44 protein-coding genes and 1 tRNA gene (1 of these 45 running past the window's edge) are annotated in these 57,671 nt (G+C 42.7%); 26 read left to right on the forward strand and 19 right to left on the reverse strand.

The window, feature by feature from the left end:
• From H7844_09970 to H7844_09980, 3 genes are all read right to left on the reverse strand, one after another.
• On the reverse strand, nt 1-1,896 hold a 1,896-nt coding region (locus H7844_09970; GenBank protein ID MEO5357609.1), incomplete at its 3' end, for a filamentous hemagglutinin N-terminal domain-containing protein.
• A 42-nt stretch (nt 1,897-1,938) separates the two neighbouring features.
• The gene (locus tag H7844_09975) at nt 1,939-2,634 is read right to left on the reverse strand and encodes a DUF928 domain-containing protein (protein MEO5357610.1); all 696 of its coding nucleotides are present in this window, start codon (nt 2,632-2,634) and stop codon (nt 1,939-1,941) included.
• Between the two features lie 23 nt (nt 2,635-2,657).
• The gene (locus H7844_09980) at nt 2,658-5,069 is read right to left on the reverse strand and encodes a CHAT domain-containing protein (GenBank protein ID MEO5357611.1); all 2,412 of its coding nucleotides are present in this window, start codon (nt 5,067-5,069) and stop codon (nt 2,658-2,660) included.
• Between the two features lie 87 nt (nt 5,070-5,156).
• Here H7844_09980 and H7844_09985 point away from each other — a divergent pair, with 87 nt between their 5' ends.
• A complete protein-coding gene (locus H7844_09985; protein MEO5357612.1) occupies nt 5,157-5,567 on the forward strand; it encodes a hypothetical protein in 411 nt (136 codons plus the stop codon).
• A 148-nt stretch (nt 5,568-5,715) separates the two neighbouring features.
• Here the strand turns inward: H7844_09985 and uvrA are convergent, their stop codons facing one another.
• Entirely contained in the window at nt 5,716-8,226 is a 2,511-nt protein-coding gene (gene uvrA / locus H7844_09990; protein ID MEO5357613.1) for an excinuclease ABC subunit UvrA, read from the reverse strand.
• Nucleotides 8,227-8,471: 245 nt separating this feature from the next.
• Between uvrA and H7844_09995 the strand changes: the two genes are divergently transcribed.
• Nucleotides 8,472-8,897 carry a SoxR reducing system RseC family protein gene (locus H7844_09995; GenBank protein MEO5357614.1) on the forward strand — a complete coding sequence of 142 codons (426 nt, stop codon included), beginning with the start codon at nt 8,472-8,474 and terminating at the stop codon, nt 8,895-8,897.
• Nucleotides 8,898-8,947: 50 nt separating this feature from the next.
• Nucleotides 8,948-11,038, forward strand: a complete 2,091-nt coding sequence (gene fusA, locus H7844_10000; GenBank protein MEO5357615.1) for an elongation factor G — start codon at nt 8,948-8,950, stop codon at nt 11,036-11,038.
• Between the two features lie 66 nt (nt 11,039-11,104).
• On the opposite strand, the gene H7844_10005 is transcribed toward fusA, so the two are convergent.
• The gene (locus H7844_10005) at nt 11,105-11,863 is read right to left on the reverse strand and encodes a DUF4276 family protein (GenBank protein ID MEO5357616.1); all 759 of its coding nucleotides are present in this window, start codon (nt 11,861-11,863) and stop codon (nt 11,105-11,107) included.
• A gap of 8 nt (nt 11,864-11,871) precedes the next feature.
• Nucleotides 11,872-12,966, reverse strand: coding sequence for an ATP-binding protein (locus H7844_10010; GenBank protein MEO5357617.1), 1,095 nt, complete (start codon nt 12,964-12,966; stop codon nt 11,872-11,874).
• A 219-nt stretch (nt 12,967-13,185) separates the two neighbouring features.
• Between H7844_10010 and gatA the strand changes: the two genes are divergently transcribed.
• From gatA to H7844_10095, 17 genes are all read left to right on the forward strand, one after another.
• Complete coding sequence (gatA, locus tag H7844_10015; GenBank protein ID MEO5357618.1) at nt 13,186-14,628, forward strand: Asp-tRNA(Asn)/Glu-tRNA(Gln) amidotransferase subunit GatA; 1,443 nt, start codon at nt 13,186-13,188, stop codon at nt 14,626-14,628.
• Complete coding sequence (gatB, locus tag H7844_10020) at nt 14,625-16,052, forward strand: Asp-tRNA(Asn)/Glu-tRNA(Gln) amidotransferase subunit GatB (protein ID MEO5357619.1); 1,428 nt, start codon at nt 14,625-14,627, stop codon at nt 16,050-16,052. Before gatA ends, gatB begins: the two co-directional genes overlap by 4 nt.
• Before the next feature lie 9 nt (nt 16,053-16,061).
• Nucleotides 16,062-16,580, forward strand: a complete 519-nt coding sequence (locus tag H7844_10025; GenBank protein ID MEO5357620.1) for an NUDIX domain-containing protein — start codon at nt 16,062-16,064, stop codon at nt 16,578-16,580.
• A 124-nt stretch (nt 16,581-16,704) separates the two neighbouring features.
• Nucleotides 16,705-17,814, forward strand: a complete 1,110-nt coding sequence (locus tag H7844_10030; GenBank protein MEO5357621.1) for a DUF362 domain-containing protein — start codon at nt 16,705-16,707, stop codon at nt 17,812-17,814.
• Between the two features lie 87 nt (nt 17,815-17,901).
• Nucleotides 17,902-18,873, forward strand: a complete 972-nt coding sequence (locus tag H7844_10035; protein MEO5357622.1) for a formylglycine-generating enzyme family protein — start codon at nt 17,902-17,904, stop codon at nt 18,871-18,873.
• A complete protein-coding gene (locus H7844_10040; GenBank protein ID MEO5357623.1) occupies nt 18,870-19,253 on the forward strand; it encodes a hypothetical protein in 384 nt (127 codons plus the stop codon). The genes H7844_10035 and H7844_10040 overlap by 4 nt, the downstream gene beginning before the upstream one ends.
• The gene (locus H7844_10045) at nt 19,250-20,386 is read left to right on the forward strand and encodes a glutathionylspermidine synthase family protein (protein ID MEO5357624.1); all 1,137 of its coding nucleotides are present in this window, start codon (nt 19,250-19,252) and stop codon (nt 20,384-20,386) included. Before H7844_10040 ends, H7844_10045 begins: the two co-directional genes overlap by 4 nt.
• Before the next feature lie 42 nt (nt 20,387-20,428).
• Nucleotides 20,429-20,824, forward strand: coding sequence for a DUF350 domain-containing protein (locus tag H7844_10050; GenBank protein ID MEO5357625.1), 396 nt, complete (start codon nt 20,429-20,431; stop codon nt 20,822-20,824).
• 96 nt (nt 20,825-20,920) lie between these two features.
• On the forward strand, nt 20,921-23,476 hold the full coding sequence (gene mutS, locus H7844_10055; protein ID MEO5357626.1) for a DNA mismatch repair protein MutS: 2,556 nt from the start codon (nt 20,921-20,923) through the stop codon (nt 23,474-23,476).
• A 222-nt stretch (nt 23,477-23,698) separates the two neighbouring features.
• Nucleotides 23,699-24,775, forward strand: a complete 1,077-nt coding sequence (locus H7844_10060; GenBank protein ID MEO5357627.1) for a hypothetical protein — start codon at nt 23,699-23,701, stop codon at nt 24,773-24,775.
• Nucleotides 24,776-24,782: 7 nt separating this feature from the next.
• A complete protein-coding gene (locus tag H7844_10065; GenBank protein MEO5357628.1) occupies nt 24,783-26,996 on the forward strand; it encodes a PBP1A family penicillin-binding protein in 2,214 nt (737 codons plus the stop codon).
• A 107-nt stretch (nt 26,997-27,103) separates the two neighbouring features.
• Complete coding sequence (locus H7844_10070; protein ID MEO5357629.1) at nt 27,104-27,391, forward strand: hypothetical protein; 288 nt, start codon at nt 27,104-27,106, stop codon at nt 27,389-27,391.
• Nucleotides 27,392-27,482: 91 nt separating this feature from the next.
• Nucleotides 27,483-29,573, forward strand: coding sequence for a TonB-dependent receptor (locus H7844_10075; GenBank protein MEO5357630.1), 2,091 nt, complete (start codon nt 27,483-27,485; stop codon nt 29,571-29,573).
• Complete coding sequence (locus H7844_10080) at nt 29,570-30,034, forward strand: hypothetical protein (GenBank protein MEO5357631.1); 465 nt, start codon at nt 29,570-29,572, stop codon at nt 30,032-30,034. The genes H7844_10075 and H7844_10080 overlap by 4 nt, the downstream gene beginning before the upstream one ends.
• Nucleotides 30,015-30,857, forward strand: coding sequence for a 4Fe-4S binding protein (locus H7844_10085; protein MEO5357632.1), 843 nt, complete (start codon nt 30,015-30,017; stop codon nt 30,855-30,857). The genes H7844_10080 and H7844_10085 overlap by 20 nt, the downstream gene beginning before the upstream one ends.
• Nucleotides 30,841-31,053: a hypothetical protein gene (locus H7844_10090; GenBank protein MEO5357633.1), complete on the forward strand. Its 213-nt coding sequence runs from the start codon at nt 30,841-30,843 to the stop codon at nt 31,051-31,053. Before H7844_10085 ends, H7844_10090 begins: the two co-directional genes overlap by 17 nt.
• 2 nt (nt 31,054-31,055) lie before the next feature.
• Nucleotides 31,056-31,757, forward strand: a complete 702-nt coding sequence (locus tag H7844_10095) for an energy transducer TonB (protein MEO5357634.1) — start codon at nt 31,056-31,058, stop codon at nt 31,755-31,757.
• 74 nt (nt 31,758-31,831) lie between these two features.
• On the opposite strand, the gene H7844_10100 is transcribed toward H7844_10095, so the two are convergent.
• From H7844_10100 to H7844_10115, 4 genes are all read right to left on the reverse strand, one after another.
• Nucleotides 31,832-32,392, reverse strand: coding sequence for an EF-hand domain-containing protein (locus tag H7844_10100; protein MEO5357635.1), 561 nt, complete (start codon nt 32,390-32,392; stop codon nt 31,832-31,834).
• A 285-nt stretch (nt 32,393-32,677) separates the two neighbouring features.
• Complete coding sequence (locus H7844_10105) at nt 32,678-35,761, reverse strand: efflux RND transporter permease subunit (protein ID MEO5357636.1); 3,084 nt, start codon at nt 35,759-35,761, stop codon at nt 32,678-32,680.
• On the reverse strand, nt 35,758-36,843 hold the full coding sequence (locus tag H7844_10110) for an efflux RND transporter periplasmic adaptor subunit (protein MEO5357637.1): 1,086 nt from the start codon (nt 36,841-36,843) through the stop codon (nt 35,758-35,760). Before H7844_10110 ends, H7844_10105 begins: the two co-directional genes overlap by 4 nt.
• Nucleotides 36,836-38,185, reverse strand: a complete 1,350-nt coding sequence (locus H7844_10115; protein MEO5357638.1) for a TolC family protein — start codon at nt 38,183-38,185, stop codon at nt 36,836-36,838. The genes H7844_10110 and H7844_10115 overlap by 8 nt, the downstream gene beginning before the upstream one ends.
• A gap of 282 nt (nt 38,186-38,467) precedes the next feature.
• Between H7844_10115 and H7844_10120 the strand changes: the two genes are divergently transcribed.
• The gene (locus H7844_10120) at nt 38,468-38,980 is read left to right on the forward strand and encodes a thioredoxin fold domain-containing protein (GenBank protein MEO5357639.1); all 513 of its coding nucleotides are present in this window, start codon (nt 38,468-38,470) and stop codon (nt 38,978-38,980) included.
• Between the two features lie 10 nt (nt 38,981-38,990).
• Here H7844_10120 and H7844_10125 read toward each other — a convergent pair whose 3' ends face one another.
• The 4 genes from H7844_10125 to H7844_10140 form a co-directional block, all read right to left on the reverse strand.
• Complete coding sequence (locus H7844_10125; GenBank protein MEO5357640.1) at nt 38,991-40,607, reverse strand: response regulator; 1,617 nt, start codon at nt 40,605-40,607, stop codon at nt 38,991-38,993.
• Nucleotides 40,608-40,999: 392 nt separating this feature from the next.
• Nucleotides 41,000-42,814 (reverse strand): hypothetical protein, encoded by a 1,815-nt coding sequence (locus H7844_10130; GenBank protein ID MEO5357641.1) that lies wholly within the window; start codon nt 42,812-42,814, stop codon nt 41,000-41,002.
• A gap of 55 nt (nt 42,815-42,869) precedes the next feature.
• The gene (locus H7844_10135; protein MEO5357642.1) at nt 42,870-43,337 is read right to left on the reverse strand and encodes a peroxiredoxin; all 468 of its coding nucleotides are present in this window, start codon (nt 43,335-43,337) and stop codon (nt 42,870-42,872) included.
• Between the two features lie 25 nt (nt 43,338-43,362).
• Nucleotides 43,363-43,435, reverse strand: a tRNA-Arg gene (locus tag H7844_10140).
• Nucleotides 43,436-43,562: 127 nt separating this feature from the next.
• Here H7844_10140 and H7844_10145 point away from each other — a divergent pair.
• The 4 genes from H7844_10145 (at nt 43,563) to pseG (ending at nt 50,063) form a co-directional block, all read left to right on the forward strand.
• Nucleotides 43,563-45,065 carry a B12-binding domain-containing radical SAM protein gene (locus H7844_10145; GenBank protein ID MEO5357643.1) on the forward strand — a complete coding sequence of 501 codons (1,503 nt, stop codon included), beginning with the start codon at nt 43,563-43,565 and terminating at the stop codon, nt 45,063-45,065.
• A 43-nt stretch (nt 45,066-45,108) separates the two neighbouring features.
• Nucleotides 45,109-45,927 (forward strand): ABC transporter permease, encoded by an 819-nt coding sequence (locus tag H7844_10150; GenBank protein MEO5357644.1) that lies wholly within the window; start codon nt 45,109-45,111, stop codon nt 45,925-45,927.
• 98 nt (nt 45,928-46,025) lie between these two features.
• A complete protein-coding gene (gene glnE, locus H7844_10155) occupies nt 46,026-48,854 on the forward strand; it encodes a bifunctional [glutamate--ammonia ligase]-adenylyl-L-tyrosine phosphorylase/[glutamate--ammonia-ligase] adenylyltransferase (protein MEO5357645.1) in 2,829 nt (942 codons plus the stop codon).
• 129 nt (nt 48,855-48,983) lie between these two features.
• Entirely contained in the window at nt 48,984-50,063 is a 1,080-nt protein-coding gene (gene pseG, locus H7844_10160; protein ID MEO5357646.1) for a UDP-2,4-diacetamido-2,4,6-trideoxy-beta-L-altropyranose hydrolase, read from the forward strand.
• Nucleotides 50,064-50,093: 30 nt separating this feature from the next.
• On the opposite strand, the gene H7844_10165 is transcribed toward pseG, so the two are convergent.
• The 5 genes from H7844_10165 to H7844_10185 all read right to left on the reverse strand — a co-directional run bounded on the left by H7844_10165 (nt 50,094) and on the right by H7844_10185 (nt 56,958).
• The gene (locus H7844_10165; GenBank protein ID MEO5357647.1) at nt 50,094-50,900 is read right to left on the reverse strand and encodes a glycosyltransferase; all 807 of its coding nucleotides are present in this window, start codon (nt 50,898-50,900) and stop codon (nt 50,094-50,096) included.
• Complete coding sequence (locus H7844_10170) at nt 50,900-52,393, reverse strand: B12-binding domain-containing radical SAM protein (GenBank protein ID MEO5357648.1); 1,494 nt, start codon at nt 52,391-52,393, stop codon at nt 50,900-50,902. Before H7844_10170 ends, H7844_10165 begins: the two co-directional genes overlap by 1 nt.
• A complete protein-coding gene (locus H7844_10175; protein MEO5357649.1) occupies nt 52,390-53,370 on the reverse strand; it encodes a glycosyltransferase in 981 nt (326 codons plus the stop codon). Before H7844_10175 ends, H7844_10170 begins: the two co-directional genes overlap by 4 nt.
• Nucleotides 53,371-53,620: 250 nt before the next feature.
• Nucleotides 53,621-54,391, reverse strand: coding sequence for a lipoate--protein ligase family protein (locus H7844_10180; GenBank protein MEO5357650.1), 771 nt, complete (start codon nt 54,389-54,391; stop codon nt 53,621-53,623).
• Between the two features lie 131 nt (nt 54,392-54,522).
• Complete coding sequence (locus H7844_10185; protein MEO5357651.1) at nt 54,523-56,958, reverse strand: PAS domain S-box protein; 2,436 nt, start codon at nt 56,956-56,958, stop codon at nt 54,523-54,525.
• A 670-nt stretch (nt 56,959-57,628) separates the two neighbouring features.
• Between H7844_10185 and H7844_10190 the strand changes: the two genes are divergently transcribed.
• Nucleotides 57,629-57,671: the start of a DUF4124 domain-containing protein gene (locus H7844_10190; protein ID MEO5357652.1), read on the forward strand. The gene runs 3,005 nt beyond the window's last position; only the first 43 of its 3,048 coding nucleotides appear in the window; its start codon is at nt 57,629-57,631; its stop codon lies off the right edge, out of view.

Here is a 57,671-nt window from a genome sequence, read left to right on the forward strand (position 1 = left end):
CCAGCACTGGAGACGGAAATGCCGGTAGTATCCTGAAATATTTATTGTCTCTGTTGCCTTTATTGAAATATCACCTGCTTTACCGGTACTTCCCTCCTGTGCGTAGGATAAGATTGTTCCAACATTAGAAAGATTTAAATTGCCGGTTTCTATTGTTATGTTGCCTGCATTGCCACTTCCATATGTTTCACTCTTAATGCTGCTGACATAAACACCATCACCTGAATCATAATACCCTGAAATGCTTATCGCCTCCGTTGCCTTTATAGTAATATCTCCTGCATTACCCGTGCTACCCTCCCGTGCAGAGGCATATATTACTCCTACATTAGAAAGATTTAAATTACTGGTTTCTATTGTTATGCTGCTGGCATCTCCGCTACCATACGTCTCACTGCTAATATTACTGCTGTAAAGACCGCTGCCCGAATAATAGTATCCTGAAATATTTATCGAATCAGCAGCCTTTATTGTAATATCGCCTGCATTACCGGTACTCGCAGATTTTGCAACTGTAGTTATCTGTCCAACATTCGTAAGACTCAAACTATCTGTTTCAATGGTTATGCTGCCGGCATCTCCGCTGCCATACGTCTCACTGCTAATATTACTGCTGTAAAGACCGCTGCCCGAATCATAGTATCCTGAAATATTTACCGAATCAGCTGCCTTTATTGTAATATCACCTGCATTACCGGTACTCCCGGATTGTGCAACTGTAGTTATCTGTCCAACATTCGTAAGATTTAAATTACCGGTTTCTATGGTTATACTGCCTGCATCTCCACTGCCATACGTAGCACTGCTAATCTTACTATTGTAAAGACCGCTGCCGGAATCAAAGTAGCCTGAAATATTTATCGTCTCCGTTGCCTTTATTGAAATATCACCCGCATTACCTTTTCCTAAAGTATCAGACGTTATAGCGCTGCCATTTATAATATTTATATCTCCCGCTATATTTATATCTATGCCGCCGCCGTTGGTATCTCCGTATGTGTCGGCAAAAACATATCCACCGTCTAATGTAAACTTACCGCCACGAATATAAATACTGCCGGAGCCTCCTGCTGTGCTGCTTACATCCAGATTACCTATCGTATAGCCGTTTTTGGTTTCCCGTGTTGAATCGGTATGAGATATATTTATATTGCCGAGAGTTGAAAGCGCATCCGTGTTTATACCGGATGATGTAATTGACGCCTCACCTGCCGATGCCACGCTTGCAAGATTAATCTGCCCGCCGGGAGCATACAAATAACCGTTTTTAATATCAATGCTGCCGGCAACGATTGTAATCCCTTTACCCTCTGCTACCTCAAGGAAACCACCGTCTATCGAAACACCGGTTGGGTTGCTGCTTGTAAAGCCAAACGCTGAGGGCGCTGCCGTTGTTAATACCGTATCTGAGGGCGTTGTTGCATTATACTTTCCCCCATCAGAAAGTTTTAAATAATCAGCGGTGCTTACATAAAACGAGCCCTTAATATCCAGTGTTGCGTTTTTACCAAACATCACTCCGGCAGGGTTTAGAAAATACAAGTTAGCCCCCGATATGCTGCTACTGATTGTGCCGTCTATGTATGATGAGGTCCCGCCGGTTACCCTGGCTATGATATTTGATATTGAGGATGACCCTGTAAATGTGGCGCTCTCACCGGTATAGACATTAAAAGTACCGAAGCTGTGAAACAAATTACCGCCGGCCTGAGTTCCCATCGTGTCGGTTATGGTATAGCTTGGCCCCGTGAGCGTCCCGCTCTGCCCCATCGTACCGTCAAGGGTAATGCCGGCATAGGATATTTCGATGTTTAGAAAGATACTGAAAAAGAAAATCAGGACAACCAATAGGTGCCGGTTTGAATAACCGGTAAAAATAGTATTTTCCTTTTTCATAATGTTTCCTCTTCTATTAATCAAATATCAAAGTGCGTATAATTATTTCCTGTCAAAATCAGCCGCCTCTTTGAGACCGGCCTGTTCTAAAAGAGATGCCCTTACCTCTCTTAAACCGGCATCCGCAGGCGTCTTTTTTATTAACTCTGAAATGCTCCAGAGTGCGTCATACCAAAACCCCTCCTGTGCATACAAGGAGGCTGTTTGTGTTCCCTTAGCGGTTGTCAGCTTTTTAAATAGTTCCCCTGAAGAATCCTTCACAATAATCGTTCCACCTCCGACTATATCTTTCGCTCTGTGCTCCGGGTCCCCGATTGCAGATATAAACCATTTATATTCTGTTTCCTTTACAAGACTTATGCCGTATTCTTTTAAATTTACACAGAAAATTCCACCCGCTGAGGGCTCTGCCATCTCCTTTTCCAATAAGGGTTTAATAGCTTTTGCGGCACTTAAACTGATTTCTATTTTAGACTTCACCGGTTTGGATACATACCAGCAGAGAGAGGGCTGCGTTTTGGTGGTAAAGCCCACATGGTCAGGCACAAGGGCTAATAAAACCGCCGAGTCACCTTCAACACTTCGTGTTCCAGCTGCCACACGAACGCTTGGCGCCCCAAGCATAGGCGGCTTATACGTAATTAACGGATTTTTACCTCTGCTATCATCTCCGGCAAATAAGACAGACGGCGGAATCACCAACAGACATAACATAATTGCGAAAAAAACTTTTTTCATATAAAAAAACCTCCTTATTTTATTTATAACCAATTACCTATCAATATAAAAGGCGACCAGTAAAAGGGATGGTTGTGTTTTTCATTTTTCAGCATATTAATTTGCGCCCTTTGCAGGGCTTTTGCTTTCATCCCGCCGCCTGATTTTAACTCTTCATAGAAATTAACTATGAGTTGTGACGATGCCTCATCATTTATGCTCCAAAGGGATGCTACCGTGCTCTTTACACCTGTCTTGACTGCCAATCCCGCCAACCCCAGGGCCGCCCTGTCATCACCCGCCGCCGTATCACACGCACTTAATGCCAGTATTTCCAGTGGACTACTGCTGTAGCGGTTGTCCTTTATGTAAACATCCAGATCGTTTATTGTTAGTTTCCCATCCCATGTAACTATAAAGGTGTTTGCCGCATCGCCGGTAAAACTGCCATGAGAAGCTATGTGAAATAAAGAGTACAGCTTGTCGTTAAATTTGTTTTTTATGTTAGAAACAACAAAATCCTGATTTTTCAGAAGAGTTCCTTTTTTATAAACAGAGTGTATTCCCGCTACCTCGTCCGAGACAAATGGAAGCGGCGCAAAACCCTGTCGCTCTTCAGTCAATGCCGCCATCAAAATATCACCGTCATTTTGCACAAAAGCATCTGCATTGGTTAGAAAAATTCCCGGCGTTGTAGCTACCGAATATTTATTTATTAAAAAATTATTACCATCATGCAGCGCTCCCAGTGGAACCATTCTCAACGCCCTGTCCGGTATATAAACAATCGTATCCGCTTGATTGGCAATGAGATCATTCTCAATTGGCTTTATTAGCAGGTCATATAGTCTTTGAGCATAGGGCTGATACTCCATTGTTGTGCGTTTTTCGAGTTTCCTTCTGAATTCTAAAACCTCCCTGTAGTAATCCACGGCTGATATGGCCACAGTGTAACTCTTGATGCCGGATGGGAAACCTATAAGAAGTTCCAGTTTTTCAGGAAAGGATATCACATAAAGCACCGCCGTTTTATCTGACACATTATCCAGTCGTGCGGCTTTAGCCTTTTGAAAATCAATACACGTATCCTTAAAATAGTCCTTAAGTTCGGCAGCCCGGAGCTGCTCCACAGTATCCCGTGCCTCAAGCAGGTCCTGCTGAGAACCACGGCCCTCGTCTCTTTCCGTTGCCCTCTGTATTAACAGCCCGGAGAGTTCATAAAAGATGGGTTCTACCTCAGTTCTCAGGAAATCCTTTCCGCAAAGGGCACAGTTGACAAAAGCATCAAGCCCCACTCTCTCGACGGCCTTAACCGCCTCCCTGTATGCTATAACTGCTTCATCCATTTTGCCGGTTTTTTTTAACACCCGCCCCATTAGCCGGTTTATTGTGTATTTAGCTTCACCTACATTTGAATGGTTAGAAACTAAAAGCGCTTTTCTTAATAAAACAAGGGCGCTTTTATAGTCATGGACTTGCTCGTAAAGTGTAGCTTTATGTAACAAAATATATGGTATTGTCTGCAAATCGTCAATTGCTTCAGCCGATTCATGTGCCATATCAAAAGCTTTAAAGGAGGCCTCCACATATTTGGCATCCTTCCCTATCAAATTATACCCCTTACCGGCTCTTATCAGTCCCTCGACTTTTTTGTGGTTATCAGGAATGTTTTGATATTCTGAAAACGCCTCTTTCAACATCTCCTGTGCTTTTGTCTCATCTTTGAGAGATATGTATAAAAAGGCCTTATTTGTGATAACCTGTGCGTAAAGGCCTCTGTCTTTTACCGGCTCATTTGAAAAAGTACTCAGACTCTTTTGGTAAAAAGTTAATGCCTCATCTTTGGAATTTAAAAGTGCGGCAAGATTACCAAGGTTAGCTAATATCTCTGCTTTAATATCAGGTTTTTCGGCTGTCAATAGAGCGTTGTCTAAAGATTCCCTCGCCTTTCCGTATTTACCAACAGACATATAAACCACACCGTAAGTATTTTCAATTTCAGATGTTAAATTATTATCTCTGACTTCCTTTAACACAGCGGCGGTCTTATCTAAGGCGATAAGCGCATCATTAAACTTACCGGCATATAAGAATGATTTTGACAGATACAGCAAACTCCGCGCCTGGGCCTCTGCGTTTCCACTTTCTATGTAATCACTATGAGCTTTTTTAAAATTATCTATGGCGGTTATAAAGTGGCCTTTATCAAACGCATCCATCCCGCTGTTAAAAACATCTCCATAGGCAATATGCCCATTTAGAAATAACCACAAAAAAACAAATACCGGCAGCTTTAAAACCAAACGCGTCATTGTTCCCTCCATAACGGAAAGTACCTCTTTTCCACAAAACAATTCGCACTCCTGCTGTTCAGATACCAGCGTTTTATTCACACACAGCAGGGATATGCTACGAATATATAATTTTTTTGATACACTTGTCAATATCAGTTTCATACCCGAAATCCGACATAGAGGAGAGAAAAACGAGTATTTATCACCGCAGCACAGTAGGTTTTTGTTTTAGGTTCTGCAGATATAGTATTGGCGATATTGTGCAAATCCGGCAATATGGATGTTACGATAGCTAAAATATTGGAGAAATTATCTGCGTTACCGTTAAAGGACAGAGAGGATTATATTAAAAAATTACTGATTCTGTCTGATTTAAGAAAATTATATAATAAGGTTAAACTGGAGGTGAGTAAGATGCCAATAACGATTGATGTAAGAGAGAGTGATATTTTCCAGGAAGGGTTACTTGAGGGGAAACAGGAAGGGTTACTTGAGGCTATTGAATTAGGACTCGAACTCAAATTTAGCATCGTTGGACTTGAGCTAATGAATATGGTTAGAGCTATAAGTACTATAGATACATTAGAAGAGTTTAAAAATCTTATCAGAAAAGCCGGTTCAGTAGATGAATTGAAGGAGTTCTTGGGCAAAAACATATAAAACAATTAGGGTGCTTATATCGGTGGCTTGTTTTGCGAGCGTCCCGCCCCCTGAAGAGTGATTTTTTCCTGCGTGGAGCATGCTCCGGAAGATTTGAACGTAAGTTCCGAGTGGTAAAACGTCTAAGGGTATGAAAACATTGGTATTATCAGCTCTGTTTCTGCATTTTACGCAGAAACAGACCGGTGTATGAATTATTATTTAGTGAAATCTCCTCCGGTGTGCCTTTTGCAATTATTTGCCCGCCCATATTTCCACCCTCGGGGCCCAGGTCTATAACATAATCAGCCGCCCATATGACATCGAGGTTATGCTCAATAACAACAACAGTGTTGCCCATTCCGGCAAGCCTGTGAAGAATTTTCAGCAGCCTGTCCACATCAACGAAATGGAGACCGGTGGTTGGTTCATCCAGAATATAAATAGTTCTGCCGGTTGCTTTTTTTGAGAGTTCACGGCAAAGCCGGAGTCTTTGTGCCTCGCCTCCGGAAAGTGTATTTGCCGACTGCCCAAGCTCTATGTAACCCAGCCCCACCTCTTCAAGCAGGGTAAGCTTCTCACTTATGGCAACGATGGGCAGGAAGAACTCCCGTGCCTCGCTGACAGTCAGTCTGAGCACATCGGTTATACTTTTACCTTTATACTTTATGTGGAGGGTTTCACGGTTAAACCTCTTACCGCCACACATATCACAGAGCACGTATGCGTCAGGCAGAAAGTGCATCTCATATTTTTTAATACCGGCCCCCTTGCAAGCCTCACACCGTCCACCTTTTAAGTTAAAACTAAACCGTGAGTGCTTATAGCCTTTTGTGCGGGAATCCAGTAGTGCTGCAAATAGTTCCCTTATATGCGTAAACATCCCCATGTATGTGGATGGGTTTGAGCGTGGAGTTTTCCCAATTGGAGACTGATCCACGTATATTACCCTGTTAACCTCATTAACACCACTTATGGCGTCATACTTACCTTCTTTTAATTTAGCCTCATAGTTGGCATTGACAAGCGCAGGATAGATGGTATCAAGAATCAGGGAGCTCTTTCCGGAGCCCGATACACCGGTTACACATAAAAACACGCCAAGGGGGATGTCAACATCTACACTTTTAAGGTTGTTCTGTCGTGCTCCTGTGATTTTTATAAAACCGGTTGCAGGTCTTCTATGCTGCGCAACTGAGATAGAGAGTTTTTTGGAGAGGTAGGCGCCGGTTAAGGAGTTTTCATTATTCATTATCTCTGCCGGGCTGCCCTGCGATACGACGTATCCACCGACTCTGCCTGCACCCGGGCCCATATCCACAACAATATCTGAAGCTAAAATCGTCTCCTCATCATGCTCTACCACGATGACCGTGTTACCGCCGTCACGAATACTTTGAAGGCTTTCTATGAGTTTGGCACAGTCACGCGGATGCAATCCGATACTGGGCTCATCCAAAATATATAGCACGCCGGAGAGTTTAGCACCCAGTTGAGTGGCAAGTCTTATTCTCTGAGCCTCTCCGCCTGAAAGAGTCCACACCAGACGGTTTAAGGCCAGGTACGAAAGTCCAACCCGTTCAATAAACTCAAGCCTGCCGAGTATTTCCTTTAATATTCTGTCTGCGATGAATGTCTCACGTTCTGTAAGTGGTAAGTTCTGTAAAAACGCACTGATGTCACTCATGGCAAGTGCGCTTAGCTGTCCGATATTAAGCTGCCCGATTTTAATACTCAGCGCTACCTCATTTAAACGCATTCCGCTGCAGCCTGCACACGGAGTCAGAAAATCATTTAGTGTATCGTGTTCGGCCATGTTTTCATAGCCGATACCCTTACAAGCGGGGCATGCCCCAAGCTGGCTGTTAAATGAAAAAAACATATGGTTTAACTCAGGGATACTTATCCCGCAATCCTGGCATACACGACTCTTAGAGAACACCATATCCTTGTTTTCATCCAATAAGTTAATAACGGCAACACTGCTGAATCTTAATGCCGTGTTAACGGCCTCTTTAAGTTTTCTCTCTATACCGCTTTTAACCATGAGCCTGTCAACAACAATCTCTATGGTGTGTCGTTTATATTTGTTAAGTTTAATATCCTCAGTAAGGTCAACCATTTCGCCGTCTATGCGTGCCCTTACAAAACCCTCACGCCGCATAGAGGTGAGTTCCTTTTCGTACATACCCTTTCTTTGTTTAGCAATTGGGGAAAGAACTTGAAGCTTTGTGCCGGTAGGAAGAGATGTGATTTTATTTAAAATTAATTCGGAATCCTGAGATATTATAGGTTGTGAGCAGCCCGGGCAGTAAGGCTTGCCTATGCGGGTATAGAGCACCCGGAGATAGTCGTAAATCTCCGTTAACGTGCCTACGGTAGAGCGCGGACTCCTTGTAATGGTCTTTTGCTCTATAGCGATAGATGGGCAGAGCCCTTCGATGAAATCAATATCGGGTTTTTGCATCTCGCTCAGAAACTGCCTGGCGTAAATGGAAAGGCTTTCTACGTAGCGTCTCTGTCCTTCTGCAAAAATCGTATCTATGGCAAGGCTTGACTTTCCTGAGCCCGATGGCCCTGTTATCACCATAAAAGTGTTTCTTGGCAAGTCCAGATTCAGGTTTTTGAGGTTATGCTCTCTGGCACCTCTTATTGTTATATATCCCTGTTTGGTTTCCATCACTTAAGGTACGGTATATAATATAACTCATTTATGATGTTACGTGCAAAGATGTGAACGTTAATTCAGTAAATTTCATAGAACCGTTCTAATACCAAGCTGCATTCAATCGTCTAACTTTGTTGGCTTGGTCAAAAACTCCTTGACGTCTCGTTACTCTTTTGACTGCAACTTGGTAATAATTTTAATATCAAAATAAAAACAAGTATTTTTTATATAGAAAACATTATGTTAAAATCTTATTTATGGAAGAGACGGCGGTTGTAAAGGCGGTAAGAGGACATATGGCTGTTGTGGAAGTACAGAAAACCAGCGCATGTCAGCATTGTCCGCAAAGCGGTGATTGCAACGCCGGCGAAAATGTTGTGGAGCTGGAGGCACTTAATGTGGCACAGGCCGCAGAGGGACAGCGTGTGGTGGTTGTAATGCGGCAGTTTACCTATATTAAGGGAACAGTCCTTGTATATGGTCTTCCTGCGCTTGCTCTCATTGCGGGGGCTGTATCGGGTAAGTATTATTTTGCCCGTTTTTTTACCGGAGTATCGCCGGAGCTGATTTCCGCAATCGGCGGGCTTGGTGCTTTTGTCATATTTTTTATGTTAGCCGGCCTGATTTCAAAAAAAATGGAGAGAACCACTGAAAATAAACCTGTGGTAACACAAATACTTTAACGGCGACAAATAAATGTAAATTTTAATATCAAGCAATAAAGGGGGATACAATGGGAAACACCGAAGTTGGGAAAATACGTAACGTGGCATTGGTTGGACACAGCGGCTCAGGTAAAACTACCCTTGTTGAGGCGCTTCTTTTAACTGCCGGAGTCATAGGTAGGATGGGGACCGTGGCGGATGGTAATACGGTAAGCGATTTTGATCCTGAGGAGATAGAGCGTAAGGCATCTATAACGTCAGCCGTGGCTACGTTTGATTACTCCGGGCACAAGATAAATATAATGGACACCCCGGGATTTATAAATTTTATTGAGGATGCAAGGGGATGCCTGAGGGTAGCCGACTGTGCTATCATAGTGGCGGGGGCTGAAAGCGGCATAAAGGCCGAAACACAGAAAGTTTGGAGCTATATTTTGGAATTTGAAACACCGGCAATAGTCTTTGTTAATGAAATAGATAAAGAAAATGCAAATTTTTACTCAACATTACAACAGGCTCAGGATTCTTTTTCAATTGACCCGCTGCCTGTGACTTTACCCATAGGAGAGGGCACTGCATTTAAGGGTTATGTTGACTTACTTAAGATGAAAGCTTATGCGTTAAAGGGTGGAAATTACGAGGAGACGGCAATTCCTGACGATATGAACGCAAAAGTACAGGAGTACAGAAAAAAACTCGTTGAAGTGGTAGCTGAGGCCGATGATGCACTGCTTGAGAAATATCTTGAAACAGGAGAGCTTTCAGAGGAAGAGGTACTTAACGGTGTAAAGGACGGCGTTAACAGAAGGTGTTTTCTACCGGTAACCTGCGGTTCGGCGGAAAAAAACTTTGCAATAAAAGCTCTTCTTGAAACCATTTTATTTTGCGTTCCATCTCCTGCCGACAGAGTAAAATATAAGCCGCTGGCTGCTAAAAACCTAAAAGATAACTCCGATATTGTTCTTAAACCGGAGAGTTCAGAGCATCCAGCCGCATACGTTTTAAAAACTGTAGCCGATCCATATGCCGGAAAGCTTACGATTTTCAGAGTTTACTCCGGTACAATAAGGCCTGATACTACTATTTTCAACTCGACAAAGGGTACAAAGGAGAGAATCGGGCAGGTGTCGTACATGCTTGGGAAAAAACAGACACCGGCACAGTCTCTAGGCCCCGGCGAGATAGGGGTTGTTGCAAAGCTCAAAGAGACCGGAACCGGTGATACCCTTTGCAACGAAACCACTCACATAAAACTGCCTGAAGTAAAATTTGCCGAACCCATTATCTCTTACGCTATAGAGCCAAAAACTAAGGGCGATGAGGAAAAGGTCAGCTCAGGGCTTCACAGGATTTTGGATGAGGACCCTACACTTAGGTTTCACCGTGAGGATGAGACAAATGAAATGATAATCTCCGGCATGGGACAGGTTCACATCGAGGTAACACTTCACAAACTCAAGAGGAAGTTTGGAGTTGAGGTTGAGATGAAAACCCCCAAGATAGCCTATCGTGAGACGATAACGGCACATGCCAAAGCACAGGGCAAGTATAAAAAGCAGTCCGGTGGCAGAGGACAGTACGGAGACTGCTGGATTGAGATAGAGCCTCTTGCGCGCGGTACAGGATTTGAGTATGTGGATAAAGTAGTCGGCGGCGCTGTTCCAAGGCAGTACATCCCGGCAGTTGAAAAAGGTATCGTAGAAAAGCTAAAGGGCGGCATCATAGCGGGCTACCCGATGGTGGATGTCCGTGTAACTATCTTTGACGGCAGCTATCATGCTGTGGATTCCTCGGAAATGGCCTTTAAAATAGCAGGGTCATTTGCCATAAAAAAGGCTGTTGCAGATGCTCATCCGGTAATTCTTGAGCCTGTTATGAAAATGGAGGCCAGTTGCCCTGAGGAAAACCTTGGGGCGGTAATCGGTGACTTAAACTCCAAACGTGGTAAAGTCCAGGGGATGGATTCAAGCCCGGGCGGCAACCAAAAGGTTACTGCACTTGTGCCTATGTCGGAAATGCTGACCTATGCCAACCAACTACACAGTATAACCTCAGGCCGGGGCCTCTACACTATGGAGTTTTCACACTACGAGGAACTCCCTCAACACCTGGCTCAAAAAATAATCAACGAAAGAAAGAAAAAAGACGAAGAGGAATAGAATTCATACTTATTCCAATTCTGACACAAAAGTATAACGAGGTGTCGCTTTCTCCTTGCCGCCTCGTTATACTTTTGACTGCAACCTGGTATCACATCCTAATTCAAAAACTAAATTGATGCAATTTAAAAAGTACTTCCAGCTTTCCACTTTATTTATAAGCTCGTTGCTGCAACATAAATCAGCGTAGTCTAAATTATGACTAATTCTATAGGATTCATCCTTGTGCTTTTTATAACTCTTACCGCAGAGATGAAAGATTTCATCAATAATTTTTGAAGGATGCTTGTATGATTCAAGATCATCGTTGATTAAATCGTAACCTAATTTTTCCTTGATAAAATTATGGGTTAACGAACTATCAATTTTACAAAACATTTTAGCATCCATCAAAAACCATGCTTCTATTTCCATTATAGCAAGAACATATTTTATTCTGTCATAAAAATCCTTGTTTTGAAATAATTTCATAAAAGCATCCATAACCTTTTTCTTTTCTGATCTTTCTATGTTCTTTCCATTTATTTTTGTACGATATAGATCATGAAGGCCAATGATGAAGTCGTATCCTTTATTTTTAAGTATTGACTCTGCAGTTTCTTTAATTTTTGAAATAACAGTACTACCACTACTGCTCACATCATAAATTCTAACTTCATAGATTGCTGTTGGATTTTCTCTAACAAGAACTTTTTTTATTTGATATTGACCAACATATTTATGTATTTTTAACTCTAAATTATGATTACCGATATATTCATTTAAAAGTTTATCAATAAAAATAGATTCAGTTTGCCCCTCAACAAAAAAAAATACTTTCTTCAATTATCACCTCATTCTTTGTACATTTTTCCAGTAAGAAGGTCAAAGTTATTTAAACCGGTATATGTAAATTCATCAAATGCTTCACTACTATTATGTCGACTAAAAGATACAACTGTATGCCCGGTTCTCTCCAGTACGTTCAATGAACCAAGCTCCACGGCATTTATTAAAAATCTGTCATTAGATGCTGCAATTAGTTGTATTCTCGTATTCTTTATTTTTTCCATAACAAGTTTTGTAAGATTCGAAGACCTTTCAAAATCCAGCCCCTCCCCAATATCGTCTATTACGAGAGTAAAAGGTATATTGTTACTCAAAAGGTATTCAACTATAATAATTATCGAAAGCGCTCGAAACATACCTTGTGACATGCTGTGTTGAGTTGTAGAGACTTCTAAACTGTTCTCCTCAACGTCTATATAAGACTCTCCATTTGGAATTTCATTAACTTTAATACTTTTGATGGGATAACCAATGTTTGTAAAATCTGATAGCAGTACATCCTTTTTGCCGGCAATCAAAATATTTTTTAAAAATGATACTACTAAGTCTTGATTATATCTCTCAGGAGTATTTTGGTACATGAAAAAATATGGGGTAAATTGTGTAAAATTGAATTCTAAAAAATCGTTAGCCCATGACCACAATTTCTCCAGAAATGGAAATTCAATTTTATCACGACGCACATTTACTGTTAACTCTTTCTCAGGAGGTGAGAATTCTATCATTTTGTGGTTTTTAGAAAATATTTTACTACTGCCTTCTTTTCTTTCTATTAATACATTTTCATTTTCGCTTAATTCCTCAGAATCTACTTGTTTTTCTGATAGTTCTAATTTATACGCGTATTTAATTGGCAGATTCGTCCCGCTGTCAAAATCTAAAAATTCAAGATTCCATGACCGCTGCGCTTCTTTCATAAAAATACTATAAATCTTTGATTTTAAAATAAGTGATTTCAGATCCAAAATAACTTTCAAAAACCTGGTCTTACCTGTTGCATTCAGACCAATAATTAAATTATGCATACCCAAATTAGTTTTTTTTAATTCCCATTTGTTACCAAATACCTTTTCATGATATTCAAGTTTTGAGATAATCATCCATTCTCCTGAATTAAATAACGTGTAGCTGCCGGTGTACTATACAGTATTTTTTACTCAAACCGACAAAAAGTATAACACAACTTTAGTTTACTGTCAAATAATGTCTGTTGTATGAGTGGTCGGGCACTTGTAGAAAAATGGTTGAAAAGTCTTACCACTTAATGATAAAATCATACTCGAACGTTATCATTAGAATCTGCCGGAGGTAATTTTTGGGTGGAATATTTCAGACTGGGCATAAAAGAAGCATACTGGTTGTTGAAGAGCAAAGAAATAACCGTGAAGGAACTCACAGAGAGCGTATTTCAGAGAATAGAGGCGGTGGATAAGGCGGTTAAGGCTTATGTCACAGTTACAAGGGATGCGGCTTTTAAGATGATTGAAAACCTGCCGTCTTCAGACGGTAGTCCTGTTTATGGCATCCCACTGGCAATAAAAGACAATATGTGCACAAAGGGAATCAAGACCACGTGTTCATCAAAAATACTGGCAAACTTCACTCCGCCCTATGAAAGCACAGTGACGGAGAGATTACAGAAATCCGGCTACATCCTGACAGGTAAAACCAACCTCGATGAGTTTGCAATGGGCTCGTCAACGGAAAACTCAGGGTTTTTTACAACCGGCAATCCGTGGGCTCCGGATAGGGCGCCCGGGGGAAGCAGCGGCGGGTCGGCGGCAGCTGTCAGCGCCGATGAGTGTATTGCCGCACTGGGGTCGGACACCGGAGGCTCTATACGGCAGCCCGCCTCATTTTGCGGTGTTGTCGGCCTTAAACCCACCTATGGCAGGGTCTCAAGATACGGCCTTGTGGCGTTTGCCTCCTCACTTGACCAAATAGGTCCAATCACTAAGACAGTGGAGGATTCAGCCATTTTACTAAATATCATATCCGGCTATGACCCTTTTGACAGCACATCGGCAACAGTTGATGTGCCGGATTTTACCGCCTGTATCGGCAAGGACATAAAAGGACTAAGAGTCGGTATTCCCTCCGAGTACTTTATTGACGGAATGGACAGTGAGGTGGAGCAATCGGTAAAGGCGGCAATAGTCCACATGGAGTCACTTGGCGCCCAAGTCGTGGAAATAAACCTTCCTCATACCGGCTACGCTGTTGCCACATACTATATTCTGGCAACCTCCGAGGCAAGTTCCAACCTTGCAAGATATGACGGCATAAAGTACGGTCTGAGGATAAGCGGAGATGATTTAATTGATACATATATGAAAACCCGTGCTGCAGGATTCGGCATGGAGGTTAAAAGACGTATAATGCTTGGTACTTACGCCCTGTCATCAGGCTACTATGATGCTTATTATAAAAAAGCCCAGCAGGTTAGAACCCTCATAAAACAGGATTTCGACCGGGCCTTTGAAAAAGTGGATGTAATAACCACTCCGACATCTCCCACTACGGCTTTTAAAATCGGCGAAAAGGTAAACGATCCCCTTCAGATGTACCTCAGTGATATATTTACCATATCGGTAAACCTTGCAGGAATACCGGCGATATCTGTGCCTTGCGGATTTGACCGGAAAGACCTCCCCATCGGACTTCAATTAATTGGAAAGGCATTTGAAGAGGAGACGATTCTCAGAGCCGCACACGCATATGAAGTCTCAACCCCTCATCACAAAAGGAGGCCATCCCTATGAAATACGAGGCCGTAATAGGGCTTGAAATACATGCCCAGATGCTTACAAAAACTAAAATGTTCTGCGGCTGTCCAAACAAGTTCGGCTCTGAGCCTAACTCTCAGACCTGTCCGGTCTGTATCGGTATGCCCGGCGTGCTGCCTGTTATAAATAAGAAAGCTGTAGAGTTTACCGTAAGAACGGGGCTTTCCCTTGGTTGTAAAATTTCATCATACAGCCGTTTTGCCAGAAAAAACTACTTTTATCCTGATTTGCCAAAGGGTTATCAGGTAAGCCAATATGAACTGCCAATTTGTGAGGGCGGAAGTGTTGTGCTTAATATGGAAAGCGAGCAAAAAACAATAGAGTTAACAAGAATCCACATGGAAGAAGATGCAGGTAAAAACCTTCATGAGGGAATGAAGGATTTCAGCTGCGTAGATTTAAACAGGGCCGGGGTGCCGCTTATGGAGATAGTTACAGAGCCTCAGATAAGGAGCGCTAAAGAGGCCTCGGCTTTTATGAAAAAACTCCGTACCATTTTACGCTACCTGGACGTCTGTGACGGCAACATGGAGGAGGGTTCGCTCCGATGTGACGCTAACGTATCTCTGAGGCCGGTTGGTGACACCGCACTCGGTGTTAAAGCGGAAATAAAGAATTTGAATTCCTTCCGGTTTGTCGAAAAAGCCATAGAGTATGAAATATGGCGACAGGAGGAGGTACTGAAAGGGGGTGGAAGGATTATTCAGGAAACCCGCCTTTACAACACCTCAACGGGCACAACCGAGTCTATGCGTTCAAAAGAAGAGGCACACGACTACAGGTATTTCCCCGAGCCCGACCTTGTACCGATTGTAATTTCAGAGTCCATACTTAAAGATATAGAAGCCGCTATTGTGGAGCTTCCTGATGAAAAGGTTGCAAAATACGTAAACAACTATGGCCTGCCGCTCTATGATGCAGAGCTGTTGTCCTCGGAAAAGGCAACCGCTCTGTGGCTTGAAGAGGCTGTTAATAAGGGTGGCAATCCAAAAGCTGTCAGTAACTGGATGATGGGGGAGCTGATGAGGCTGCTTAATGAAACCTCCACACGGATTGAAGACTGTAAGGTAACACCTGAGCGCCTTCTTAACCTGCTTAAACTGGTTGACAGCGGTGCAATAAATGTTAAAATCGGAAAAACCGTCTTTGAGGATATGTTTAACACAGGGGGGCAGGCTGAGGATATTGTGAAATCAAAGGGACTGCTTCAGATGAGCAACGAGGGTGAGCTTGACGGCATTATTGACGGGATTTTAAGTAAGTTTAGTGCCGAGGTGGAAAGATTTAAGGCCGGAGATGTTAAACTTACCGGATTTTTTGTAGGTGAGGTAATGAAGCAGACTAAGGGAAAGGCTAACCCCAAACTTGTTAACGAAATACTGAAAAAGAAACTTGGATAACCTGCTGATATGGATGACGTTGGAGACGATCTTCTTGAAATAGTAACCCCTGAGGGGGAAATTATCGGCAAAGCCCTCAGAAAAGACGTCCACGGCAATAATACGCTTTTACACCGGGTGGTGCACGTGTTTGTTTTTAACAGTGCCGGCGCACTGCTGCTTCAGCAAAGGGCTCTGACAAAGGACGTAGCTCCGGGCAAATGGGATACGTCTGTGGGTGGCCATGTTGATTTTGGTGAGAGCATAGAGGACGCCATGAAAAGGGAGATGGTGGAGGAGCTTGGAATCAGCGCCTGTAAAACTCCACCGGAGTTTCTCTATAAATACATCCATTTAAACTCCTATGAGTCGGAACTCGTTTATTCCTATTCATTTATATATGACGGAGAGTTTGACTTTAACAAAGATGAAATAGAAGCCGTAAGGTACTATAAAATCAGGGAGATTGAGGAAAAGCTGGGCAGCGGTCTGTTTAGTGACAATTTTGAACATGAATTCCGGAACTATTTAAACAGGAGCACTTTTTGAAAAAAGCTATAATTTGAAATTTCTGCTCAAATACCGTTTATAGTGGGCTACCGGGTTTTCTATACCGGATTTCGGGCAAAATATTTATATAGACATTCCACCTCAGGTTGTTATAAAATATACCGTGGTAAGGGTAATAATAAAGAAGTCCGGTTACGATTATGATGAGTTAAAGCAAAACGTTAACTCAATTTTAGATGAGTTAAACACGGGGCTGATAAAGCGTGGAACCCGCATTTTACTGAAACCGAATCTTCTTTTAGCCTCTACGCCTGACAAGGCAATAACAACACATCCGCTTGTGGTTAAAGCCATTGTTGAGTATGCCCTTAATCTGGGGGCAAGTGTTCAGATATCAGACAGTCAGGGCTCACCCACTAACAGCTTTGAATACATCCTGAAAACCGGTGGCTATAAACAGGCTCTTACCGGCCTTGACGTCACATTTAAGGAGTTTACAAAATCCGTAACGACAAGCAACACTTCTTCTTTTAAAAACATAGAGATAGCGGAGGATGCACTAAACGCTGAGATAATCATAAATGCAGCAAAACTAAAAACCCACTCCCAGATGCGTTTAACTCTTGCAGTGAAGAACCTCTTCGGCTCAATAGTTGGATTGAAAAAGCCACAGTGGCATATGAAAGTAGGAGAGAACCGTGAGAAATTTGCTGAGCTCCTTGTAACTATTTACACGTTGTTGAAACCTCAAATCAACATAATGGACGGTATCCTTGCCATGGAGGGAGACGGCCCGGGGCCCTCCGGGATTCCACGCACTTTAGGACTGCTGGCAGGCTCTGATGATGCCGTTGCGCTGGATATGGTAATTTGTGAGCTGCTTAATGTTAACCCGTTGTGGCTTTTTACAAACAAGGCGGCACACAACCTGGACCTTATCAAAGAATACACTGTTGAGGGTGAGATGAAAAGAGTGGAAGGGTTTTTGTTTCCAACAGAGACCAGTTTGCTCTTTGGTCCTCCGCTTGCCAGAAGGTTTATGCGAAAACACCTTACCACAAGGCCAAGAAATGTTGACGGCGCATGTGAGCTCTGTAACGGCTGCGTTAAAATCTGTCCGGCGCAGGCTATTGTAAATGACGGCAAGAAGTTAATTTTTGATTATGAGAAATGTATCAGGTGCTACTGTTGCCAGGAAATATGCCCTCATAAGGCTATAGAAATCTACGAGCCCCTTCTGGGTAAAACCCTCATGAAAATATTTACTCCTTAAACTCTCTCCAGTTTTTTTGACAAATACCGGTTGATTCTTGTATCTTTATATATGTTGCAGCGCTTAACATAAAAGAGGTGAACACGAATGAGCCCAAAATGTCCGTGTTGTAAACTAGAGATTGAAGACCCTTCTCAGCTGTTATGCCCAAGGTGCAGTTGGGATACTGAGTCTGACTTAAATTTAAATAAAACATTGGCTACTGTTGCCGCTGACGTTGTTGAAAAATATAATAAAAAACTTGAAATAGCAGTTAACAACTGGAACAGACTGCAGGGGATGCTCAGTGGCGGACTTAAAGAACCTAAGGGGAAACACAGAGATACGGGGGAAGTGGATGAACGCCTGAGCGTCCCTCTATACACTGATGCGGTAACCGGCATGGAATTTGTCTTTGTCAAGGGCGGATGTTTTAGGATGGGAGATATTTTTGGTGATGGATTTCCTGATGAAAAGCCTGTACATGAGGTTTGCGTAGATGACTTCTATATAGGGAAATACCCGGTAACTCAGCAGCAGTGGGTAACGATAACCGGTGGTAATCCATCACGTTTTCAGGATAATGATACCAATCCGGTTGAACAGGTAAGCTGGGAGGATGCTCAGGATTTTATAAGGGAACTGTGTGCAAGAAGCGGTGCCCTGTATCGTTTACCTACTGAGGCGGAGTGGGAATATGCATGCAGAGGCGGTGGCGCTCATGAGAGATACTCAGGCGGTAATTTCCCTGACAATTTCGCATGGTACGATACCGTCTCCGGCAAAAAACCACACCCTGCAGGTATAAAACAACCCAACAGTCTGGGAATTTATGATATGAGCGGTAATGTCTGGGAGTGGGTGTTAGATGTCTATGCCAGGGATGCATACAGTAAACATGAGCGTAATAATCCAATACACCACGGCCCGGGCCGCAGCCGCGTTATGCGCGGAGGCAGTTGGTATGACCAGGTTAAGAGTGTTCGATGTACTAACCGGTACTATGGTAACCCAGGGTTCAGATTTATAGATATTGGTTTCCGCCTTGTTTTCAAAAAACACAAAGCAGGAAACCAATGAAGAGGTCCAAGCTGATTTCATTGGTGCTCTTGGCCTCAACCACACTTGTTGCCTGTAGTGAGGACAGAGGTTCCAGAACCACATCGAGAGAAGTTTACAAAACCAGGGAAGATTGCATCAGAGACTGGGACAGAGCTGATAATTGTCAGCGGAGAATGACAGGAGGCGGCTACCAAGGCCCGCACTATTTTTTTTACGGAGGGAACTCTTACTACATACCACCTGGGTCAGAGAAACCTCAACCAATGAGCAGCTCTATGGTACATCACTCTGAAACTCTCGGCAGCCGTCGTTCTCACTCTATTTCCACACATGAAACCACACATATCGTGCGCGGTGGATTTGGTGCCTCCTCGCTGCATCACTCATCTGTGTCATGAACAGGCGTGTAGTTAAGAAACGGGATAACTGGCAGCATGAGATGGAAGAGCTGGGATTTACGTTTCACTCAACCGGGGGCATTTACTGGAATGAGGGCGTCTGTTACGTCTTTACAGAGGAAGAAATAAATGAACTTGAACGAGTGACAATGGAATTACACGAAATGTGTATGGATGCAGTTGAGCGCATCATAGACGGAAATTTATTTTCAAGGCTGCATATACCTGAGAATTATGAAGATTACATTATAAAATCGTTTAGGCGGAAGGAACGCTCTATATACGGGAGGTTTGATTTTTCTTTTGACCTCAGGGGCAATCCCTGTCTGCTTGAATATAATGCAGATACACCGACTTCTCTGTTTGAATCAAGCGTTGTGCAGTGGGTATGGGTGCAGGAGATATTTCCCCGGCATGACCAGTTTAACTCGATTCATGAAAAGCTGCTGGATGTTTTTAAGGCTGTCTCAACAGAGATGAATTTCAGAGTGCCGATGTATTTTAGTTGTGTTAGGGACTATGATGAGGACATGGTAACGGTTGAGTACCTGCGTGATGTGGCAATACAAACCGGCCTTGACGGGCGGCACATTTTCATAGAGGATATTGGACACTCAGCGGAGACCGGCAAGTTTTATGATACAGAAGGCCAAGTTATAGAGTATATGTTTAAGCTCTATCCGTGGGAATGGCTTTTAGCCGATGAATTCGGCTCTCATGTGTTAAATGGTACGCTAAAGTTCTATGAGCCTCCGTGGAAGATGATTCTTTCCAATAAGGCGGTGCTTGCTTTGTTGTGGGAAATGTATCCAAACCATCCCAACCTCATACCCACGTACTTTGAGCCCGGTGCCTTAGGGGGCAATTACGTGAAAAAGCCGTTTTTTTCCCGTGAAGGCTCAAACGTCAGCGTGTTCAAAGGTGGCAGGGTAGTTGAAAACACAGACGGCACGTATGGTGTGGAGGGATTTGTATATCAGGAGCTCAGGCCGCTTCGGGTATTTTCCGAAAGCCATGCAGTAGTAGGTTCGTGGGTGGTAAACGGGCTTTCGGCAGGAATTGGAATCAGAGAGGACGACTGTCCCGTCACCAAAAATACGAGCAGGTTTGTTCCTCATTATATCGCACTGTGAGGATTGATAAAATATTATGACTAATAAAAGGAGACAGCAATTATGGTTATTCCGGGACTTATGGCATTTATAAGTTATTTTGCATCTTCAATTGTTTTTTTGGTTTTATTCTGTGTAATTTATATGCGCATAACACCGTACAACGAGTTTAAACTAATAAATGAGGGTAACACAGCAGCAGCGTGGAGCTTTAGCGGGGCACTTACAGGTTTTGTTTTACCCCTGGCAAGTGCTATAAAGCACAGTGTAAGTCTGGTTGATATGTGTGTGTGGGCGGCTGTGGCTCTCATCGTCCAGATAATTTCTTTTATAGCTGTAAGGTTGATATTTCCTTCAATTGTCAAGGATATATCATCTAACCAGCTTTCAAAGGGGATATTTCTTGGTGTGATTTCTGTTGCAACCGGAGTGTTAAACGCAGCCTGTTTAACTTATTAGAATTTGGAATAACCGATATTTTGCTTTAATACTTTCTTTTTTAACCAAAAATATTCTTAAATATAAGTAATGGAATTTCAGGAACTCACTCCTGTGATGAAACAGTATTTCGAGTTAAAAAAGACCTATGAAGATGCAATACTGTTTTTTCGTTTTGGGGACTTCTACGAAATGTTCGGGGAAGACGCCATTGTAGCGTCTAAGGTTCTCCAAATAGCCCTGACGGCCAGAAACAAGGGCAAAAAGGATTCCCTGCCGATGTGTGGAATCCCCTATTTTGCTGCAGATGCGTATCTTAAAAAACTAATCGAGGCAGGCCATAAGGTGGCTGTGTGTGAACAGGTGGAGGATTCAGGGCAGACAAAGGGGATATTTAAACGTGAGATAGTACGCCTTGTTACCCCAGGAACTTATGAGCCTGAAAATCCGGGAGAGAATACCTATATTTGCTCTTTTTATCCGTTGGATGACCGCCACGGCATAGCCGTATCGGATATCTCCACAGGAGAGTTCTTTGTTTATGAGACAAAAGAACAACTTGTTGATGAAATTCTCCGTTTCGGAGCAAAGGAAATCATCTGTCCTGAGTCTCTCAGGGATGATATCCACTACAGCAGCATTTTAAAAGATTTCTTCGTCTCATACTACAGTGATTTGCCCTTTGACTATATGGAAGCGTACAAGCTGCTTCTTGAGCACTTTAAGGTCTCAACCCTTGAGGGATATGGTTGTGAGGGGATAATTTCGGCTATTTCGGCAGCCGGCGGCCTTATTTCATATCTTCTGGATACCCAGAAGACAAATGTCCACTTCACTAAAATAAAAACCCTCAATACATCATCCTTTATGTTTATAGATGCCGTGACAATAAGAAATCTCGAACTTACCAATAATCTTAAAGACTCCACGCAAAAGGACACGCTTCTGTCCATTCTTGACAGCACCCTTACCCCGATGGGTACAAGATTTCTCAGAGACGCCTTACTGAGGCCCCTTATTAATACCCCTGAAATAAACAGAAGGCTCGATGCTGTCAGCACACTGGTAACGGATTTTACTCTCAGAGAAAGTCTGAGAGCCAAACTTAAATCTGTTCAGGATATTGAACGAATCACAATTAAGCTGATAAAAGGCAGCGCCAATGCCCGCGATATGCTTGCCGTCAAAAGCTCAGTTGAGGTTATGCCGGAGATAAAAGAATTACTGAGCAAACAAGGCTGCGGTTATTTTCAGCAGCTTGTCGATGATATTGCAGATTTTTCATCATTAATTGAGGTTATTGAAAACTCAATAACAGACTCACCTCCAGGGACGATAAGAGAAGGCTGGATAATCAAAGACGGCTGCTCCGGGGAGATAGATGAATTAAGGGAAATTGCTACAAAAGGTAAGACTTTTCTTACTGAACTTGAGGCTAAAGAACGAGCGGCATCAGGAATTAATAATTTAAAAATCAGCTATAATAAAATCTTTGGCTACTACATAGAGGTGACTAAAAGTCAGCTTCATCTCGTGCCGGCTCACTTCATTCGTAAGCAGACCCTTGTAAATGCCGAGAGATATATTACAACAGATCTTAAAAGTTATGAAAATAAGATAACCGGCGCAGAGGAGAAGTTAAAAGCCCTCGAGTATAATTATTTTAAGGCGGTCTTAGAGAAGGTGGAACTCTATGCGGGAGCTCTCAGAAGTGCTGCAAATGCTATAGCCGTAATAGATTATCTGCAATCACTTGCCGAGGTGGCAAGGGTCAGAAAGTATGTAAAACCGGAGGTACATAGCGGTGGCGATATAAACATAAAAGATGGCCGTCATCCGGTAGTTGAAAAAACCGCTACAGTTGACAAGTTTATACCTAATGACTGTGTTTTGGACACTGAGGATAACCGGATGCTTATAATCACCGGGCCCAACATGGCCGGGAAATCAACCTATATGAGGCAAATCGCACTTATAATGTTGATGGCTCAGATGGGCTCTTATGTGCCGGCAAGTTTAGCAAAGATAGGGGTGGCGGACAGGGTTTTTACAAGAATCGGCGCATCAGATTTTCTTGCCAGAGGACAGAGTACATTTATGGTGGAGATGATAGAGACCGCCAACATAGTAAACAACGCAACACAAAAGAGTTTAATACTTCTTGATGAGGTAGGCCGGGGAACCAGCACCTTTGACGGCATAAGCATAGCCTGGGCTGTAGCCGAACACATAATAAGCTCAATAGGAGCGCGTACTCTCTTTGCCACGCATTACAACGAGCTGACTGACATGGCAGTTACCTCACAGGGGGTGAGAAACTACAACGTGTCGGTAAAGGAGTGGGGAGACGAGATAATTTTTCTCAGAAAAATCGTTAAGGGCGCCGCAGATAAAAGCTATGGCATACAGGTGGCCCGGCTTGCCGGTTTGCCTAATGAGATTATATCCCGAGCTAAGGACATTCTGGCAGAGCTTGAAAAAAAGGAAGTGGAGGAGGTGGAAGCTCAGGTTTACTTAATTAAGAAAAAGAAAAAAACGGCGGTTCAACTGGACCTCTTCTCTTGTCAAATCCACCCTGCTGTACTATCCCTCCTTAATCTTGATATAAAGAAACTAACCCCCGAATCCGCTCTGAGTGTAATTGCCGAGCTTAAAAAACTTGCTGAAAAGTAAGTTGGGCTGTAATCTGAAATTTTCTGCTCAAATACCATTTTTAGCGGGCTACCGGATTTTCTATATCGAATTTCAGGAATAAACTAAAATATTTTGTATTTTTGGTATAATAAAAACCGTGGTGATAACAGGAAATCATCAAAGAGACGTTTTTGCATATGGTTTACCAACTGTAGCCATGGTTGTTTTTTTTAATCAACTCATTTAGAGAGGACGGAAGAGATGGCTGAAATAAGTGATAGTGTGAAGTTACAGGATACAGCTCACAGGAATGCCCCGGAGAGGGAACGGCAAATGGACACCTCCCAGATGGTTGGCCCTGCCGGATTAGATATCGGGACATCCAACATTGTACTTGCCCGTATGAAAAGCGGAGCCGTGCAGACAGTCAAACAGCTTAATGCCTTTTTTGCCGTGCCACGGTCTAAGTTTACCGGTAAGGTGTTTGCAAAAAATGAAATAATGTACTTTGCCAGAAACGGGCAGTTCTATATAATCGGCAATTCATCAGATACATTTGCCGCTACTTTTAATTCATGCACACGGCGCCCTATTGAGGGCGGCCTCTTAAGCCCTAAAGAAGATGAGGGAGTAAATGTCATTGCAGCAATCATGAAAACCATGCTGCCCCCACCTAAGAAACCAGGGGAGATTATCGCCTTCAGTGTTCCAGGTGAGCCCGTAGATACCCGTATATCCGTGCTTTACCACGAAACCGTCATGAAACGCACACTTGAAGGCATGGGCTATCTTCCCATCTCTGTAAACGAAGGTATGGCCGTGATAACTTCAGAAATGTCAAACGATAACTACACCGGCATCGGGATAAGCATGGGCGGAGGCATGTGTAATGTCTGTCTTGCATATATGGCGGTGCCGATTCTGTCTTTCAGTATTCAAAAAGGCGGTGATTACATTGACTCAATGGTTGGAAGAACTCTTGGAGAGTCACAGACTAAGATAAAACTCATAAAGGAAAAAGACCTGAGCCTCACGCGTGAGCCAAGAAACAAGGTGGAGACAGCGCTTCAGATATTCTACGACGACCTGCTCTCAACCCTTGTGCAAAGCCTGGAGCAAGTGCTGGCATCATCTGATAAAGTACCAAGGTTTTCCAAACCTGTGCCTTTAGTCATAAGTGGTGGTGGCGCTTCGGCCCACGGATTAAAGGAACGTTTTGAGAGAGCTCTCAAAGGCGTCAGTCTGCCTGTTCAGATTTCTTCTGTCAGGATTGCCGAGGACCCTCTTAATTCCACTGCTAAAGGCGCTTTGTATATGGCCCTTTCAGAAGACTCCTGAGACGGCAATGGCTGTTGCCGTTGTCGTCTTTTCCATAGATAAAACAAGGGGCAACCTTTTACTTAAAATACTTCAGAGCGGCGCTCTCAAGGCTCAACACATCAAAACCGTCTTTGACCTTGAAAGAGCTGTTTCAAAACACGCCCCCTCTATTATTATATTCGATTCAAAATACCACTTCTCTAAAAACTACACTATAGTCGGCACTCTAAGAAGTAAACTCCCAAAGGCCACAATCATAGTCCTTTGTGAGCCATATACGGAGCACATTTTTACTGAGATGGGAATTCGCCCTGATATGTGTATGACAGACCCGCTGGATCCGGAAATGATTTTAGCTAAAACAAAGGAAGTTTACTTTCTGAAAAATAAGTTGTACCTCAAGTTTACCACCTTTTTAAGCCTACTGTACAATCTGTTTGCCGGTGATACTAAAAACCCCTATCTGTCTTTTGTTAAAAAGGTTCTCTTAATTATTGCACTTGTGGTTTCCCTGACAATTGGTGGCACCGGGGGTTTCATGCTTTGGAGTCTTTCCGATTTGCCTAAGGTTGCACTTCTTGAGCAGTACTCCCCGCTTGAGTCCTCTCAGATATTTTCCTCAGACGGTGAGTTCCTGGCCGAGGTCTTTATTGAAAGAAGGCGCTTTGTGCCCTCTTATAAGATTCCCGAGCACGTTAAAAAGGCTTTTATCGCTGTTGAGGACGTTCGTTTCTATAAACACTTCGGTGTGGATTTTGCACGTGTTATAAAGGCATTTATAGAGAATATAAAAGCCGGCACCATTGTTCAGGGTGGAAGCACTATAACACAGCAGCTTGCCAAGATGCTCTTTCTGAAGCCCGAAAAAAGCATTTCGAGAAAAGTTAAAGAGGTCGCTATAGCGTTTCAAATTGAACGGCGTTACACAAAAGATGAAATCCTGTCATTGTATCTGAATCAGGCATATTTTGGTACCAGAACGTATGGTATAGAGGCGGCGTCTTTTACCTATTTCGGTAAAAAAACGGAAGAATTGACAATTGGCGAGGCGGCTCTCCTTGCCGCTATTCCTAAAGCCCCCTCCACGTACTCTCCTTTCAGAGATCCTGAAAAGTCCGCATCAAGACGAAACATTGTTATTAAGTTAATGTACGAAAACGGTTTCATCTCTGAAAACAAATATAAAGAGGCTTTAGCTGAAGCGATACCCAAACATGTTGAAAAGAATCGCTATAAGGCCCCTTATTTTGTGGAATATGTAAAGGGAATTCTTGAGCAAAAATACGGTGACACCCTCTATACCTCAGGGCTTAAAATCCATACGACAATTGATATGAATATGCAAAAGATTGCTGAAAAGGCAGTTGAAAATGCAATAGAGATGTTTGCAAAACGTGACGTTACAGGAGTACAGGTAGCCCTGTTGGCGGTAGAGATAAAAAGCGGTGAAATAAAAGCTATGGCGGGAGGTACGGACTTTTGGGAAACCCAGTTTAACCGTGCTACTCAGGCAATGAGACAGCCTGGATCATCATTTAAACCATTTGTTTACCTTGCCGCTTTCAGATATGGTTATAAACCCACGGATATGGTTGATGACAGAGAGGTAACGTATTTTCAAAAACGAGGTGAGCCGTGGACACCGCATAATTACACAAAAAAGCACTACGGCACCGTGACTTTAAAAACCGCCCTTTCACGCTCACTAAATGTTGCCACGGTTTCACTGGCAAACAGGGTGGGCATGGAACGGGTGGTGGAATCGGCTCATCTTGCAGGCATAAAAAGCACAATCCATCCGCGTCTTCCCTCGGCAATCGGGGTCTCTGAGGTCACTCTGCTGGATATTGTTTATGCCTACTGTACCTTTTCCGATGGTAGTGTACATGAGCCGGTATCGTACAAGCAGATATTAAACCGCTACGGCCTGGCAATTGAGGATGTAGTACCTTCCTCAAAACCTGTATTGGATAACTCTACGGTAGAGAAGATGCAGGAAGTGTTGGGGGCTGTTGTTACAGAGGGTACAGCCCAAGCGGCTAAGTCACTTAACAGGGCTGTCTATGGTAAGACCGGCACTACGGATGATTATGTGGATGCGTGGTTTGTCGGTTTTGACCATAAATATGCAGTAGGGGTCTGGGTAGGCAGGGATGACCACAAGAGCATCGGTGATGGAGAGGCCGGAAGCAAGGCCGCCCTGCCTGTATGGATTGATTTTATGAAACATTTTGAGTAATTCCAATTCTAATTCGAAAGTAAACGCAGGCGGTCTCATTTAGAAATGAGATTGCACAAAAATTCGTCCACTTGACATTTATTTATTAATATGATTACACTTCATTTATGAAATTAACGGGGGTGATTTTACTTGCAGCATTTACTTTAACTTTGATAATTATGCCTGGTGTGGTCTCTGTTTCACACTCCACAAAGGGGCACCCTGTTATTTTAACCCTTGATGTTTGTAACTCCTCAACAGCTGGAGTGCCGGTGTCTGATGTGCCGGTTATTATTGAGCAGAATTCAGAAATCTTGTTATTTGAAATATCTGAACCAAAAAGTTTTCAACGTTTTACCTCCCATAAACCCGTTCTTTTAACCGACATAAGTCATCCTCCTGAGTCTGCATAAAAGCTGCTGTTTTTAAAATCAATAGTTAACACAAAAGTCTGTTAACTGCTTTCAGGGTTTTTTGCAAAAATTTTATCGGAGGATTGTTTTAATGAGAAGAGTCATTTCATTTATTCTTATTATGTTATTTTTTATTTTCCCGGGTTACGGTAATACCACAGACAACACAACCAGGCTTGAGGAGATAGTCGTATCGGCAACACGTGAGGCGGAGTTGCTTAAAGATGTTCCTCAAACCATAAATGTAGTCAAAGAAGGAGAAATAAAAAATGTTAAACCGTCTCATCCGCAGGAAATAATGAACAGAGTTCCAGGCGTATGGGTTGACGTTACGGCAGGTGAGGGACATATTACATCCATCAGGCAACCACTTACCACTAATCCGGTTTATCTGTACTTAGAGGATGGAATACCAATAAGGCCGACAGGTTTTTTTAACCATAATGCTCTATATGAAACCAACATCCCGCAGGCGGAGCGTATTGAGGTCATAAAGGGGCCGGCTTCAGCCCTCTACGGCAGTGATGCCATTGGAGGCAGTGTCAACGTTATAACCAAAAAGCCGTCCCTTACTCCGGAGGTTGAACTAAACCCTGAGGCAGGCAGTTTCGGCTGGGTCCGGTTTCTGGGCAGCGTTTCAAACACCTTTGGCACAAACGGCCTGAGACTTGATTTGAATCTAACCCATAAGGACGGTTTCAGGGAAAGGACGGAGTACGACCGTGAAAGCGCCTCCATCAGGTTTGATAAAACCATAGGGGCCGATGTATCGTTAAAAACAGTTGTCTCGTATCACAATATAGATCAGAAGACCGGCGGCTCAAACGGCCTAACGAAAGCTGACTACGAAAACAGACCCTACTATAATTACCAGACATTTGACTTCAGAAAAGTAAAGGCTTTCAGATACTCTACTGAGCTTGAGAAGGAATTAAACAAAGACGCAGTGCTGAGTTTTATCCATTTTGTCAGATATAACAGAATGGACTTGCTGCCCGGCTGGGGTATTTTTAAAGCCGGCACAAAGTACTACGGCTATAACTCAACTACCGAGTTTTTCTCACTGGGGCTTATGTCAAAGTACAGAGAGGATTTCCCAGTTATTAAAACCAGATTAATTGCAGGGGTTGATTTGGACTACAGCCCTGGGTCGTATTACGAAAGACGAATTGAGGCATTTAAAACAGGAGATAAATACACTTCATACAAATATGTTACCGATACAAATAACAATTACGATTTTGATACCATATTTAAAGGAATATCCCCGTATGTTCAAACTGAAACCACACCGGTTGACAAACTTAAAATCACTGCCGGAGCACGCTATGACATTCTGTCATACAGCTACACCACCAATCTTAAGGCTAACTCTAACCGCCCTGATGACACAGACAGAAGTTTTTCACATCTAAGCCCTAAAATAGGTCTGACGTATGATTTGCTTGAGGGTTTAAGCACATTTATTTCTTATAACCACACCTTCCGCGCACCATCCGCCACCGATTTATTCAAGGGCTCATCAGGAACCGCCACTACAGCCGTTAATCTTAAACCAATAAAAGCGGATAGTTTTGAAGCCGGTTTAAGGGGACACGCAGGAGATATATTTACATACAACACAAGTCTTTACTACATGGAAAAGCGGGATGATATTGTTAACTATTCAACTACTACCAACTTAACCGAAAGGCGTAATGCCGGTAAGACCTCTCATAAGGGTGTGGAGATTGGATTTGGTGTAAAACCACTTAGAGAGCTTGAACTTAATACATCGTTTTCTTACGCCGAGCATATGTATGTTGACTATGTTGTGTCGAAATCTGTAGATTATTCCGGAAAGGAAATGTCTCTTGCACCAAGGACGATAGTAAACACGAGGGTGTCGTACAGTCCATGTGTTTTAAATGGCGGAGCGTTTGAATTTGAATGGGTAAAGCTTGGCGATTACTGGATGGATGATGCCAACACTGAAAAGTACTCCGGGCATGATCTCTTCAACCTTAGGGCAAGCTATAAAATCAATAAAGACTGGACACTGTATGCAAGGGTTTTAAACATTTTCGATAAACTCTACAGCGAACGGGCAACTAAGAGCGGAAGTGATGAGCCCTACTATGCTCCGGGTGAGCCGAGGACATTCTTTGGCGGTTTGACTTACAGCTTTGGGAGAGGGAAATGAAAGGCAGGGCAGCTTTATACGGTTTAGCATTTCTTGTATTAGGGGTAGTTGCAGGGGTGGCCGTTGCCAAATACAGCTCCACGGATTACTATCACCGGACTCTGATTTTAAATGATGATGCTAAGACCACGCCTTTATATGTAAAAAATCTGTCGGGTAGAATAGTTTTGAATCTGAGTATTAAAAACATGCAGAAGGCGGAAAATGTAATAGTTGATGTAAAGGGGGGCAGGTTCTACAGCCCCCTGCCGCCTCCTGTGACACTATTGCCTAAGCGCTGGGTATCATTTGTTGATAAGTATATTTATGGGCTAAAACCCGGCATAAGAATTCCGGCCTATGTAGTTTTAAATACTAACGAGGAGCCTTACGAGATTACATTTATGAGGCTTTCCGACACAACTGTAATAAAGAGGTTTCCCATAGTTAAAGGAGACGGCCATGAAAAGCACAAACATTAGTTGCTTAACTGTAAACCGGAGGTACTTCATAATCATCATAAGTGCTTTGCTGTTTTTACCACCCATAGGCATTATCCCTCAGATGGCAATGGAGCCCAACATGTGCGGAGCAGTGTGTCCAAAGCTTTTTATGATAATGCCGAAAGATGGGAATATTTTAGTAAAAATATGGGAAAACGTCAAGGCAATGTGGTTTGGAGCCTCGCTTGTGGCAACGATTATAGTAGTAACGTTTTTATTCGGCCGGATGTGGTGCGGGCACATTTGCCCTGTTGGAGGGCTTACAGAGTTTGTAGGAAGATTTATACCGGGAAAGTTAAAAATCAACTTTTCATGGATGAATGCACCGGCCTTCAGATATGGTTATTTTGCGATATTTGTATTTGCCTCTACTTTTGGTATCGGCTCTATCGCTTGTAAGCTATGTAATTTCAGGGTAATACCGTTTTTAACCGGGGCGGTGTTTGAGGGAGCCTATGTTGCGTACCTGAGCAGTTCTATAGGAATTGCAGGGATTTTAACCGTGTTGATTACAGGAGTTTTTGCAAAGGGCGGTAGGGCTTATTGCAATTTACTGTGTCCGGTTGGGGCGCTGGACGGTATCTTTAATTTTCTTGGCTCAAGGCTCGGATTTACAAAGAAAATTATAACAGATACGGCTCTTTGTAATGGTTGCGGCAACTGTGTAAACGTCTGCATAGTGTGGGCAAGAAAAATTAATGAACAGGGGAAATCTGAAACCGACAGGTTGTCTTGTTTAACCTGTATGAAGTGTGCATATGTATGTGCGGAGGGAGCAATCAGGTATGGAAAAAGTAATTAGCACAACTGTGTGCTCGGTTTTGGGAGGAATATCGGCTGTTGCCGGCTCAGGGGCACTTTCCCTTTGCAGCCAAAACCGCTGTGACGCCTGTTTTGGATGCGTAGGGGCGATTGCCTCTTTAGGTGTTATTTTAATAGCTAAAAAAGTATTAAAAAGACAGCATATTGATGTGCAAAAGGGTAATTTGGAGGTATGAACATGAAATACCTTAGGATAGGCATAACTGCCTCCCTGTTTATTCATTTTGCAGTATTTTTAATTTTTGCAAAAGTTGCAACATCTAATTTGAAAAATAACACTAAACTTGTCGTTAACTTTAGTGTTATTTCTAAACCGGTTATTGAAAAATCTAAAGAAAGTATTCAGCCGGAAGTACAAAAGGCGGCTCCGCCTGTTCCTAAAACTGAAAAGAAAATTGTCCCGCCAAAAGAGATAACAAAGAAAGTGCCTGTTGAACAGAAAATCTCTCCGTTAGATGTGACATCACATAAAGATATACAGAACATGGCTGAGCCGGTTTCAGATAATCATAGAGCCGTCACTGCCGGAGATACAGTAAGCGCAGCTACAGATGCTCAACCAAAAGGAGGAAAGGTATCTCATGAGGAGGCAAAGCAAAAGTATGTTAAAGAAAACTTTATATACATCAGGGATATGGTAATGAAGCAGGTATCGTATCCGCATTCGGCAAAAAAGATGGGAATATGCGGCAAGGTTACGATTTCGTTTGTTGTTACTGAAAGCGGGGTAGTGGATGAGTTGAAAGTGGAGGAGAGCTCCGGTCACGGGCTTTTGGATGACAGCGCCATAAATGCTGTAAAACAGGCCGCCCCTTTTCCAAAACCTGTGGTGTCAGCAAAAATAGTTTTACCGATAACTTACAAGCTTGATAAGGGGTAGTTTTATACGAGGTCGCATTCTCCTTGCCGCCTGTGTTTACTTTTGACTGCAACCTGGTAATTAAATAAATGTTTTTAAGCAGTTACGCTGGTTGATGAGCTGGTGGAAGATGATGAGGTGGATATTCCGTCAATTAAGGCTTTGTATTTAGTCAGCATATTTTTTTGCGGATTGGCGGCGTCTAATTCCGTGGCGCTTAGTTTGCCGTCACTGTTGGTGTCAAGGCTGTTAAATGTACTGGAGCTCATACCTATTGCGGTAGCATCTGTTGCAGTTAAACTGCCGCTTGTACTGAATTTGCTTATTATATCTTCTGATTCTGAATGTATCCGCTTTTGATAATAACCATACGTAAGCTCATTTGACGATACAGAGCCGTCACCGTCTATATCTAATGTATCAAAGGTATCACCTGAGAGTCCGCCCGCCGTCCAGTCTGATTTTGAAATTGTACCTGAGCCGGTTGTATCCAGAGAGTTAACCATATCGGCTGATGAGTTATTAATTTTTGTTTCATCATTTTGGGCGGCCGTTGATAATTCTTTAGAAAAATCGGCATCCGTGGATTCACTACTGAGTTTCTTTATCAGGCCTGTCGCCAGATTCCCTAAATTTATTCCGCCTATTGCTGTCATGTTTTTACTCCTTGTGTTAGTGGTTTATAATTTCCTCTGCACCCATCTGATATTATCTATGCAACTATCAGGCCAAACCAGTAATTACAGCTTCTTTGAAAGGTGTTTTTATTTATTCCGGCAACATTTACCCTGCTCATAGGAAAATATTTCTTGTTTGAAGAGGCTTTTATACCAAACCAACGAAGTTAGACGATTGAATGCAACTTGCTATTAGGGAAGGGTAGGTACCCCGACCGTAAACAAGCAGCGCCTTCTCTGAACTCTTTTTTTTCTTTACTCCCCTCATCTTTTTCTCATTTCTCTAATCATTGTCATTATTTTCAACTGGATATCATCAAACAGGTCATAAGCGGAGGGGACAACCAGGAGGGTTAGGAACAGTGATGTAATAAGGCCGCCGATAGTGGCTACAGCCATAGGGGAGCGGAGTTCAGAGCCGTCTCCAAGGGCAAGGGCTATGGGGGTCATGCCGAAAATCATAGCGAGTGTTGTCATCAGTATCGGGCGCAGCCGTACCGGGCCTGCCTCAATGAGCGCCTCACGGCGGCTCATCCCCTGCTCCCGCAGCGTGTTGGTGTAGTTGACTAATAATATTGAGTTTTTCTTAACAAGACCCATTAGAAGAATAAGGCCGATGAAACTAAATATATTAAGCGTCATTGCGGTGATTAACAGAGCGCCGAAAGCTCCGATGAACGAAAACGGCATCGCAAGAAGTACGGTTACGGGGTGAACAAAACTCTCAAACTGTGCCGCTAATATCATATATGCCATAAAGATGCCAAGAAAGATTGCAAATGTCAGATAGTAAAACGATTCCCCCATCGTATCAGCCATGCCTTTGAAAATTCCGGAATAACTTGAAGGTAAAACACCGTCCGCTATTTTGCGTAGGTCTTCCATAGCCTCTCCAAGAGGTTTTTTCTCAAGATTTGCAAAAATGAGTACCGCCCGCTGCCTGTCAACCCGGTTAATTACCGAGGGCCCTCCGGCATCAACCATATTTACCACGCTGGAGAGTTCCACTAACCGCCCGTCTTTTGCACGGACGTAAATCCCTCCGATGTCGCCGGATTTGGTTCTGTCCTCAGGGTTAAGCCGTACCCTCACATCATAACGCCGCCCCCGTGCCTCATCTTTGTACTTTGATACGTCAACCTCGCCGCCGATAAGTAAATTTATCGCCTCAGCCACCGTCGCAATATCTATACCAAGGTCCGCCGCACGATCTCTGTCAACATATACCCGTACTTCAGGCTTGCCGGACTCCATCGATGTGTCAACATCCACTATGCCGGGAATTTTTGAAAACTTGTCCGTAATGTCCTTTGAGTAGCTCTCAAGTAAGGATAAGTCAGGGCCGAGAATGTTAAATTGAACAGGAGTGTTTCTCTGCCCGCCACCTAAGATTGATACATCTTCAACTGTTGCTGTCAGTCCCGGGATTTGGGATTTCAACAGCTTTCTTACCTCTGATTTTATCTCCTCCTGAGACTGTTTCCGCTGATTTTTGTCTGTTAATGTTATAAACATGGTGGCTTTATTTATCCCGCCTGTGCCGTGAGCATAAAACACGGTCTTAACCCCAGGGTACTTCATGACTATATCCTCAGCCTTTTTAAACATGTTGTCAACCGAGCTTACCGAATAATCCACCGGTGATTGAAGCCTTACAACAAAACGTGCCTGATCTTCCGGTGGAAGCATTTCCTTCCCGATAAATCTCACCATAAATATGCTAAACACAAATATGGCAAAACCAAATGCCAGTACCTTTAACCGATGCTCAAGTGAGTACTTAAGCAGACTCCTGTAGATGTTTTCGAGTTTCAGATAATGGAAGTTAAACCAAAGGTAAAAACGATGAAAAACAGAGTCATGTTTCGGTTCATTTTCAATTCTTAGAAACCTTGAGGCAAGCATCGGAGTAAGTGTAAATGAGACAAACATAGACATTAAAACGGCAAATACCACGGTCAGGGCAAACTGGATAAAAAATCTGCCTACCAGTCCTTTCATAAATGCAACCGGCAGAAATATGGCTACAATTGCAAGGGTTGTTGCCATAACGGCGAGGCCGATTTCATTAGTTGCAAATGAAGCCGCCTCCCTGGGTGACATTCCCAGTTTCATATGCCGGTGAATATTCTCTACCACAATGATGGCGTCATCTACCAGAATCCCTATTGAAAGTGAAAGTGCAAGCATACTCATATTGTTAAATGTAAAGTCTAAGAAGTGCATCATTGCAAAGGTTGACACTATGGATGTGGGTATGGCAAGGGAGCTAATCAGAGTGATGCGGAAGTTGCCAAGGAAAATCAACACGGCAAGGGATGCAAACACGCCGCCATAAACTAAGTGGTGCATGACCTCGTTTATCGAGCGTTTTATGAACACAGACTGGTCAAAACTGATTCCAAGAGTAAGGCCGGGCGGCAGTGTGTTTCTTATCCGTTTAAGTTCCTTCTTAACCCTGTCAACAACATCCACGGTGTTTGTTCCAGACTGCTTTTGAATGCCAAGCCCTACGGCAGGCTCGCCGTTAAATCTGCAAATAGAGCGGTTCTCCGCCATATCATCCAGAGCCTTGCCGACATCACTGAGCCTAACGGTTTTACCGTCTTTATGGGTAATAATGAGGCTGTTAAACTCCTCAGGTGATTTAAACTCCCCTTTGATTTTTACGGTAAACTCCTTATCGGTGCTTTCAATACGCCCCCCGGGAAGCTCAACGTTTCCCGCCCTCAGGGCACTTACTATATCACTGCCGGTTAAGCCGTATGCCCTGAGTCTTTCACGGTCAAGCCATATTCGTACCTGCCTGGGTCTCAGTCCTGTAGTCTGTATTGCACCCACTCCTTTTATCTTCTGAAGCGCCTCTTTTAATGTCTCATCGGCAAAAGTTGAAATCTCACGAACTGATTTTTTGCCGGTCAGGGCTAACCACAAAACCGCTATGCTATCCATATCTACTTTTGCTATAACCGGTTCATAAATATCCCGTGGGAGTGTTGCCCGAATTGCCGAGATTTTCTCTCTCACATCCTGTGCTGCAAGCTCTATGTTTCTGTCTAACACAAATTCCACGATAATGGTTGAAACCCCCTCGGAGCTGATAGAGGTGATTCCTTTAACACCGTTTATGGTGTTTACACTTTCCTCAATTTTATCCGTTACATCAATATCCATAATTTCAGGGCTTGCGCCGGGAAGCCTTGTGGTTACACTAATGATAGGGAAATCAACTTTAGGGAAGAGGTCAACTCCAATGGACGGGTAGCTGACAACACCTAAAAGTACAAGTGAAAGAATCATCATAGTGGCAAAAACAGGCCGGTTTATGGAAATATCGGGAAGTTTCACTTTCCAGTTACCTTAACCGTGGCTCCGTCAAAGAGCGTCTGCTGTCCGACAGTTACAACCTGCTCTGAGGCCTTTACTCCGTCATAGACCACGGTCAGGTCGTTACCTTCTGAATTAAAGCTTTGGCCGGTAATTACGTATCGCTGTTTTGCCGTGTTTGTGTCAACTACAAACAGTTTGGTTTTTTCACTCTCGTGAATCAATGATGTTGAGGGTACGGTCAGTACGTCACCCGCAACCCCAGCGTATATCGTAACGTTTACAAAATACCCGGCTTTGAGAGCACCGCCGGTGTTGTCAACAATTGCCTCAAGTTTAAGCATCCGGGTTTTATCGTCAAGTCCGGGGTAAACCATAGTTACCTTTGCTTTGAAGTTTTTTGACTGGAGAGAGTCAACAGAGAATTCCACCTCGTCGCCGGGTTTAATTAAAGATGCGTATTTCTGAGCAACATTAAAGTAGAGTTTAAGTTTAGATGTTTGAATAATGCTAAACATCGGTGTGCCATATCTTACGAAATCACCGGCTGAGACTTTTTTAAGCTCAATAGCGCCGGATATGGGGCTCAGCGGTTTGGTTTTAGAGAGTTTCTTCCCGGCAAGCTCAACCATTGCACTCATCCTTTGTGCCTCGGCCGCAGCAATTGCTTTTCTGGTAGATACGTCGTCAAATTGTTGCTTTGTGACCAGTTCCTCATCAAAGAGGGATTTCTTTCTTTCAAACTCAACTTTTGTGTTTGACAGTGTGGCTTGAGCCTGTTGATAAGCTTGTTGTGCTTTTGAGAGCTCAAGGGAGTAATCTCTGGAATCAATAAGCAAAAGTGGCGAGTCTTTTTTGACGGAGGCACCCTCGCTTACATAGAGCTGTTTAACAAGTCCGTCAACCTCACTGCTTACTGTAATCCGTTCAAAAGGCTCAAGAGTGCCGGTTGCCTCGATAAATGGTTTAAAAAAAACCGCCTTAACTGCTGTAACATGAACATTTATTGTTTTTTCCTCTTTGTTTACGGCTTCTTTTTTGTTGCAACCGGATGTAGCTGTTAAGAGCAGGAGTATGAATAAAATTGCTATCGTTTTAGCCATTGTTTTCCCTTTTCGTTGAAATAGATTTAAAAAAAAGGCCGACGGATCGTTTGAGTTTAAGAGCGGAGAGTGAGAGATCGTAGTAAGCCTCAGAGTACTGTTTTTCGGAAAGCAAAAAGAAGTTGTTAGCATCAATAACATCAAGGCTGGTGGCAAGCCCTGCATTATATTGTTTTGTGACGGAGATGTAGTTTTCTTTGGCATAGTCCATTTGTTTTTTAAGGTAGCCTATGGTTTTTTTCATAGTGATGAAAGTGTAGTAGGATGATTCGACGTCGTTTTCAAGAGATTTTTTTAAATCATAGAGGGCAAGTTCGGTTTGGTTTTTCTTGTGAGCAGCCTCTGCAACCTCCGCAACTCTCAGGCCGCCCTCAAATATAGGGAAAGACAATTTAACGGCTCCGTAGATTGTCTCAGGGGTGATGTTGGAAGAGTCCGGGGAGTCGTCTCTTTTTTGGTATATCCCCTCAACTGTGAGGTATGGTGAAAAGGCGCTCTTAGCATAATCTATCTGTTTTTTGGCCATATCTAAAGCGCAGAGGGCGGCTTTAATCTCTGTTCTTTCTGTGATTGCAGCTTCAATAAGACAGGTAATTTCGGTTGTTTTACATGATGAAATAATTGCATCTATGTCACTCTCATGTGTAGTTGTGTAGTCTTTCAGGATAAGTTCACCGCTTATACCTAAAGCTCTGGCAAGGGCGGAGGTTTTAATGCTAAGGTCATTTTGTGCTTTAAGAAGTTCAGAGGCTGCACCGGATAGTTCCGCCTGAGCTCGAAGAAGGGCGGTCTTAGTGATTTCACCGGCTTTAAGTTTAGTTTCAGATGAGTTTTTATAACTTGTAAGCCTTTCCGTATTATTCCGTGCAACGGCAACCGCCTTTTTGGCTTTAAGGACACCGAAGTACTGTGTTGCCACATCAAAGAGGACAGTTTCTTTTGTTGCGTAGAGTTCAAAGCCGGATTTTTCAATCCGTCTCTTTGAAATATCGAGACCTGCAAACTGAGCACCGCCCAGAGAGAAGTTTTCCTCAAGTTTAACACCACCAAGGAGGGTTTGCTCAGGCTGAAGCATGACATTATAACGATTATACTTATCACTGCTATATCTGTAGTACTGTCCATAGGTTGTAATAGCCGGCAGAAAAGCAGCCATGGCCTTATCTTTGCCTATTTTAGAAATACTGAGTTCCTCTTCGGGGATTTTTATTTTTTCGGAATTTTTTAGTGTTATTTCGTAAAGCTCATCAAGGGAATACTCATGTGCGTAGGTGCCGGCGGCAAAAGTTATAATAAGGAGCATTGCCGCCGGAAGTAGTTTACCAAAAATTGTAGTAAGCATTCACTAACATATAATTTGTATCATGAGTTTGTCAAGGGAAAAAATATGGGCAGGGTCTGCGGCTACGCAAATGCTTTTATAATGCATGTGTGTGTTGACGTGTATGTGCAAGTTTATTTATTGTAATACCAAGTTGCATTCATTCGATTAACTTTGTTGGCTTCGTAGAAAGCTCCTTGACGTACGAGCATAGTACGCCTTTGTCACTTTCTCCTTGCCGCCTCGTTACTCTTTTGACTGCAACTTGGTATAAGAGAAAAAAAAGGCAGTGGAGGCTATGTTATGAAGAAAATAACCGGGGTTGTAGGGATTTTTTTATTATTTTTAGTATGTGTTTATACCGAAGTTGTAAGGGCGGCTGAAAAACAGGAAATTCCAATAGAGAGCGCTCTGAGATTTGGGATGGGGAAAAATGTAGTTATTGAGTTTGATGATCCTGATTGCCCTTTTTGCAGAAAAATGAATTCATATCTAAATAGCAGGAAGGACATAACGAGATACATATTTTTTCTACCTCTTAAAGAAATGCACCCATTTGCCGAGGCTAAAATTCGCCTGATTTTATGTTCTAAGAATCAATGGAAAACTTTTGAAGAAACATTTGCAGGGAAATATGACAAAGACAGACCAGCCACCTGTAAAAGCGAAAATGTAGAGGAGACCATAAAGACTCACAAGTCCGTAGCGGAAAAACTTGGTGTCAACAGTACACCTTTTTTAATCGTAAATGGACAGCCGGTCAACGGGGCGGATATTCAGAGGGTTGAGAGCATCATAGGGCCTGCAATCAAATAATACCAAACAACTAAACGCTTTCAAGCCTGAGCATTTCCACATTGGGGTTTTTGTCAGCCTTGACTTTTTTATACTTATCAACAAGTTGCTGGAATTTATTGTTATCCGGGTCTATATCATTTATTCGATTAATGTATTTTTCACATTTATATAAGAAACGGTCATCTCTTCCATGCTTCTGTAAGTAACCAGTTATCGCCCTCAGTGCATTTAAATTTATAGTGAAATTTGAGGGCAAACCATCGGCAGCTTTTTCAAATAAATCTATGGCTTCAATGAGCATACCACTTTCAATTAAATCAACCCCCTTGTTGTTGATTCCAATAATCTCGGCCTTTGTATCTGCAACGAAAGCACTTCCCTCATCTGCCATACCTAAGTCCTTAAACGTTTCCTGTACCTTGTTTAATATATTATTTTCAGAGAAGTTATTTCTTACGACATACTTCATTAATTCCATACCCTTGTCTTTTTTGTTATTTTTAATAAAAGACTGAGCTATCTCAATGGCTAATTCGGGAGCCACTTTCCCGCCGAGTTTTTTGTATAGCTCTTCCGCCTCTTTTAAAGATGCCATAGACTTCTCACTTTGTTGAGTCTCTGCGTATATATGGCTCTCTGTTAGCGTTGCCTGAAGCAAAACCTCGTCACTGTCGGCAAAATCCGCCTTTACTTCCTTTATCATGTCAAGGGCTTTATTGGTATCATGTTTATTAACAAATACCTTAGCAAGTTGTGTATAGTCTGCGGAGTTTTTGAAGATTGAGGTTTTTCCCAGTTTGATAGCTTTTTTAAAGGATTGCTCAGCCGTATTGAAGTCCATATTAGCAAAAGCGATATTACCAAGTGCCCTTTGCCTGAATATTGCCTTTGGCGATGTGCTAACAGCCTTTTGCAAAACCTCCTGAGCGCTGCTTTTCTCTCCCAACTCATCTAACGCTCTGGCAAGCCAGTCGTAAGCAGGTATAAACTTAGGGTTCTCATCAATAAGCAATCTGAACGTATCAGCAGCTTTTTGAAACCTTTTTGTATGATAATACACTTTCCCCATGTTAAACACAGCCCATGGCATTTTGTGTTTACTTAATACTAAAGAATACACATCCTCAGCGTTTTTGTATTCACCGCTTGCCATGTAGATTTCACCTTTTATTTTCAAGACATCTGATTGGTATTTGGGTTGTTCCTGTATTAAGGAATCACACAAGGCGGTTGCTGCCGGATAATCTCTACGCCTGATTGCTGCATCTATCCCGGCAAATAACAGCTTTTTCTGCTCCGCTGTTTTAATGCGTGCAACAAGGTCTTTAGTGGTAAAGGGTTTTACTAAGTATCCGTCCGGTTGGTAGTCCATTACACCCATAACATGACTTATTGTATTTTCAGCCGTTATCATCATAAACATTGTTGAGTAACCAATTTTCTTCTTAAATGATAATTCCTCAAATATCTGATGGCCGTCCTTTTTGTCCTCTCCCAGGTTATAGTCGCAGAGAATTATATCGTATGGCTTGTTGGAAATTCTAATTATAGCATCATTTGCGTCATCAGTCATTTCTACAGATTTTGCGCCAAGAGATAAGAGGTTTCTCCTTAAGCTGTCTCTGAAGTCTCTGTAGTCGTCAATGATGAGAAATCTCTTGTTTTTAAGTACAGTCTCAACCGCCTGTTCCCGGCTATATAGTGTTATAGCGATTGCAGGCCTCCAAATATGCTGTTTTCAATATCTTTTTCTTGCTTCACTTCAACTCATGCTCCATCCACATTATTCGGCATTATACATTTAAAACTTTATCAATCTAACAAAAAAGAGCTTTTTCCCCACTCTTTTTCCAGCTGATACCTTGTTGCGTTTATAGAAATAATAGAATATTTGTGTTGTTTAACGTGATGAATAAAAGTTGGATTCCAGATTGGGGACCAGAATGACAAATAAAAAAACCTTCAAAAACAAACACTTGGAGAGAGTTCCTTAGGAGGTCCCTCTGAAATAACTGTGAACTTAAGCAGGCAGACTTATCAGCTTGATGTGTTGACTGACCATGTTGAGCCGTCAGATGAGGTAATGGTGGTTGAGCTGTTAACCGGTACTACAAACTTGCCGCCACCATATGCTATGGCTTTAAGGCTATAGGAAGAACCTGAGCTTGCAGTGCTCCATGAGGAGCCGTCACTTGATGTTATAATTTCACCTGAAGCGCCTATAATAACCACCAGAGATGATGATGCGGCAACAGCGTACAGGTCACTGCTTACTCCTGTATTGCTTGTTGCCCAGGTTGTGCCACCGTCTGATGAGGTTATAACCGTGCCGGAGCCGCCGGCTACTATGTGTTTGCTGTTATAGTAGGCTATCCCATAGAATGTCACACTGTAGAGTGTGGGCGGAGTGGTCCACGAGTATGCATCGGATGAGGTTAAAACAAGACCGTTTTCTCCTGCAACAATGTATTTGCCGCCATTGTAGGCAACAGTTTTAAATTTACTTGAAAATGCGTAAGTGGAAGTGCTCCATGATGAACCGTCGGATGAGGTTAATATTGTGCCTGAATCTCCGACAGCCAAAAAGTAACCGTTACCGTAGGTTACACCGTTGAGGTCGGAGGACGTGCCGGAGCTTTGAGAGGTCCATGTGGAGGCATCCGATGAGGTCAAAATATTGCCGCTTGCTCCTACAGCAACGAATGTACTGTTGTCGTAAGCTATTGCGTTAATGTCACTGCTGATGCCGGATGAGGCTGTTGTCCAGGATGTGCCGTCAGTTGAGGTGATTATAGCACCGGATGAGCCAACGGCAACGAATGTACCGCCACCATAAACTATCCCCTTGTAAGAAGTTGATGAAACCTCTGTGGTCCATGAGGTCCCGCTTGAGGAGCTTAGCACTGTACCCTGATCCCCAACAACATAAAACTTACTGCCGTCATAAATAACCTCTGTTAAATCGTTTGAAACCCCGCTTGAGCGTGACGTCCATGTTGAACCATCCGATGATGTCAACAACGTGCCGGAGCTTCCCACGGCAATGTAGAGGCTGTTTCCGTAAGCGGCGCTGTACAAAGTGGCTGTAACTCCACTTGTTCTGGAGGTCCAACTTGAGGCGTCGGTTGAGGTATAAATAGTTCCTGAGGCTCCGACAGCCATATAGGTGCTGTTTTCGTAAATTATGCTATAGAGAGTGTTTGACGTAAATGATGTCCCCGAACTCCAGTTTTTAGTATTTGTGGAGGTAACGATGGCGCCGCTCTGCCCCACAGCAACAAACTCACCACTGCTGCTGTTATAAGTTACTCCATAGAGAGTACTTGACGATGCCGCTGTGCGTGACGTCCATGCTTTACCGTCTGTTGATGTTAAAATAGACCCGCTTTCTCCAACAGCCACGTATGTGGAATTATCATAAATAACATCATTAAGGTCCTTAGTAATACCGGTTGAACGGGTGGTCCATGTTTTAGCGTCTGTTGAACTTTTTATAACACCGGAGGCGCCTACCGCTACATATAGACTACTTCCATATATAACTGCCTTAAGGGTGCTGGTTGTACCTGAAGTGCGGGTGTACCATGTAGAGCCGTCTGTTGAGGAGTATATCTTACCGGAGGCTCCTACAGTTACATAGGTGCTGTTACCGTATGTAATCGAGTTAAGTTTTACCGAGGTTATACTGCCTCCGCTTGTTGAATTATCAGATGAATCAGATGAGGAGGACGATGATGAGCTACTGTCAGAGCCGCCTAAACTCATACCACAACACGTCATTGTAAACAAAAACAGTACTGCCATAAGTGCCGGTACAAAGGACTGTGTTTTTTTATCAATAATCTTCATCAATTTTACAATATTATCTCAAACGTTAACCAATTGTCAAGTTTCAAAAATGTGTGATTTAAGAATTCAGTGCCTGCAGCACTGCCGCCACATGGCCCTTTACCTTAACGGCTCTCCAGTGTTTGAGGATTTTCCCGTCAGGGGAAATTATAAAAGTAGAGCGAATTACACCTTTAGCCGTTTTGCCGTACATTTTCTTTTCACCCCATGCGCCATATGCCTCAAGTGTTTTTTTATCGGTATCACTGAGAATCGGGAAATTAAGGGTGTGATTGTTCATAAATTTTCGGTGGCTGGCTGCATTGTCCGGACTTATAGCGCACACTGTGGCCTTAGGTTTAACGGCTGCCATGTTGTCTCTGAAATCACAGGCCTCTGTTGTGCACCCCGGGGTGTTGTCTTTTGGGTAAAAGTATAATACAAGAGGTTTGCCTGTACTTAAAAAATCCGACAGAGTAAACTTCTTCTCAATTCCGTTTTCATCAATTCCGTCTAACTCGAAATGCGGAGCCTGCTGTCCTTCCATTGATAATTCCCCCCTTATAAAAAAGTGCGCCTGAGAGGATTCGAACCTCCGGCCTGAGGTTCCGGAGACCTCCGCTCTATCCACTGAGCTACAAGCGCATTGGCATTATCATATAAAATTATTGCTCTTTAAATCAATAAGTATTTTTCTGCAAGTTGCTGAAATCAAGAAATGCAAAACCAACAGAAATTGACACAAAAACGCAAAATAAGTTAGTCTTTTCAGATGAGAAAAAAACTCTTATTAATTGAACCGCCTTTTTACAGGTTATACAAAGATACCTATGCGCTTGAGATATTCCCGCTTTCAATAGGTTATCTCTCCTCTGTTGTCAAATGTGATACCAACTGGGATGTTATGGCATATAATGCCGATTTCACCCCTAATGCCGAAATCATGCAGGTTAGCTATCTTGCCGGCGCCGGTTACAGAAACTATCTCAATAACCTCAAAGACCCAGGCTATAAAGTTTGGCAGGAGGTCAAAAAAACCATCTCCTCATATCGCCCCGATGTGATAGGAATAACCACCAAGAGCCAGAACTTTGCCTCAGCACGCACAATAGCTAAAATAGCTAAAGAGATTAATCCCAAAATAATAATCATAGCCGGAGGGCCGCATCCCACTATGGTGGGAAAGGATGTTTTCAAGTGCCCCGATATAGACGCTCTTGCTGTAGGGGAGGGAGAGGAGACGCTGGTTGATTTTCTAAGGAAAATACAATCCAGAGAAAGCCTCGATACTGTAAACGGCCTGATGTACAGGAAAAACGGGATTATATCGGTGACTCCACCAAGGGCCTATATTCAAGACCTCGACACTTTGCCGTTTCCACATCAAAGCGCTAAAGATGTGCTAAAGGACTACGATAAGTATCCTCTGTCAGCGTTTAAATCCATATTTGCAGCACGGGGTTGCCCCTATAACTGCCTGTTTTGCGGCTCACGCTACCTCTGGAGCACAAAGGTGAGATTTAGAAGCCCGGGGAGCATTGCTGCGGAAATCTCTGAACTCAGAAATCTCGGCCTTAACGTCATCCGTTTTGACGACGACACCTTCGGAGTCAACCGCAAGTACATATACGAACTTTCCGGCGCCATATCCTCCTGTTGCCCGGACATTAAGTGGAGTTGCGAAATTCACGTTAAACTCATTGATGAGGAAATTGTCTCCAGGATGAAAAATGCCGGCTGCTACAGTATCCAAATCGGCATAGAGTCAGGCAATAACGAAATGTTGAAGAAAATCAGAAAAAACATAACCATAGAGGACGCCTTTGCCGCCTCAAAGTTAATAAGGTCACATGGCATTGAGGTTCAAACGTTTTTTATGATAGGCTTCCCTGATGAAACCGAGGATACCCTCAAAGACACCATATCGGCAATAGAGAAAATAGACAGTGACGCTGTATCATACAGTATTTTTACACCATATCCCGGCACGGAGTTGTTTACAACATGTAAAGAACGCGGGCTGGTTGACGATAATTTTGACGTTTCTCTGTATAACCATCAGAGCCCGGCCAATCACTTCTGCTCACACATCTCACATGAGAGGTTTCGTGAGCTTGCCCTTGTGGCCGAAAAACTGGTAGATAAAAGGAATAATGTAAAAATGCTTAAGAGAGTGCTGTCTTTGGGCACGCTACGTCTTGTGAAAGATATGGGAGTGAGGGCTGCCGCATCAAAAGGGTTGTCCTTTGTTAGAAACTATCTCAATAATCGTTAAACGGGAGTACCCGAAAATTTTAAAAGATACAGCAATAGGACGCATGGGGTACAATGTGCTGGCTATATCCGGGGGAGTAGTGGTTCTTTTTCTGATTCTGGCAGCCGCATTTGCCCCCCTTATATCTCCATATGACCCCGATGCTATTGACAGACATCGGATACTGTCAGCCCCGGATATGTCTCACCTCCTGGGCACAGACGACCTTGGACGCGATGTGCTAAGCAGAATGCTCTACGGGGCAAGGATTTCCCTCTCAGTAGGGTTTGTCTCTGTTGGTCTTGCCACACTTATAGGCATAGCGGTAGGAGCGGCGGCAGGGTTTTACGGCGCTTTTATTGACAGGATAATAATGCGCTTTGTTGATATTATGCTTGCTATTCCAACTTTTTTTCTTATCCTTGCCGTGATAGCCTTTCTTGATTCAAGCATATGGAATATAATGGCCGTAATTGGGGTAACATCATGGATGGGTGTGGCACGACTGGTGAGGGCGGAGTTTCTGTCGCTTAAAACCCGTGAGTTCGTTCTTTCGGCAAAGAGCTTAGGGGCGTCGGATATCAGGTTAATAGTCCGGCACATGCTGCCCAATGCGCTTGCCCCTGTGATAGTCTCAGCTGTGCTGGGCATAGCCGGAGCTGTTCTTGTTGAATCAGCCCTGAGTTTTTTGGGTATCGGCGTGCAGCCGCCAACGCCAAGTTGGGGTAACATTCTATCCGCCGGTAAGGATAACCTTGAAATAGCGTGGTGGCTCTCGGTGTTTCCCGGTATGGCTATTCTGATTACCGTCCTTGGGTACAACTTGCTTGGTGAGGGACTGCGTGATATTCTGGACCCAAGACTATGGGATGGGCAAAGATGATCTTAAGCAGTGCTAACTATGACAAAACATTGTACAAAAACATCTATACATTGTGAGGAGAAAGGGCTCAAGGGGGCTTAGTCCCTTGCGGATGGGTTTTGAGGAAGGCGGCGCCTTCCCTAATTCTTTCTATTTTTTATATGTTATCTGTTGACGAATTATCATCAAATACGCCGGATGCGGGGCGGGCGCTTGGTAATTTAAGGGCTTTTTTTAAGGAGCATCCCAGCGTTGTAGAGTCACTTTCCGATGGCGAGTTACACTCTATAGCAGTGCTTTTTGGTTACAGCCAGTTTCTTGCTGCTTATGTGTTAAATGAACCGGAGCCGCTTGTCTTTGCTCTAAGGAGTATGGCAGTGGATGTAACTGCGGAGTATCTGCGTTCAGAGATGATTTCTTTTTCTCCTGAGACGGAGATAAACTCAAGACTCAGAAAATTCAAAAAGAAGTATCTCCTTTTAATAACCCTCCGGAACGTTACTAACAGAACCGACACAATAGCTTCCATGAAAGAGCTAAGCGCTCTTGCCGATGTGCTTACGGAGACTGCCCTGGCGGTTGTAAGAAAAACACTGGCTGAGCAGCACGGAGAGCCGCAGGATGACGCATTTTCTGTGCTGGCACTTGGTAAGCTTGGGGCAAACGAGCTAAACTACAGCTCCGATGTGGATTTTATATGCCTCTACGGTACGGCTTCAGGGCAAACCGGTGGAATTTTAAACCTAAGCGGTGTCAGGACAAACCGGATTAGCAATCATGAGTTTTACTGTAAAGTTACCGAGGGACTCAGCAAGGTACTCAATCAGAACACGGCGGATGGGTTTGTCTATCGGGTGGACTTAAGGTTGCGCCCGCAGGGCAGCAGAGGGCCGCTTGCAATGTCTTTGAATGCCTATGAGCAGTACTACGAATCATGGGGCAGGGAGTGGGAGCGGCTTGCACTCATCAGAGCACGACATATAGCAGGGGATGCCGCCCTGAGTGCAGAATTTTTTAAAATGACACTACCTTTTGTCTATAGAAAATACATTGATATGCGCTCTATTGATGAGATTAAAAAGCTCAAAAAAAAGATAGATTCCACATTTGATGAAAAAGACATAAAGAAAGGTTACGGAGGTATCCGCGAGATAGAGTTTTTTACTCAGGCTCTGCAGCTGGTCTATGGTGGACAATCTCCAATTTTAAGAGAAAGAGGACTGCTTATCGCCCTGCATAAGTTAACCCAGAAAAAGCTGATTGGATATGACGATTATTCAATTCTATGCAACCACTACCTGTATTTAAGAAAACTTGAGCACTGTATTCAGATGCTAAATGACATTCAAACCCACTCACTGCCAACCGATGTACAACAACTGGAGGCACTGGCAAGAAAGATGGGGAATAATACCACAGAAGAGTTCATGTCGTTGCTGCAAAATAAGAGACGGCAGGTGAGGCAAATTTATGATTCCCTCTTTGGAGCAAGCGCCTCAAGCACACCGGATGAGCAACAAAGCGTAGAAACCGTATTTGATAAACACAAGTCCGGCAAACTCATGGAGCTTCTCACGGAAAGGCAAATCCGAAACCCTGAGAGGGTAAACTACAGTGCCGGTAAGATAGCCGATACGATGAGTATCTTTCAAACGCTGCAAAGCAGAAAACTTCAGGATGCGATAATGCCTATATTTGCCGCTGCATCACTGGACTCAGTTAACCCTGAAATGGCTTTTAGTAATTTGCAGAGATTTTCTGAAATCCTTGTAACAACACCGCCGTACCTGGAGCTTTTTAACTCAAACCGGTGGCTTATTCATACGTTGGTTGAGATTTTTGCAGTGAGCCCGTATCTGACCTCTGTTGTAACCGGAGACAAAAAGTATCTGGATATGCTCTCCGGCGGCACTCAGGTTACAAAACCCCTGTCCGTTATGGTTCTCGAGCTTCAGGATATGCTTAAGTCCACTGGTTCTCTGTCAGAGGCGGTGTCGGCATTTAAGAAAATGGAGGAGCTCAGAATAGGAATTGCCTATATGAGGGGAACAAAATCACTTAGAGATACGCTTAAGGGGCTTAGCCGTATAGCGGATGCAATAATAAGGTGCATTGTACATTCCATATCCTCAGAGCTGAATTTAAATGTGGCTGGTTTTGGCAAGTTTGGCGGCAGGGAGCTGACTTTCGGCTCAGACTTAGACGTGGTGTTTATAGCTGATAATGCCCAGGATGAGAGCATAAATGCAGCATCTGAGAGAATATTGAGAACGTTGACAGCCTATACACGGGAAGGTTATACATATAAGGTTGATACAAGACTGCGTGCTGAGGGTTCAAAGGGACAGCTTGTAAATACTCTAAACGGCCTGTATGACTATTACATGAACAAAGCAAGGGTTTGGGAGATTCAGGCTCTTATCAAGGCACGCCCGATAACCGGCAGCCGGTGGTTTAAAAAGGAGTTTATAAGTCTTAAACAAGCGGTCATACCGGTTCGGGGAGCTGATGTTACAGCCCTTGAGATAAAAGCGATGCGGGGTAAAATCAAACGTGAACTTCTAAAACCCGGGGAAGGGCTAAACGTAAAACTTCAAAGCGGCGGCATTGAGGACATAGAGTTTCTAAGCCAGTACTTAGTGCTTAAGCACTCTGGTGAAAGGCCGTCAATTATAGTTCCGGGGACGGTTACCGCCCTGACCAGATTAGCCCGCTACGGTTTTTTACCTGATAAGGAAAAAACAACACTGATTAGAAATTATCTCTTATTCCGAAACCTTGAAACTGCATTACGCTTACGCGGCGAAAAAACACTTAAAGAAGACAGGGCAACACTGCAGGGAATAGTATCAGTGCCTGGATTTTCAGGGATTTCTGATTTTAAAGAAACAATTCATGCAGCTCTGTCTGAAACATCCGGCATCTGCGGCAAGTATGAAGTAATATAAGGGAAAGTAAGAAAGATAAGAGAAGAAATGTTAGTAATACCAAATGAACATACTTTTGAACATTATTGTAGATGATTGAATGCAGCTTGGTATTAGTGGTATATATTTTATTAACATGAAACTACCGGCATGAATGAACCTACAAAACCAAATACTATAGTGTTTCGTGCTGATTCATCCGATGAGTCCGGTACCGGCCATGTGATGAGGTGTTTTGCGCTTGCTCAGGCGTTTAAGGACAGAGGTGCTGAGGTGGTTTTCATAACGTATTGTCAATCAGATGATTTGACAGAGAGGCTGGAAGGTGAGGGATTTAAAGTTTACCGTCTTAAAAACTACTATCCGTATGCAGACGGTATTGTTGAGTCTGTGGAGTATTTAGAGCATTATAAAGACTGTGCTATTGTGTGTGATGGAGTATTGTTTGATTTAAAATATTATGAAAGAATAAAGAGTTATGGCTATAAACTTATAGTAATAGATGATATGGCGGCTCAGCCTTTTTATAATGCCGATGTAGTGATAAACCAAAATCTTCACGGTTTGGATTTAAAATACAATTTTGGGCCAAATACAAGGCTTTTGCTGGGAAATAAATATGTAATATTAAGACGGGAGTTTTTGAAGTATATTGGAGTTAAAAAGCAATTTAATGAAGGCTTCACACGTGTGTTAATAACCTTTGGCGGCATGGATACCAATAACTACACAGAAAAGATATTGTTAATGATAAAGGACATGGTGGACTCAGGCGCATTAAAAGAACCCCTTGAGTTGACAGTAATAACAGGTGCTGCCAATAAAAACGCAGAACGGATAAGAGCAATTGAGTTGCCGGTGCGGAGTGTTTTTTTGCATAATGCAGGCAACATGCCTGAGTTGATGTTAAACCATGACATAGCGATAACAAGTGGAGGTACTACGGTATGGGAATTAGCCTTTATGGGTGTACCCTCTATTGTCGGGCGTACTGCTCAAATTGAGGACTATCTTGTAAACGGACTACGCAAGTGTGGTCTTTTTGCAGATGCCGGGTGGTACGAAACTTTAAAAAAAGAAGATTTTGCCGGCATTTTCCTGAAGTTAACAGATGATAAAGAATTACGTAAAGAGATGAGTGCAAAAGCTCAGGGATTTATTGACGGCAAGGGAGCACAGAGGGTAGGGGAAGCAGTGTTTGAAAACCATCAAACCAAACAGTTACTCTAAGCTCTCCGGTGGAATTGTTTTTATTTAAAATTACCTCAGTAAAAACTTAACTCCCACCAGTGCTCTCAGAGCATACATGCCAATTGTGATAAAAGGGTTGGCAATCAGTTTTTTCCACTTTTGATTTTCTATAAAAACGCCTAAAAATCTGTAATACATGCCGAATTGTTTTTTTAAGTCTGGGTCAGCGGCGCCCCATTTTTTCGTATATGCGTTGATTTTATCCGCATAATAGCTTTTTTTATTAATATACTGCTTTAAGTGTATTTCAGATTCATTATGATAAAGCGGGGAATTTATAATGGCGGTTTTTCCAAAATGCCTTATTCTTTTGTCAAAATCCCAGTCCTCACCGCTGATTAGAGTCTCATCAAAACCGCCTACACAACGAAAAGCTTCTTTTTTTATGAATCGCACGGCATCTATCACTGTGGCATTATAAAAACTCCTTTCAAAGCGCCTGATTTTGCAAAAAAGCGAATCTCCCATTATAATTTCCGGTATGTAGAGTCCCGCCGTTTCAGGGTGTTCCACCACTTTCTGAGCACACTCAGCAAGTACATTCTCAGAGAGTATCATATCGGCGTCAAGATAGAGAAAATAGTCCCCCCGTGACATGTTAATTCCAAAATTTCTTTGAGCACAACGTTCCGGCCCCTTGTTAAAGACATAAGCGGTGTATTTTCCGGCTATCTCCTGCGTCTTGTCTGTGGAGTTGTTGTCAACCACTATTATTTCAATGTTTTCCTTTAAATACTGTTGGTTCAAAACGGATTGTAAACACCGCTCTATATTGCGCTCCTCGTTTTTGGTTGTTATGATAACTGATACCAGCATTACCGGTCAGTGTTTACGGTAGTTTTAAAGTCAGCTAAATGGCCGATTACTCTGACTGCCGCCATCCACATATAACGCAAATCATTTATTGAACGAATGGAGAATAGCTTTCTAAGTATAAATCCGGGAGTCATGAAACTCTTATAAATTGCACGGGTAAGCTCTGAAGATTGCTCTGAGGTGATGTCTGACTTTATGACCAACTCCCGCATGTCGTAACGGTCCCAGTCCTCTGTAAGAAGCCAGCCGTTTTTCTTAACCTCGTTAAAAAAAGAAGTTCCAGGATACGGTGTTACAACAGTTGCCTGAAGTGAGTCAATCAGGCCGCAGTCGAAAAGTTCACGTGTGAAATCAATAGTGCTTTTAGCCTCTTTGTATGATTCCCACGGATAACCGATCATAGTGGTAATGTGCGGTGATATCATGCCTTTATACTTTCTGTTTGCTTTTTTAGCCATTTCAAGTTCTTCCCTGACGGCTGCTATATCAATTTTCTTATTAAGCCTTTCGATAGTTTCCTGATTGGCGGATTCTATCCCATATAGTACAAATCTGAAATTTGCCTTTGCCATTGCATCGTAATGCTCCTGCTTTAAAACGCCGAATCTCATATTGCAGGAAAACGCAATTTTTTTATTAAGTCCTCTTTCAACTAATCCGTCACAGAACTTTAACAACCACTTGCCGGCAGGAAAACACCCTGTATCGTCAAAGACCTCTTTTATGCCAAGGGTTATGAGATTTAATTCGATATCATCAAGAAGCCTCTCAGGCTTTATGACTCTGAATTTTCCGCCCGGGAACAACGTAGTCCATGAGCAAAAGGTACACTTTCCCCACCAGCAATCCCGTCCGGCCATTGTGTAAGTGCCGGGGGTATATTTAAAATTGCCGTTTTCAAAGGCGTACAGTCTCCAGCCGGTAAGCTCTCTGTCTATATGCGGCAGGGAGTTTAAATCATTTTCCTGAAGATTTTGGGGGCCTGATGAGGCTATAAGGCTACCCGGGGCTCTGAAGTGCCACCCGCCGCATAATGCCGTGCCTTTAGATAAATGGTTTGCCAGTGAGAGCAGTGAGAAATCATAATCCCCGGACTTAAGACAATAGTCGGCTCTGCTGTGTTGGAGTGATTCATCGGGAAGGGCCGTTATGTGGTCCCCCATAAGAGCAAAGATTGTACGAGGGAGAAACTCCTTTAGTTCATTGATGATACTCCAGTGGCGTTTCACCACAGGGGTTTTTGTTTCAATTGCTACAATGTCCGGTTTTTGTTCTATAAGGCGTATTTTCCAGTTTTCATAAGCCATGCGGGATGCTATTGCGTCATCCCAAAACACATCATAGCCCTCTTGCTTTAAAAGTGTCGCCGCAAGGGCAGGAATAACCGGATAAATAAAGGTAGGTTTATTAAACCACTGGAATTGCCTGTTTTGGCTAAGCAACGGGATACCTTTGGGGGACTCAAGCGGAGGATAAGAAATGGCAATTTTCATAATTTCCTCAACCGGCTGTTCAGCTCTTTAGTAAATAGAAATCCCTGCAAGAAACGAATGCCATACCACATATGAGTCAAAGCTATATAGGGCAGGCAGGCAAAGGAAACCAGAAGGTCTTCTCCCTTGTTCCATATCTGAAAGGTTGCAACCATGAGGGCGGCAATGTACGCAGCAAGTCCTGCCAAATAAACGGTAAGAATTGTTTTATTGGTTGTAAAGGGCAATAAAACACAGACAAGTAAAAAGATAACAAACACCGAGGGTATGAAGTATTTGAGTCGTCTGGATGTTTCGGGAAATTTTTTTGCAAAAAAACCTCTGTGCAGGCCGTATCTTCCGATTTGTTTCAGGTGTCGCACTAAGCCCTCGCGTCTGTGATGCCAAACGATTGCATCAGGGGCATATATAATTTTTTTACCAAGTTTTATAATATCCAGACATAGTTTTGTATCCTCACCGGGCCAGTAATCGGAGTTAAAGCCGCCAACCTGAGCAAACACATCCCTACGCACTAAAAGATTGACAGATGGCCAGTCATCCACCATCCGCACATTTCCAACAGGCTGGTATCTCTCCGGAACACCACCGCCAAAGGGAGTCAGAAACACTGCGCCTGAGACCTTTTGCCAAAATGTATCATGAGGGGGAGTGACGGCAGGGCCTCCAACGGCTGCAACATCGGGGGAGTTAAAATGCCGTATCGCATTTTTTAGCCAGTCGGCTTTGGGGTAGGCATCGTCATCGAGAAATGCAAGCACATCGGCGGATGAGTGTTGTAACGCCATATCTCTTTTAATTGCCGGTCCCACGCCGCCTGTTGGGATAATCGTGGTTTTTGGAAAAGACTCCCCGTCAAAACTGTCAGGGAAAATTATTATTCCGTAGTCGTTGTAATCAAGCTTTAATATCTCGGCAACAGATTCATAGATATAACTGCCTATTCGTTTAACCGGTATTATTATATCTACTCTCATATGGTCACTTCCGGCTCTGTTACAAAATAGTTTATCATCAGGCTATGTTGGTGGGTTGCCGGGCGGATACCGCAATTAAACAGAGGCCGATACCGCTGTCATAAGATTTCTCCGGTGTTCATTTACACACATATCATAGCTTAACATAATTACCATAAAACTAAAAAGCAGGGTGTTTCACCCGAAATCCGATATAGAAAAACCGGTAGCCCGCTAAAAGTGGAGAGAGTTACTTAGCAGACGGAGAAGGCTATTTTCTTAAAGTCCAATCACTTGAGGCGTATTTCTCTTTTTCCAGCAATTCAGCGTATTTTTTTTCCTCGCTGCTAAGCGGCTCCTCTTTAAGGACAATGTTGAAGGTCTCCTCAAATGCTCTTATAACACCTGTGGTGAGTGAATCAATAGTGATATCGTCTTTGAAGGTGTTAAGGCCCGGTAACAGTCCGTCTGTCTCGGTAAACAGCTCCTGAAGCAGTGCCATATCCGTTAAAAGAGGAACTGAACCCTGTTCAAGGAACCCGCCGTCAAAACGCTTTTGGGCCGCCCCCATCACCTTATAATAAGCCCCGCCGGATAATACGGTAAGTTCACTAAAGGAGGTTGATGTAAAACACAAGGGTTTACCATAAGACGGAGATTTCCTGTGTAATCTTCTGTGGCTGATGTTAACGTCTATTCCAAGGTCTTGAACAGCCCGATGAAAGGTAGTGCTGATAAGTTTATAGTTATCAAGGAGATTATCGGTAAAGGGAATATTTGCCGGCAACCCGGCACAACCTCCGGCACTTTTTGAGGGTGATGCAAAACTATAGGTCAGTTCTTTTCCGTGCAGTATTGCACGGCCTCCGGTGGGTCTTCTCACAACGGGTATGTTTAGCTCATGACACCTGGGTAAGTTAATATCACTGATTTTTTGAAACGCCCCAATGGTTATCGAGGGTACGAGCCAGCCGTAAAATCTAAGCGTGGGGGGAGATTTTCCTGAAACAACATTTTCCGCTAACACTTCATCAAGCGCCATATTAAAGTATGCTCCGTATTTACTATATTTTATTAATCTCCAGTAGTGCAACTTTTTATATCTTTATAAAAACGTCTGACAGTTTATATGCCATCATCTTTCTGTTTGATTTATCGGTAAATTACCACCAATTAAATAGTCTCCGTTTTGTAAACATCCAAATTTATCAAAAACTCCGCCCCGCCATTAACATTTCCAACTGTCAAACCGCCGCCCATATTTGTTTCTATTATTGTTTTTGACATGTAAAGCCCAATGCCGGTTCCTTCCTTTTCTTTGGTTGTGAAATAGGGTTCAAAGATTTTTGTTATCACATCTTCAGGAACTCCTCCGCCATTGTCCTTCATTGAAATTACAATCTTAGAGTTGTCTTCACTGTTGCTTATATTTATTAATATGCTTCCCTGCATTTCTGAATTAATCTTCTTTTTTGAGATGATTGCATCCCTTGAGTTATTTAAAATGTTAAGCACCACCTGTTTAAACTCGTTAGGGTAACCCCAGGTAAGCAGTGCTGTGTTTTGAACAGCTTTAACAGAAATATCTATATCACTTTTGCTAAAAATATGTATAAACATTGACAGCAGTTCTTCTATGGCGGTTTTTACATCAAAAAAGACTTTTTTCTTGGAGGGAATAAAGAAATTTCTGAAATCATCTATAGTTTTTGCCATGAAGTCAATTTGCTGTTTTGTGGAACCCACCAAATTATCAATGAATTCGTCATCAACTTCACCATAGGCATAAGCATCTTTTAGGTCCTGGATAGATAATCCCACGGAATTTAGCGGCTGCTTCCATTGATGGGCTATTAACCCAATCATCTCTCCCATAGATGCCATTTTGGATTGTTGGATTAACATTTGTTCATGGGCTCTTCTTTTTTCAGTTTCTATTTTTACCATTGCTTCAAGATGTGTATTTATATTTCTCAGTTCCTCCTCTATTCTTTTACGTTCAACGGCTAAGGCATAAATTGAAGCAAGACGCTTTATAATATTCAAATCCTCATCTGTATAATCTCTTTCTGAGTTGGCTAATGCTATGTTGCCAATCAGCTTATTCCCAAGTAATGCCGGTACTGACATATATCTTACTATTGGAATATGTCCCTCTGGAATACAGCCTTTGTATGCAGGATGTTTTTCCGGAGTATTTGTATAAAACCCTTGTTTTGTATTTAAAGAATGTCCCCATAAAGCATTATAGCCGTCCTTGCCCTTTGGAAAAGCCAGTCTTCGGTATCTTGTATCCACATTGCAAAGTCCTTTATCCATCATCTCTGTATGAGTATGCCCTACTTGCTCCTGCGTGTTTTTGTCTATCTCTGAAACGTGTCCATGCAGGCTTTTTGTCAACGACCTTGCCTGTTTGTTTATAATGACGGAAATATCAACTATATCTCTCTCAGGTGAAAGCAAAGCTTCAGACACTTCAGCAACTGCTGTCTGGAAATCAAGTTCTCTTTGCAGTATCATCTTAGCTTGCTTAATTTCAGAAATATCATGAAATATTTCAAACTTATAAATTGAACCATCTACATTTCGCATTGGAGCATCAAAGAGCGAATAAGTTTTGTTGTTTTTTGGCGAATACCATTGCCACGTAACACTTTTGCCTGAAAATACCTCTTCATTTTTACACCATGGGCATGATTCGGTTCTGTCATGAAAATACTCGTAGCACTTACGCCCATGCACCTCACCAAAGCCTTTTATTAAGGCTTTATTTATGAAATCTATATCGTAATCCTTGGTTACTATGTATATACCATCTTCCATTATATCCAATATACCCTTAAGCTTGTCCCTCTCCGACTTGATTGTCTCTTCTATACGAGTTATATCGTATGCAGTGGCATATGTTAAGTGTTCCTCCGGTACAGGCGCGGATGTCCATGCCAGGAGCTTATATGTGCCGTCTTTACATAAATACCTGTTTTCGAAATATATAGTTGGCACTCCCTGGGAGAGTTTAGCGACCTCTTTCAGTGTTTTTTCAACGTCATCAGGATGTACAAATTCGATAAACGGTTTTGACTTAAGCTCCTCTTCGGTATAACCAAGCGTTTTCTCCCATGACGAACTAAGCGCTTTAAAATAACCGTTGATATCAGCGATACATAACATGCATACTGAAAGATTAAAAAATCTGCTCAGGTCTTCCTGAGCTTTTTTACGTTGTGTTATGTCGGTGTGAACTGATACCCACACTTTGCCGTAAGTTTGGTGGTTAAATGTGAAAACTGTTGCAAAACACCAAAAATGTTTGCCTGTTTTTGTTATGTTTTTCACTTCACCCTGCCAGAAATTGTATTTATCTAATGATTCTATAATTTTCTTTTCTGTTTCTTCAGTGAGGAGGTCAGAAGGTGCATTAACTACGGAGAAGTGCTTACCAATTAGCTCGCCTGTGTTGTAACCGAACATTTGTTCAAATTTTGGATTGCAATACACTATGCTTCTGTCTGTAGCTTTGATAAGGTTGACGCCCTCGGACATATTGGTTATCATTTCACTTTGAAGCTTCAACTCCTCTGTGAGTATTTTTGCATCTTGTTCTCCCATAAAACCTCCGCTTGCTTAATCTCAACCTTCTATTATTTCCTAATAGTATTTTCTGTTTACGTTAAACTGGATTTTTCTGAATCTTTTAAGGGTAACACCAAATGTAAACCCCTCACATAGTTGTTTTTCAACCCTGCCAAAGACATCTCTCGACATAAGGATAAACAAAAAAGCGATTAAACACGCTATTTAAGCGTAATATAAATCACATTATAACTCAAGTGTATATTTGCTGTACAGGTTATTCCAATTCTAATTCATTTGTCTAACTTTGTTGGCTTTGTCACAAGCTCCGGGGCGTCTCCTCTAAAGGGGAATCCCCTGTAAGGGGAGGCGTCGCTTTCTCCCAGCCACCTGCGTTTACTTTAGAATTAGAATTGGAATAACACTCTGAGAGGATGTTTAAGGTTTTAATTTTCGTGGATTTTCTGTTTTTTGCTATAAATAATCTTTATCTGTTCTGTTATAATTTTTGTATCCTCCATGTCATTTTTATACCGGCCTTATAAGGATTTTATAACAAACTTTATTTCGTTTAAAGTTCTTAATAAAGATATACCGGACGTTTTTATTTAAATTAAATGTTTAACAAACAAAAATAAAGACTTTACATCAGGTTTTTTGTTAAAATGTTTTTTTATTTTATAAATCCTTATTAAAGGGAGGATGTATGTTTGGTAGAAACGCCGTTAAATTATTATCAGCGTTGTTGA

It is taken from the genome of Nitrospirae bacterium YQR-1, assembly GCA_039908095.1.
Classification (GTDB): Bacteria; Nitrospirota; Thermodesulfovibrionia; order Thermodesulfovibrionales; family Magnetobacteriaceae; genus Magnetomonas.

Coding starts and splice junctions, on each gene's coding strand:
- H7844_09975 (MEO5357610.1), bottom strand. CDS start 2,634: ATGAAAAAAGTTTTTTTCGCAATTATGTTATGTCTGTTGGTGATTCCG.
- H7844_09980 (MEO5357611.1), bottom strand. CDS start 5,069: ATGAAACTGATATTGACAAGTGTATCAAAAAAATTATATATTCGTAGC.
- uvrA (MEO5357613.1), bottom strand. CDS start 8,226: ATGGAAACCAAACAGGGATATATAACAATAAGAGGTGCCAGAGAGCAT.
- H7844_09995 (MEO5357614.1), top strand. CDS start 8,472: ATGGAAGAGACGGCGGTTGTAAAGGCGGTAAGAGGACATATGGCTGTT.
- fusA (MEO5357615.1), top strand. CDS start 8,948: ATGGGAAACACCGAAGTTGGGAAAATACGTAACGTGGCATTGGTTGGA.
- H7844_10010 (MEO5357617.1), bottom strand. CDS start 12,966: ATGATTATCTCAAAACTTGAATATCATGAAAAGGTATTTGGTAACAAA.
- gatB (MEO5357619.1), top strand. CDS start 14,625: ATGAAATACGAGGCCGTAATAGGGCTTGAAATACATGCCCAGATGCTT.
- H7844_10025 (MEO5357620.1), top strand. CDS start 16,062: ATGGATGACGTTGGAGACGATCTTCTTGAAATAGTAACCCCTGAGGGG.
- H7844_10035 (MEO5357622.1), top strand. CDS start 17,902: ATGAGCCCAAAATGTCCGTGTTGTAAACTAGAGATTGAAGACCCTTCT.
- H7844_10040 (MEO5357623.1), top strand. CDS start 18,870: ATGAAGAGGTCCAAGCTGATTTCATTGGTGCTCTTGGCCTCAACCACA.
- H7844_10045 (MEO5357624.1), top strand. CDS start 19,250: ATGAACAGGCGTGTAGTTAAGAAACGGGATAACTGGCAGCATGAGATG.
- H7844_10050 (MEO5357625.1), top strand. CDS start 20,429: ATGGTTATTCCGGGACTTATGGCATTTATAAGTTATTTTGCATCTTCA.
- mutS (MEO5357626.1), top strand. CDS start 20,921: ATGAAACAGTATTTCGAGTTAAAAAAGACCTATGAAGATGCAATACTG.
- H7844_10060 (MEO5357627.1), top strand. CDS start 23,699: ATGGCTGAAATAAGTGATAGTGTGAAGTTACAGGATACAGCTCACAGG.
- H7844_10065 (MEO5357628.1), top strand. CDS start 24,783: ATGGCTGTTGCCGTTGTCGTCTTTTCCATAGATAAAACAAGGGGCAAC.
- H7844_10070 (MEO5357629.1), top strand. CDS start 27,104: ATGAAATTAACGGGGGTGATTTTACTTGCAGCATTTACTTTAACTTTG.
- H7844_10075 (MEO5357630.1), top strand. CDS start 27,483: ATGAGAAGAGTCATTTCATTTATTCTTATTATGTTATTTTTTATTTTC.
- H7844_10080 (MEO5357631.1), top strand. CDS start 29,570: ATGAAAGGCAGGGCAGCTTTATACGGTTTAGCATTTCTTGTATTAGGG.
- H7844_10085 (MEO5357632.1), top strand. CDS start 30,015: ATGAAAAGCACAAACATTAGTTGCTTAACTGTAAACCGGAGGTACTTC.
- H7844_10090 (MEO5357633.1), top strand. CDS start 30,841: ATGGAAAAAGTAATTAGCACAACTGTGTGCTCGGTTTTGGGAGGAATA.
- H7844_10095 (MEO5357634.1), top strand. CDS start 31,056: ATGAAATACCTTAGGATAGGCATAACTGCCTCCCTGTTTATTCATTTT.
- H7844_10100 (MEO5357635.1), bottom strand. CDS start 32,392: ATGACAGCAATAGGCGGAATAAATTTAGGGAATCTGGCGACAGGCCTG.
- H7844_10110 (MEO5357637.1), bottom strand. CDS start 36,843: ATGGCTAAAACGATAGCAATTTTATTCATACTCCTGCTCTTAACAGCT.
- H7844_10115 (MEO5357638.1), bottom strand. CDS start 38,185: ATGCTTACTACAATTTTTGGTAAACTACTTCCGGCGGCAATGCTCCTT.
- H7844_10120 (MEO5357639.1), top strand. CDS start 38,468: ATGAAGAAAATAACCGGGGTTGTAGGGATTTTTTTATTATTTTTAGTA.
- H7844_10135 (MEO5357642.1), bottom strand. CDS start 43,337: ATGGAAGGACAGCAGGCTCCGCATTTCGAGTTAGACGGAATTGATGAA.
- H7844_10145 (MEO5357643.1), top strand. CDS start 43,563: ATGAGAAAAAAACTCTTATTAATTGAACCGCCTTTTTACAGGTTATAC.
- H7844_10150 (MEO5357644.1), top strand. CDS start 45,109: ATGGGGTACAATGTGCTGGCTATATCCGGGGGAGTAGTGGTTCTTTTT.
- pseG (MEO5357646.1), top strand. CDS start 48,984: ATGAATGAACCTACAAAACCAAATACTATAGTGTTTCGTGCTGATTCA.
- H7844_10165 (MEO5357647.1), bottom strand. CDS start 50,900: ATGCTGGTATCAGTTATCATAACAACCAAAAACGAGGAGCGCAATATA.
- H7844_10170 (MEO5357648.1), bottom strand. CDS start 52,393: ATGAAAATTGCCATTTCTTATCCTCCGCTTGAGTCCCCCAAAGGTATC.
- H7844_10175 (MEO5357649.1), bottom strand. CDS start 53,370: ATGAGAGTAGATATAATAATACCGGTTAAACGAATAGGCAGTTATATC.
- H7844_10180 (MEO5357650.1), bottom strand. CDS start 54,391: ATGGCGCTTGATGAAGTGTTAGCGGAAAATGTTGTTTCAGGAAAATCT.
- H7844_10185 (MEO5357651.1), bottom strand. CDS start 56,958: ATGGGAGAACAAGATGCAAAAATACTCACAGAGGAGTTGAAGCTTCAA.